Genomic DNA, 55,827 nt, shown 5'->3' on the forward strand with positions numbered 1-55,827 from the left:
CCGGATGCGGAACTCGCGCAGCGCCCGGTTCATGCGTGAGATCGCCTCGCCGGGCGTCGGCGCCCAGGCCGTCACCTTCTCGAGCAGCGGATCGTAGAAACGGGTGATGACCGCGCCCGAATAGGCGGTGCCGCCATCGAGGCGGATGCCGAAGCCGGCCGCCTCGCGATAGGCGGTGATGCGGCCGTAGTCCGGAATGAAATTGTGCTCCGGATCCTCGGTGGTGATGCGGCACTGCAGCGCGTGGCCGTTGAGCCTGATGTCCTTCTGCGCCGGCACGCCCGATTGCTTGGTGCCGATGGCGAAGCCGTCGAGGATGTGGATTTGCGCCTTGACGATGTCGATGCCGGTCACCTGCTCGGTGACGGTGTGCTCGACCTGGATGCGCGGATTGACCTCGATGAAATAGAACTTGCCGGTGTCGGCGTCCTGCAGGAACTCGACCGTGCCGGCGCCGATATAGCTGGTCTCGCGCGCGATCTTGAGCGCATAGGCGCACAGCTCCTGGCGCAGCTCTTCGCTGAGATAGGGCGCCGGCGCGCGCTCCACGACCTTCTGGTTGCGGCGCTGGATCGAGCAGTCGCGCTCGAACAGGTGCACGGCGTTGCCATGGGTGTCGCCCAGCACCTGCACCTCGACATGGCGGGCGCGCTCGATCAGCTTTTCGAGATAGACCTCGTCCTTGCCGAAGGCGGCCTTGGCCTCGCGCTTGCCTTCCATCACCTCGCGCGCCAGGTCGGCCTCGGCGCGGATGGCGCGCATGCCGCGGCCGCCCCCGCCCCACGAGGCCTTCAGCATCACCGGATAGCCGATTTGCGCGGCGAGCTTCTTGACCTCGTCCATGTCGTCCGGCAGCGGGTCGGTTGCCGGCACGACCGGCACGCCGACTTCGATCGCCAGGTTGCGCGCGGCGACCTTGTTGCCGAGCCGGCGCATCGTTTCCGGCTTCGGGCCGATGAAGGTGATGCCGGCCTCGGCGCAGGCCTCGGCAAATTCCGGGCTTTCCGAGAGCAGGCCGTAGCCGGGATGGATGGCGTCGGCGCCCGACAGCCTGGCGACTCGGATCACCTCCTCGATCGACAGGTAGCTCTCGATCGGGCCCATATCCTTGCCAAGATGCGGTCCGCGCCCAACCTGATAGCTCTCGTCGGCCTTGAAGCGGTGCAGTGAATATTTGTCCTCCTCCGCCCAGATCGCCACGGTTTTGAGGCCGAGCTCGTTGGCCGCGCGGAAGACGCGGATGGCAATTTCGGACCGGTTGGCGACGAGTATCTTCGTGATGGCCAAGGACTGGGCTCCAGCAGCGTAAGGAACGTTGAACCGGCGCAATGATTAGCGTGAAAATGCTGCAGTGCAAACAAATTTGAGCGACACCTAAAACGATTTAGGTCGCTTGTTTGCGCCAAATCGTCATTGCTATTGTTCGAACACCGGCGGTCGGCGGTGGGTGGCCGATCCGGGGCATGGCGCTGCGCTTTCCGGTCAGTCGCGCCCACAAACGAAAATGCCCGGCGCTGAGCGCCGGGCATCCGTGAAAAGTCGGCTAAAGCATGTCTCCCGAAAGTTTGCGGCGGTTTCGGCACAAAGACATGCTTGAAATGAAGAACCTGAAGCAGGTCTCACGGCCTGCTTTAGAGTTCGCCGGCTTATTTCTCGAAGTAGCTGTACTTGCCGTCGTCGCCCTTCTTCCATTCGTAGATCACATAGTCCGGACGGGTGATGTCGCCCTTGGCGTCGTAGCCGATCTCGCCGATGGCCGTCTTCCACGGACCGCCCGACTTGATCGTCGCGGCGACCTTCTGCGGATCGTCGGCCGAACCGGTCTTGACGATGGCCTGGGCGATGATCTGCACCGCGGCATAGGAGTAGAGCGTGTAGGCTTCCGGCTCGAAGCCGGCGGCGCGGAACTTCTCCACGACTTCCTTGGCGGCCGGGTTCTTGCGCGGATCCGGAGCGAAGGTGTTGAGCGTGCCGGCAACGGCATCGCCGGCGATCGAGGCCAGTTCGTTGGAGACGATACCGTCGCCCGAGAACAGCGGCGCCTTCAGGCCCTGGTCGGCCGACTGGCGGATGATCAGGCCGGCTTCGGTATGCAGACCGCCCCAATAGATGAGCGTGACGCCGTTTTCCTTCATCTTGGCGATGAGGGCGGAGAAGTCCTTGTCGCCGACATTCACGCCTTCATACATCACTTCCTTGATGCCGTCGGCGTTGAGGTTCTTCTTGGTCTCGTCGGCAAGGCCCTGGCCGTAAGGCGTCTTGTCGTGGATGATGGCGATCTTGGCGTCCTTGAAATTCTTGGCGATGTAGTCGCCGGCCACCTTGCCCTGCTGGTCGTCGCGTCCGCAGGTGCGGAAGGTGTTCCACAGGCCGCGCTCGGTGAACTGCGGGTTGGTCGCGGCAGGCGTCATCTCGAGGATGCCGTTCTCCGCATAGACTTCCGACGCCGGGATCGAGACGCCCGAGTTGAAGTGGCCGTCGACATACTTGACGCCGTCGGCGACGAACTTGTTGGCGACCGAGATGCCCTGCTTGGGATCGGAGACGTCGTCGCCGACCTCGAGCTTGAGCATCTGGCCATTGACGCCGCCCGCCGCGTTGATGTCGGCGACCGCCTGTTCCGCGCCCTTCTGCAGCTGCGCGCCGAACGCGGCGTTCGGGCCGGTGATCGGACCGGCGACGCCGATCAGGATGTCAGCGGCCCACGCGCTGCCGCTGAACGCGATAAACGCGGTCAGCGCAACGGCGGACAAAAGTGACTTTTTCATTGAAACGCTCCCATTTACGGAGTGGGCGTGGATGATACTTTCATGCGATGCCCACCCTTATCGCAGAAAGCATAGAATGCCGATTTTCAGGCACTTGTCACGCCGATTCATGCCCGAAACGGCGTAATGGTGAACGTCAACCTTTCGGTTTCCAGCTTAACAAGGAAGCTCTTTCATAGAGCCAGTTGTACTGCGTGACCATTTGGTTGGTGCGCGTGTATTGATAGCCGAGGAAGCCCAGTATCATCAGCACGATGGTGTCCACGATATAGTAATGCAGCGAGAACATCGTGCCCTCGAACAGCGCATGATGGATGAACCTGACGCCGACGCCGAGACCGAGCATGTAGAAGAACAGCTGTACATACGTGTTCCAGGTTTGCGCCGCCGCCTTGCCGGTCATCCATGCCGCCCAGCCGCCGAGCAGGCAGGTGACGAACAGGAACTGCCAGACCGAGGCCTCTTCGTAGATAATGCCCATGGTGAAGACCCCTCTTAGTGATGTCCGCCTTCGAGATAGGCGGCGCGCACTTCCGGATTGGCGAGCAGTTCCTTGCCGGTGCCGCTCATCGTCACATTGCCGTTGACCATGACATAGCCGCGCGTGGCGAGTTTGAGCGCTCCAAAAGCGTTCTGCTCGACCAGGAACACGGTCAGCCCTTGCGTCTTGTTGAGCTCGCGGATGGCGTCGAAGATCTGCTTGACGATCAGCGGCGCCAGGCCAAGCGAGGGCTCGTCGAGCAGCAACAGCTTCGGCCGCGCCATCAGCGCGCGCCCGATCGACAGCATCTGCTGCTCGCCGCCCGACAGCGTGCCGCCGCGCTGGGCGACGCGCTCCTTCAGCCGCGGGAACAGTGTGAACACCTTCTCGACGTCCTCGTCATAATGTTTGAGGTTGTCGAGGCTGGCGCCCATCTGAAGGTTTTCCATCACCGTCATGCGCGGGAAGATGCGTCGTCCTTCCGGCGACTGGGCGATGCGCAGGCGGGCGATCTCGTGCGTCGGCAGTTGCGTGATGTCGGTGCCGGCGAAGGTGATGGTGCCGGTTCGCGCGCGCGGCGCGCCGAAGATGGTCATCATCAATGTCGACTTGCCGGCGCCGTTGGCGCCGATAAGCGCCACGATCTCACCCTGGCTGACCTGCACATTGACGCCGTTCAGCGCGCGGATGTTGCCGTAGTAGGTCTCGACGCCCTTGATGTCGAGCAGCGTTGTGCCGGCCATTATTTGCGCCCTCCACGCGTCGCGGGCTTGGCCGCCAATTCCTTCGCCAGCGTCTTCGCCTGGCCGATCCAGTCTTCGCGGGCGATGCGCCCGTCAAAGGCGAGATAGGCTTCCGCCGCTTCGATGTCGGCCTTCGTCCAGGCGGCGATCTGGTCGAAATGGAAGATGCCGTGCTCGTTCAGCTTCCGCTCATTGACGGGGCCGATGCCCTTGATGCGGATCAGGCTGTCGGCCTTGCCGCCACGCGGCGCGTCGAGGCGGTTGGAGATGCCCCCGGGTTTTGCTGCGGGAGCCTTCGCGGCCGCCTTTGTCGCAGGTGCTTTTGCTGCCGGCTTCTTCGCCGGCTTTGCCGCGGCCGCCGGGCTCGCGGGGGGAGCAACCACCGGCTTGCTGGCGATTGACGCGGCGCGCGCGTCGATCTGGGCCGCTTTCGAGGCGCCCTTCGATACAGTGACCCGCTCGCCCTCGTCAGCGTGTTCGACGCTGTCGGAAACCGGCCCGGCCATCATCGAAGCGGAATTTCCCGGCCCGTGCGCGGCATCCGGCCCGGTATCGAGCTGCTCGATGACATCCTCGTCGCCGACTTCGGTGAGCACTTCCTGCACTTCCTCGTCGTCGACGCCGAGATAGGCGGCGATGACGCGCGGGTCGGTCCGGACGGATTCTGGATTGCCGTCGGAGATCTTGCGGCCATATTCGAGCACCACGACATGGTCGGAGATCTGCATCACCACCGACATGTCGTGCTCGATGAGCAGGATCGAGGTGCCGGTGCCCTTGATGCCCATCAACAGTTCGTTGAGCGCCGCCGATTCCTTCGGATTGAGGCCGGCGGCCGGTTCGTCCAGGCACAGAAGCTCCGGCCCCGTGCACATGGCGCGCGCAATCTCCAGCCGGCGCTGCGCGCCATAGGGCAGGTCGCCCGCCGGATCGTCGGCGCGGTCGACGAGATCGGCCTTCTCCAGCCAGTGCCTGGCGAGATCGATCGATTCGGCCGAAGCCTGGCGATAGCTCGGAAAGCCGAAGAGGCCGAGGAAGGTATAGCCCGAGGCCTTCATCAGCTTGTTGTGCTGCGCGACCAGAAGGTTCTCCAGCAGCGTCATGCCGGAGAACAGCCGGATGTTCTGGAAGGTGCGCGCCACCTTGGCGCGCGCCGGGATCTCATGGTTGGGCAGGCGCTCGAGCAGATAGGTCGAGCCGTCGTTCCGGTTGAGGGTGATCATGCCTTCCGACGGCTTGTAGAAGCCGGTGATGCAGTTGAACACCGTGGTCTTGCCGGCGCCGTTCGGGCCGATCAGCGCGGTGATCTCGCCGCGTCTGGCCTGGAACGACAGGTCGCCGATGGCGACCAGGCCGCCGAACTTCATCGACAGATGCTCGACTTGCAGGATGAAGTCTTTCGAGGAAGGGGTCGCGTTCATCAGCCGTGACCCTCCTTGGTGAAGGAGGCTGAGACCGCTCTTCGCTCTTTAAGGAATGCGGTCGGTTCTCGACTGCCGACGAAACCGCGCGGCTTCCACAGCATGACGATGACCATGGCCATGCCGAACAAAAGCATGCGGTAGAGTTCGGGGGTGAAGTCCGGCCCGAACACCGCCTTGAGGAAGTCGAGCTCGCGCAGGATCTCGGTACCGCCGATCATCACCAGCGCCGCCACCGCGATGCCGCCCAGCGAGCCCATGCCGCCGAGCACGACGATCGCGAGGATGATCGCCGATTCCAGGAAGACGAAGGATTCAGGGCTGACGAAGCCCTGGCGGGCGGCGAAGAACGAGCCGGCGAAGCCACCGAACATGGCGCCGGTGGCAAAGGCCGTCAGCTTGGTGGTGGTGGTGTTGATGCCGAGCGAGCGGCAGGCGATCTCGTCCTCGCGCAAGGCTTCCCAGGCGCGGCCCACCGGCAGGCGGCGAAGCCTGACGGTGACGAAAGCGGTGAGGAAGCACAGCGCCAGGGCGAGGTAATAGAGGAAGATCTTATAGTAGGCGCCCGACTGCGCGATGTGCAGCACCTTGGCGATGTAGTTCGGGTCGGAGACGTTGAAGGACACCAGGCCGAAGAAGGAGACCTTCGGGATGCCGGAAATGCCGGCCGAGCCGTTGGTCACTTCGCGCCAGTTGATCAGCACCAGGCGGATGATCTCGCCGAAGGCAAGGGTCACGATCGCCAGATAGTCGCCGCGCAACCTGAGCACCGGGAAGCCGAGCAGGATGCCCCAGAACGCCGCCATCGCGCCGGCCGCCGGCAGGAGGATCCAGAATGACAACCCGTAATGCGTGCCGAGCAGCGCATAGGCATAGGCGCCGACCGCATAGAACGCGACGTAGCCGAGATCGAGCAGGCCGGCCAGCCCGACGACGATGTTGAGCCCCCAGGCCAGCATGACATAGATCAGGATCTGGATGCCGAAATTGTCGACCCACTTCAGCGAGCCCTGGAAACCGAAGAGCAGCACCATCGCGATCGGATAGAGGATCAGCAAGGTGGCGCCGATCTTGTTGAAGTTCTGGCGCACGAAGCCCGGCTCGGACACCACCGCCGGCGCCTGGGCCTTTTCAGCCTTCGACCTTTCCATCGCCGGAACCGCATAGGCGACATAGAGGAACCGGCCGACGGCAACGGCGCCCACCACGATGGCCAGCAGACCCCAGCGCTGAACCAGGATCAGCTCGTTGCTGATGTTCTGGTCGGTCCTCAGACCGATGAACAGCACGAACAGGCCAAGCGAAATGACGCCGGCGTAAAGCGCCTCACGCAAAGCACGTTGCACGGGAGTAGCGACGGCGTCGCGCTCCGAAGACACGGTAGCGGCCATGAGGATCAGACCTTTTCGACTTCAGGCCGGCCGAGGATGCCGGAGGGCAGGAAGATCAGCACGATCGCCAGGATCGAGAAGGCGGCGACGTCCTTGTAGTCGATCGAGAAATAGGCCGACCACATGCTCTCGATGAAGCCGATGAGCAGTCCGCCGAGCACGGCGCCCGGCAGCGAGCCGATGCCGCCCAGAACCGCCGCCGTGAAGGCCTTCACGCCCGGCACGAAGCCGTCGGAGAAAACGACCACGCCGTAATACATCAGGAACAGCGTTCCCGCGACGGCGGCAAGGGCTGCGCCCATGATGAAGGTGATGGAGATGGTGCGGTCGACGTCAATGCCGAGCAGCGCCGCCATCTTGCGGTCCTGCTCGCAGGCGCGCTGCGCCCGGCCGAGCGCCGTCCTGTTGACGAGGTACCAGAAGACCGCCAGCAGCGCGATCGTCACCAGCACGATGATGATCTGCTTCAGCGAGATGCTGATGCCGTCGATCGTGTAGACCTGGCTGACCATCGGCGGGATCGGCTTGTTGCGCGGACCCTGCGTGACCTGCACGAAATTGGACAGCGCGATCGACATGCCGATGGCGGTGATCAGCGGCGCCAGCCGGAACGAGCCGCGCAGCGGCCGGTAGGCCACCTTCTCGATCGTCCAGTTGTAAAGGCTGGTCAGAAGCATCGCCACGATCATCATGATCAGAAGCGCCACCACAACCGGCACCGAGTAGAACAACGCGCCAAGGATCAGGAAGACGATGAGCGCAGTGAAGGCGCCGACCATGAAGATATCGCCATGGGCGAAATTGATCATGCCGATGATGCCGTAGACCATCGTATAGCCGATTGCGATCAGCCCATAGATCGATCCCAGCGTCAGCCCATTGATAAGCTGCTGGACGAAGTACTGCATATTTATGCGGCTCCCCTGGAATGTCGCCTTTGCGGACGCATTCCTTTTCGTATTTCCCCTAGTCGTAAAGTTTCGAGCCCGGATTGCAACGTGATTTTTCAACCGCTCCGCGTGTTTTGGAAGCACGCCGCCCGATTGCTCGTTTTTTCGCGCCCGACCCCTGGACTATCGCGGACCCTAGCATTGGCACAACGCAATGTCTTTGACGATTCAGCCCTATAATGCCCACCCTTTCGAAGAAATCGCCGTCAAAATTAGTTGATGAGAAGATTTCTTGCGCGAACGGAAGCAGTCCATTTTAGCCGGAGCGCCTTCCGTTACGTGAGGGCGTGACGCTTATGTGACGATGAATCCATGCGCGAACGGATCGCGGTCGTCGATGAAGATGGTGTTCAGTCCGGTCATGCGGGCCCAGCCGCCGATCGAGGGAATGATCCCCGGCTTGCCGGCCACGCTGACCTCTTTTTCGACCCTGCCCTTGAACAGCGAGCCGATGATCGATTCATGCACGAAGCTGTCGCCTTCCTTGAGCCTGCCCTTGGCATGGAGCTGCGCCATCCGCGCCGAGGTGCCGGTGCCGCAAGGGCTGCGGTCGATCGCCTTGTCGCCATAGAACACGGCGTTGCGGGCATCGGCCTCGGCATGCTTCGGCTTGCCGGTCCACAGCATGTGCGACAGCCGGTTGATGCCGGGATTCTCCGGATGGACAAACGAGTACTTTTCGTTGAGGCGCTGGCGTACCACCGGGCTCCAGGCGATGAGGTCGCCGGCCGTATGGTCGGCCATGTCCTTGTAGTTCTTCTGCGGCTCGACGATGGCATAGAAATTGCCGCCATAAGCGACGTCGACGCTGATCTCGCCGAGCACCGGGCATTCGACCGTCAGCCCTTCAGCATAGAGGAAGGACGGCACGTTGGTGATGCGCACCTCCTCGACATATTCGCCGACCTGTTTGTATTCGGCGATGACCAGGCCGGCCGGCGTGTCGAGCCGCAGCACGCCTGGCGTCTTCGGCTTGATCAATCCGTGCTCGATCGCCATCGTGACCGTGCCGATCGTGCCGTGGCCGCACATCGGCAGGCAGCCCGACGTCTCGATGAACAGGATGGCGATGTCGCAGTCCTCGCGCGTCGGCGGATAGAGGATCGAGCCCGACATCACGTCATGGCCGCGCGGCTCGAACATCAGCCCGGTGCGGATCCAGTCGTATTCGGCAAGGAAATGCGCCCGTCGCTCCATCATCGTCGAGCCTTCGAGCAGCGGCCCGCCGCCGGCGACGAGGCGCACCGGATTGCCGCAGGTGTGGCCGTCGATGCAGAAGAAGGATTTCTTGGCCATCATACTCTCTTTTCAGAAACGTTCTGGGCGGAAAGGGGTGAGATCGAGCGGCGGAGTCTGCCCGAGGATGAGATCGCGGATCAAGCGGCCGGTCGCCGCCGACTGGGTCAGGCCAAGATGGCCGTGGCCGAAAGCATAATAGATGTTTGGCGCGCGCGCCGCGCCGATCACCGGCAGCGAATCCGGCAGCGACGGCCGATAGCCCATCCACTCGCGGCCGCCTGACGGGTCGAGCCCGGGGAGGAAACGCTTCGCCTTCTCCAGCATCGCCTTGGAGCGCGCGAAGTTGGGCGGCCTCTCGATGCCGCCGAGCTCGACGGCGCCGCCGACGCGCAGGCCCGTTTGCAGCGGCGTGATGACGAAGCCATGCCCGGAAAAGATCAGCTGCCGCTTCACGTCGAAGGCGGACACAGGCAGCGTCGTGTTGTAGCCGCGCTCGGTTTCGAGCGGGATGCGGTCGCCGAGATTTTTTGCCAGGAGATGCGACCAGGCTCCCGCGGCGATCAGCAGCTTCTTCGCTATACGCCTGGTGCCGTCGGCCAGAACGATCGTCGCGCCGTTTGCGCCCGCTTCTATGCGCTCGACCCGTGCATGCTCGAAGCGGGCGCCGAGCTTTTCCGCATAGGCCCAGACCGCCTTGCCGAGCAGCTTGGGGTCGGCAACCGTTTTCCAACTGGGCACGAAAGTGCCCTTGACGAAGCGCGGCGCCAGACCCGGCTGGAGCACGGCCATCTCCTCGCCCTCGACATGGCGGAAGCCGATGCCGAAACGCTCTCGCTCGGCCCAGCCGGGCAGCGACGCCCGGAACTCCGCCTCGCTCTCATAGAATTCCAGCGAGCCGTCCTCGCGCAGCATCGGCCGCGTGCCGGAGCGGTCGAGCAGTCCCATCCACTCGGCTTCGGCGAGCCTCATCATGCCGACCTGCGCCGCCAGGCTCGCTTCATAGTGCCTCGGCGCGCCGGCCCGCCAGAAGCGGATCAGCCAGGGCAGGAGCTTGGGCAGATAGGCCGGCGGAATGGCCAAAGGCCCGAGCGGATCGGCAAGCCATTTCGGCAATTGCCGGATCATCCCCTTATGCGCGAGCGGCAGCACGTCGGAGAAGGCGAAGGCGGCGGCATTGCCGGAGCTCGTCTCCTCGCAGATACCGGTGCGGTCGAAAACGGTGACGCTGCGCCCCGCCTCGGAGAGCAGGGTCGCGGCGCAGATACCGATGATGCCCCCGCCGATGATGGCGATGTCTTCCCCTTCTCCCCGTTCACGGGGGTGAGGAGTGTTCCGCGTAGCGGACGGAAAGCCAATTGCTTGGCTTTCCGAATGACGAACGCCCGCAGCGATAGCGGAGGGCCGCGGTGCCCGAAGGGCGGATGAGGGGCGGCGCCCCTCCTCGGAATCTTCCTGCACGTGAAGGCTGTCCCTTATTCGGCCGCCACCAGCTTGTCCGTCGATCGAGCAGACGTCTGGAGCGACGGCAGCTTCGGCCGCACCGCCAGCGCATCCCGGACGATCTTCTCGACCGCCTTGCGGCGTTCTCCCGACAATGGCTGGCGCGGCATGCGCACGCGGTCATTGGTACCGATCGCCAGCACTTCGGCAAGCTTGATGTTTTGGACCAGATAGGTCGACACATCGAGGTCGAGCAAGGGCCGGAACCAGCGATAGATCGCCAGCGCCTCCTCGCGGCGGCCCTGCCGCATCAGCTGGTAGATGGCGACCGTCTCGCGCGGGAAGGCGGTGACCAGGCCGGCGACCCAGCCGATGGCGCCGACCGACAGCGCCTCGAAGGCGAGATTGTCGACACCGGTGAAGAGGTCGTAGCGGTCGCCGAAGCGGTTGATGATCTCGGTCGAGCGGCGGATGTCGTCGGAGGATTCCTTGATGGCGACGAAGCGACTGTCCGAGGCCAGCTCCTCCATCAGCTCGACTGTGACGTCGACGCGATAGGCGAGCCGGTTGGAGTAGATCATCACCGGCAGGTCGCCGGCTTCCGCCACGGCGCGAAGGGCGGCGACCGTCTCTTCGGGATTGGTGTGGTAGATCGGGCTCGGCACCACCATCAGCCCGTCGGCGCCTTCCTTGGCGGCGCGCTTTGCAATGCTTGCCGCCTCGCGGGTGCCGGGCTCGTTGACGGTCAAAAGCACCGGCTTCTTGCCGGCGACTTTCTGCGCCGCCTTCAGCACCTCGATCTTCTCGTCAGGCGACAGCATCGGCCCTTCGCCGAGCGAGCCGCAGACGATGATGCCGTCGCAACCGGCCTCCATCTGCAGCCCATAGCAGCGCTCCATCTCGGCATGGTCGAGGCGGTCGTCGGCGGTGAATTTGGTCGTGACGGCGGGGAAAACTCCGGTCCACATGGTTGTCGCTCCAGTTGATATATCAGTCGTATATCTATTAAGAGCTGGCTCGTCAATGCTGAATCCGTTATGATATATGAAAAATATATCAGGAGCCTGCCATTGATCTCCCCGCTGATATCCGCTGACGCGAACGTGACCTTCGAGCCGGCGGCGACCAAGGCCTATCGCGCGCTGGAGCACATGATCGTCACGCTCGAGCTGGCGCCGTCGAGCTTCGTCACCGAAGGCGCGCTGATCGAGCGGCTGGGCCTCGGACGCACCCCCGTGCGCGAGGCGATCCAGCGGCTGGCCTGGGAAGGGCTTCTCGACATCAGGCCGCGCGCGGGCATCGCGGTCGCGCCGCTTCACGCCGGCGACTGGTTGCGGGTGCTCGACGCACGGCGCGGCATCGAGGTGGTGCTCGCCCGCTCGGCCGCCCGCTTCGTCACCCGCGAGGCCGCCGACCTTTTCCACGAGGCGGCCTTGGCGATGCAGAAGGCGGTGATCTCCGGCAACGTGCTTGCCTTCATCCAGGCCGACAAGGCGCTCGACGAAGCGCTGGCCATCGCCGCCGACAACCCCTTCGCGGCACGCGTCGCCGCCCCCTTGCAGACCCACAGCCGCCGCTTCTGGTATCGCTACAAGGCCGACACCGGGCTTGCCGAGTCGGCCGAGCATCACGTCGCGCTGATCCGCTCCATCCTCGACGGCGACGAGGAAGGCGCCGCCAAGGACGCCAAGAAACTGATGGCGCTGTTGCGCGGCCATGCCGAGGTCGCCGCCACGCGCTGAGTGCCTGACCGGGGCGTCCTCAGCCGCCCGGTTGCCCGACCGCGGTGGCCCGCGTGTCTTCCCACCCGTCGCCCGCCGCCAGGATGCAGCTCTGGCCTTTGACGTCGGTCATCAGGATGGTCCAGGTTCCGCTCGGCGAAACGAACACCTCGAAGAGGGCGGCCTGTCCGGCCACACCGTAGCCCAGCCGCTTTTCCTCGAATGCCGCCGCCAGCCTTGCGACCAGATAGTCGTGGCCGCCGCAGATCACCTGCGCCCGCGCCGGCAAAGCCGACAGCGCCAACACGGCGCCGACGGCTGCAAGCTTGATCCATCGAAACGAAAAATCGCGTGCCATGGGGCACCTCCTTCGCCTTCGCATTCCGGCAAGGGAGGCACATTAGGCCGCCTCAGTGTGCCGGAAGGCTCCAGGCCGGATCAGACGTCTTCATCACGTCGCTCCTTCTGGTTTCCGGTCTGTCGTCGGGAGATCATCACTCCCTGAATTCGATATGGTGAAGCTTCGCGCCGTAAACAAGGCGCTCGACGACGCGCTGGACATCGGTTGCCGGCAATCCCTTCGCGGCACTCGTCGCCACCCCACAGCCAGGTTGCGGCAACGCGATGGATCAGCCTTCGGCAGGCTCCTTCCGCGCCGCCCACTTCAGCAGGGCGTCGAGAGCCGGGCATAGGGCCTGACCCCAGCCGGTCAGGCAGTATTCGACTTTTGGCGGCACCTGGTGATGCACGATCCGCCGCACGATGCCGTCGGTTTCCATCTGTCGGAGCTGCTGGATCAGCATCTTTTGCGAGATCGCGGGGATGGCCCGTTCGAGATCGGAGAAGCGCAGCACCTTGCCGCCGAAGAGGTGAAACAGGATCACCAGCTTCCATCGACCTTCGAGAATGCGCAGCACGTTCTCGACGCCGGTCGCCGCGGATGAAGGCGTCAAAGCCTCGGGCTTACTTTCGGGTAAGTACCTTACTTTTTGGTCGGTTCTTGTCATTTCCACAGCATACCTCATCTTAGCGGCCGAGCAAGCGCCACCCGCCTCGAACGGCGCCGGCACCCACACGGAGACAAGCCATGGCCATAGAACTTCCCAAGCCGCTGACGATCTATTTTGCGGCCAAGAACCATCACGACATCGACGGCATGCTCCTCCCCTTCTCGCCGGATGCCACGGTCCGGGACGAAGGCGAGGTCCATCGCGGACCGGCCGCCATCCGGGCCTGGATGGAAACGACCACGCGTAAATACCGGGTGACGGTCGAAGTCGCCGACGCAACAGCAAATGGCGGTGCATGGCGGGTCGCGGGCATAGTCTCAGGCAATTTTCCCGGCAGCCCGGCAACGCTCCACTACAATTTCACGCTGGCCGCCGACCGGATCGAGAAGCTGGAGATCGGCGCATGACCGTCCCGCAGAAGTTTGCGGTCGGTGAGCAAGAGTTCGCGGGCAAGCGCGTGCTGGTCACCGGCGGCACCAAGGGTGCCGGCGAAGCGGTCGTTCATCGGCTTGCGTCGGCGGGTGCGACGGTTGCTACGACGGCCCGCTCGCCTGCCGCGACGCCCGCCGGCCTGTTCGTGGAAGCCGACATCAGCACGCTGGAAGGCGCGGCGAAAGTCGCCGCCGCCGTCATCGATGGCCTTGGCGGCATCGACGTCGTGGTCCACAGCGTCGGCGGTTCGAAAAGCCCGGGCGGCGGATTTGCGGCGCTGTCCGACCCGGTCTGGCACGACGAGCTCAGCATCAATTTGCTTGCGGCGGTAAGGCTCGATCGCTTGCTCGTGCCCCGCATGGTCACGCAGGGATCCGGCGTGATCGTCCATGTCTCGTCGATCCAGCGTCGCCTGCCCTTGCACGAATCCACCATCGCCTACGCGGCTGCGAAGGCTGCGCTTTCGACCTACAGCAAGGCATTGTCCAAGGAGCTCGGCCCCAAAGGCATCCGCGTCAACACCGTGGCGCCGGGCTGGATCCACACCACGGCATCGGAGGCCATGGTCAAGCGGCTGGCCGTTCATGCCGGCTCGGACGAAGAAGCCGCGCGTCAGGGCATCATGGATGCGCTGGGCGGCATCCCGATCGGTCGGCCGGCTTGGCCGCACGAGGTTGCGGAACTGGTGGCCTTCCTTGCTTCAGATCGCGCATCGGCAATCCATGGCGCCGAATACGTCATCGACGGCGGTACGATCCCGACGGTCTGAATTGTCTTGCCGTCCGCGCTTCAGGCGCCCGGCATCGCCGCGGTGATCGACCGGCTGTCCCAGCCCTCGCCGACGGAGAGCACGCAGCTCTGGCCCTTGGTGTCGGAGGCAAGCACGGTCCAGCTGCCCTGGTCCGAGACGAAGATCTCGAGCACGACGTTCGGGTTGATCAGGCCGCGCCCGGCCTCGTTTTCGTGGAACTTGTCGCCGAGCGCCTTGATGACGTCGGCGCGCGGAGCGCATTGCGCCGCAGCGTTTGCCGACGCCGATCCACCGATCACCGCCGCCACCAGCATTGTCGCCATAAGAAATCGTGTCATCTGACACCTCCTCGCGCCAGACGAGAACCCCGGCTGCCACCGGCGCTGTTCGATTGCCTGCACGCATGGCAGGAATACAGGCTAAGACCGATGGTGGTCTGTTGGTTCCATCACACGGGGGTGGAATTATTAGAAGATGCGGATGCTCTCTAAGCGAGCTACGTTGCGGATCATATACCTGAAGTTGCACCGTGATGACGCGGCACCGAAAAAGCAGGAGGTGACGTGCCACAAAAAGAAAGCGCGGCTCGCGCCGCGCTTCCTCAATGTTGACTTGGATGCCGTCCGCTCAGTTCATCGTCGGGATGACGAACTCGGCGCCGTCCTTGATGCCCGACGGCCAGCGCGAGGTGACCGTCTTGGTCTTGGTGTAGAAGCGGAACGCGTCCGGGCCATGCTGGTTGAGATCGCCGAAGGACGACGCCTTCCAGCCGCCGAACGTGTAATAGGCGATCGGAACCGGGATCGGCACGTTGACGCCGACCATGCCGACCTGGACTCTGGATGCGAAGTCGCGCGCCGCGTCGCCGTCGCGGGTGAAGATCGCGACGCCATTGCCCATCTCGTGGTCGTTGGCGAGCTTGATGGCATCCTCGTAGCGCGGCGCGCGCACCACCGAGAGCACCGGCCCGAAGATTTCTTCCTTGTAGATGCGCATGTCGGCCGTGACGTTGTCGAACAGGCAGCCGCCCATATAGTAGCCGTTCTCATAGCCCTGCATCTTGAAGCCGCGGCCGTCGACGACGAGCTTGGCACCTTCCTTGACGCCGATGTCGACATAGCCCTTGACGCGCTCCAGCGCTTGGCGCGTCACCAGCGGGCCGAAATCGGCCGCCGAATCCGTCGACGGGCCGACCTTCAGGCTTTCGACGCGCGGCACCAGCTTTTCCATCAGGCGGTTGGCGGTGTCGTTGCCGACCGGAACCGCCACCGAGATCGCCATGCAGCGCTCGCCGGCCGAGCCGTAACCGGCGCCGATCAGCGCATCGACCGTCTGGTCCATGTCGGCGTCGGGCATGATGATCATGTGGTTCTTGGCGCCGCCGAAGCACTGCACGCGCTTGCCGGCCGCGGTGCCGCGCGAATAGATGTAGTGGGCGATCGGCGTCGAGCCGACGAAGCCGATGGCCTTGATGTCCGGATCGTCGAGGATGGCGTCGACCACTTCCTTGTCGCCGTTGACGACGTTGAGGATACCGGCCGGCAGGCCCGCCTCGAGGAACAGTTCGGCAATGCGGATCGGCACGCCCGGATCGCGCTCGGACGGCTTCAGGATGAAGGCGTTGCCGCAAGCGATGGCCGGCGCGATCTTCCACAGCGGGATCATCGCCGGGAAGTTGAACGGGGTGATGCCGGCGACGACGCCGAGCGGCTGGCGCATCGAATAGACGTCGATGCCGGGGCCGGCGCCGTCGGTGAACTCGCCCTTCATCATATGCGGGGCGCCGATGCAGACCTCGACCACTTCGAGGCCGCGCTGGATGTCGCCGCGCGCATCGGCGATGGTCTTGCCATGCTCGCGCGCCAAGATGTCGGCCAGTTCGTCATAGTCGCGGGCGACCAGCTCGAGGAATTTCATCAGCACGCGCACGCGGCGTTGCGGGTTGGTGGCGGCCCATTTCGGCTGCGCCGCCTTGGCGTTCTCGACCGCGGCGCGCAGTTCCGCCTGCGAGGCCAAAGCCACCGTGCCGCGCACGGAGCCGTCCATCGGCTGCATAACATCCTGCTTGCGGCCGCTGGTGCCGGCGACACGCTTGCCGCCGATGAAATGACCGTATTCGATCATGCTTCTCTCCCTTGTTTGGTGATGGCGTATTCTCCGCCTTTGCGGCGGCGATGGCAACGCGAGGAAGATCGCAACCGTTGTGCGAAAAATAGACAACAACGATGGAGTGTGCATTAATTGTCGCAAATGGCGACATGCCGAAAGGATCGAAGGTTGTGCTCCTTCACACCCCCCTCTGTCCTGCCGGACATCTCCCTCGCAAGGGGGGAGATCAGCCGTTCCTTCGATGGCGCTTCTCTTTCGTCGCTGAAGATTGGCGAAAGCGGGTGTGACGTCCAATCTCCCCCCTTGCGAGGGAGATGGCCGGCAGGCCAGAGGGGGGTGGGCGGGAACTCGGCGCCCGCGACTAATCAGGACCATCCCCATGAACTGGGATGACGTCCGCATCTTCCTCGCCGTGGCGCGCGCCGGGCAGATCCTCGGCGCGGCGAAACGCCTGGAGCTCAACCACGCGACCGTCTCGCGCCGCATCGTCGCGCTCGAGGAGGCGCTCAGGACAAAGCTATTCCGCCGGCTGACCACCGGCAGCGAACTGACCCCGGCCGGCGAGCGCTTCCTCGACATAGCCGAGCGCATGGAAGGCGACATGATCGCCGCGCGCTCGACCATCGCCGGCGAGGGCGACGACGTTTCGGGAACCGTGCGCATCGGCGCGCCCGACGGCTTTGGCGTTGCTTTCCTGGCCAAGCGGCTTGGCGAACTGACGGCGCTGCACCGTGAGCTCACCATCCAGCTCGTGCCGGTGCCGCGCTCCTTCTCGCTGTCCAGGCGCGAGGCCGATATCGCGATCACCGTCGAGCGGCCGACCGAGGGCCGGCTGGTGGCGGGCAAGCTGGTCGACTATACGCTGGGGCTCTTCGCCTCGCGCGCCTATGCCGAGGCCAACGGCCTGCCCGAAACGCCGGCCGAGCTCGGCCGGCACACGCTGATCGGCTACGTGCCGGACCTCATCGTCAGCCCCTCGCTGGACTATGCCGCCGAGTTCAGCCCCGAATGGCGCACCAGCTTTGCCATCTCCTCGGCGCTCGGCCAGGCCGAGGCGGTGCGCGCCGGCGCCGGCATCGGCATCCTGCACACATTCGTCGCCCGTTCGATGCCGGAGCTGGTGCCGGTCGACATCGTCGCGCCCATCCGCCGCGCCTACTGGCTGGTCTATCATGAATCGGTGAGGCCGCTGCGCCGCGTCCAGCTCGTCGCCAACTTCATTACTAGGGCGGTGGAACGCGAGCGCAGTCTTTTTGTCTAGGGCATGATCTAGCTAGGACCGCTTAGGCGAAACGTTCCCCGGCACAAAAATCTTGATCGGTCGGCTCTGTTTGCATTGGCAGGCGGCATGCCTTGGAGATTGGCCGAAACAGTCCGGCCTCGTCATCCACGGGCGGAGCAAGGAGCGTAGCGACGCGCGCAGACCCGAGGATCCATTCCGTGACGCATGAGCGCTGCCGCGGTGCAGAATTCTGCTCCGCTGCGTCCTACGATCAGGGTCACGGAATGGATTCCAGGGTCTCCGCGACGCCGCTTCGCGGCTGCTCCGCCCTGGAATGACGAGGTTGGGAGGCTTCTGCCGATCCCCAACGTCGGTGCTGACTTCACCGAAATGGACGGTGGAAATCTTGCCCGCCGACAGGCCTGCAACCTTTCGGGTCCCTGCTTTGAGGGACTAATCCGCGTCGAGCACGAACGAGCTCACGATCTTACTGGCCTCATCCGCCAGCGGCGCCCATTTGCGCGCCGCCTCGTCAGCGCTGTCGCCCGCGACCCCGCAATTGGCGAGGCCGTAGCGCGTGCCGCGCAGCGAGATCGCGACCTCGGCATGACCGTAGAAATCGACGTCGCTATCGCTGTAGTGAAAATCCATCTCGGCGATCCGCACCGGATAGCCGTCGGGGAGCCGCGCCAGCCTGTCCTTGCTGAACTGGGCGGTCCCAAACGCGGCCCCGACCATTTTCTGCCAGCTATCCATGGACCAGTCCTTCTCGATATAGGTCTTGGGGTCGCGCGGCATATTTGGATCGAGCGGATCGTTGAGGCCCGCCGACACCCGGCAGACAAGGCCCTTTTCGCCGGACTTGACCTTGAGCTTTATCGAGTTGCCCGGCGTCGCTTCATTCGTCCATTCTTCCGGATAGGTCAGTGAAAAGCCATCGTCCGTGTCGTGGACGGTCTTGTTGGCGGCAGAGGCCGCCGAAGCACCGATCAGGCCGACCGTCGCCGTCGTCAACAAAAACAGACGCATCCCGAACTCCCTCGCCGCTGCCGACCTTATCACGGGCAGTTGGTGGTTGCCGCCTTGCCTCCGCCACAAATTCAGCGAGTGTGGCACCAGCGCTTCGCCATACTGTGGCCGGGCGAGGGGATAATTCTTGCAACGCCGGCGGGGAAATGCGAGCCGTTCTTGCCATTCTGCCGCTGTTTTTACTGTCCGACTGCGCCAATCCCTGGACGAACGTTCCGGAAGCGGAGCTGCCGAAGCCGATCCGCTATGCCATGTCGCGCCCCTCGCCTTTCGTCATCGGCAATTATTGCGGCCCGGGCACGCGCACCGGCGATCTGTCGGCCAGACCGGTCGACCGTCTCGATGCCGCCTGCCGGGTCCACGACGCCTGCTACATTGCGAGGCACAATCATTGCGACTGCGACGGCGCGCTCGTCGCTTCCGCAAGGACGATACGTGACGACAGCACCGCCCCGCGCAAAATGCGAAACGAGGCCGAATTGCTGATCGCCACCTTCGCATTTCCCCTCTGCAGGATCCTCCCGCAAGGCTTCATGCCGCCGCGCGACCCGGCTCAACTCAAGGCCATGAACGGGAAGACCGGATGAGTGTCAGGTCGGCCATCACCAAGGCTTTGGCTGGACTGGCGCTAACGGCGCTGGCGAGCTGCGCCGGCATGCCCGGGCATTCGGCCTGCGCCTTCTTTCCGGGCGATGACGCCTGCGGCAGCCTGCCCGTCTCGGCGGATAGCAGCGGCACCGAGATCGCCGGGGCCCACTATTTCGCGAGCGACGGCAACAGCGCCTATGAGAAACAGTTCCAGGCGCTGCTTGCCCAAAGCCGCCTCGATGCGCTCGACCGCGCCAACGGCACCGGCCGCTTCGGCCGCGACTGGCGCGATGTCCAAAACAGCGGCTTCCACGCAACCTATCCGGCGCTGCAACGGCTGGCCAAACCGCTCGACAAGACGGAACTCACGCCGACGCCAGGCAAGCCGGGCGAAGGCCGGTTCACCGGGCGCTGGCGCATGTCGCGGCAGACGCTCTATCTCGATGCCGCCGCGCGGCCTTCGGCGCCCAAGACCTTCAGCTTCTCGGGCCTTGAGGCGCGCTCGGTCGAGATCGTGCTGCGCCAGGCAGGACAACAGCCCGTCGACATCGGCGGCACCTGCGACGGTCCGCTCGCGATCCGCGCGTCGGGACGATCCATCACGGTCGCCAAGGCCATGCCATTCCATTTGAGCCTGCCGGTCTTCGAGAGCTCCGTCAGCCTGTTTCCGGACCAGGCGCTGACCCGCTGCGATCTGCGCGTCGGCTCCACCCTGGCCCCAGCCGGCGCGCCGCTGACCTTGCTGCGCGAGGAGATCGCCGATCCCTGGATCGCGGGGCTCGACAGCCGCTACGACCGCTGCCCGGTTCCCAATCCGGCAGGAATGGAGGAGCTCGACCGCGTCTTTTATGCCAGCCGCTGGCTGTCGCAGACCTGCGCCCTGCCGCTCAGGAGCCCGACCCTGCTGCGCAAGTCGCGCGACGGTTTCAACGCCAAGGTCGAGGCCCTGCTCGGCAGGACGCTGCCGGACAGCGCCTTCGACAAGGCCGATCCCGAACTGCCGCTCGATTTCTCCAACGCGCCGAAGCTCAGGCTGATCTATCTGTCGTCGCTGGAGTTCAAGGCGGATTTCTCCGGCCGCATCATGGAGCGGCTGGTCCGCCATCACGCCGCACTTGGCACCAAGGTCCGCATCGTGGTGACCGACGTGCTGGAACGGGAGAAGGACGACGCCATGCTGCACCGGCTGGCGGCGGAGTTCCCCAATGTCCAATTGCAGGAATATCGCTGGCAGGCGGACCACGGCGCGCCGTTCGACGAGCAGATCTCGCAGTTGCACAAGGTTCACCATGTCAAGATGCTGGCGACGCTGGCCGAGCAGCCCGGACGCTCGCGCGTCATCATCGGCGGCCGCAACATCCATGACGGTTTTCTGTTCCACAAGCCGGTCGACCTGACCCGCTATCCGGACCTGGAGCAGTATGGCAAGACCGACGGCTTCTCGCTGAATTACTATTCCAACTGGAGCGATTTCGACATCGAGATCGCCGACCCGGCAACCGTCGAGACACTGGCCGCGCATCTGTCGACCGTCTGGCTGCGCGACGCCGACACCAATTTGTCGCGGCCGTTTTCCATTCCGGTCCGGTCCATAGCTGCCCCGCGCGGCGTGGCGCGGCATTTCATTTCCGTGCCCTACGAGGATGGGCACGCGCTGGAAGCCTATTTCGTCGAGCTGATCGACACCGCCGAGCATCGCATCGAGATCGTCAATCCCTATCTCAACCTGACGCCCGATATCGCCCGGGCCTTCGATCGGGCGCTGGCCAGGGGCGTGAAGATCGACGTCGTCGGCCGTATCGACCTCAAGGGCGACATCGGCGGCCGGTTCCTCACCGCGCTCAACAAGCTGTTCGTCGAGAAATATGGCGACCGCATCAACATCCGCGAGTTCAAGGCGCCCGATGTCGTCTTGCATTCCAAGATCATGATGATCGACGAAAGGCTGGTCGCCATCTCCTCGGTCAACCTCAACAACCGCAGCTTCTTCCACGACTCGGAGAACGGCATGGTCGTGCTCGATCCGGCTTTCTATCGCCGCATGAAGCCGGTCTATGACGATTACCTCGCCCATTCCCGCCCGGTCGCCACCAACGTCACGATCGGCTGGGCCTACCGGCTGCTGTTCAGCGACATCTGGGTCCGGGAGGCGTTTTGAACGCCACCGCTCGACAGGAATTAAGGTGTATCGAGATTCAGGTCAGGCCGAGTCGAAAATGACGTTCTCCGATAACCGGAGCGGAGCGTACTTGAAGTACGTGAGCACCGGAAGCGCAGGAGATCGGCATTTGCAGGCCGGCATCACCTGAATACCGACACACCTTAGATGGGCTTCAGATACCGCTCGGGGCTCAGATCGCGCGCGTTGATCTCCGGCACCCGGTTGGACATGATGTCGGCCAGCACCTTTGCCGAGCCGCAGGCCATGGTCCAGCCGAGCGTGCCGTGGCCGGTGTTGAGATAGAGGTTGGCAACCTCGCTTAGCCCGATCAAGGGCGGCCCGTCCGGCGTCATCGGCCGCAAGCCGCACCAGAAGCTCGCCGCCTTGAGGTCGCCGCCGCCGGGGAAGAGATCGCCGACCGAGTGCTCGAGCGTGCGGCGGCGCGATTCATGCAGGCGAAGATCGTAGCCTGAAATCTCCGCGGTGCCGCCGACGCGGATGCGGTCGCCGAGCCTGGTGATCGCCACCTTGTAGGTCTCGTCCATGACGGTCGACACGGGTGCTGCCTCGGCATCGCTGATCGGCACGGTGATCGAATAGCCCTTCACCGGATAGACCGGGATCGGCCGCCCCAGCGTGCGCATGAATTGCGCCGAATAGCTGCCCATCGCCATCACGAAGGCGTCCGCGGATTTCCATCCGGTATCGGTAAGGACATTGGTGAGGCGGTTGCGGTTCCTGACAATTTTCCGGATGGTCGAGCCGTATTCGAAGGTCACGCCGCGCGCCACGCACAATTCGGCGAGCTTGTCGGTGAACATCTTGCAGTCGCCGGTCTCGTCGCCCGGAAGCCTGAGGCCGCCGACGAATTTGTCGCGCACCGCGGCAAGCGCCGGCTCGGCCGCGATACAGCCGTCGCGGTCGAGGATCTCGTAAGGCACGCCATATTTCTTCAGCACCTCGACGTCGCCGCCGGTGCCGTCGAGCTGCTTCTGCTTGCGGAAGAGCTGCAGCGTGCCTTTGGTCCGTTCGTCGTAAGTGATGCCGGTCGCCTCGCGCAGCGCCTTCAGCGTGTCGCGACTGTATTCGGCAAGCGGCACCATGCGCGACTTGTTGAGCGCGTAGCGCTCGGCCGTGCAATTGCGCAGCATCTTGAGGAGCCACGTCCACATATTCGGGTCGAAGGCAGGCCGCACCACCAGCGGGCCGTACTTCATCAGCAGCCATTTGACGGCTTTGACCGGAATGCCGGGCCCGGCCCAGGGCGAGGCATAGCCCGGCGATACTTCGCCGGCATTGGCGAAGCTGGTTTCGAGCGCCGGCCCCGGCTGGCGATCGTAGACGGTCACTTCGTGGCCGGCCTCTGCGAGGAAGTAGGCGGTGGTGACCCCGATCACGCCGCCGCCCAGCACGATAACTTTCATTCTATGCTCCCTCAAAGGCCGATCATGCCGCCGAAGGGCCCGGATCGTCCCCTTCTGTCTGCCGGATTTTGCCGCGCCCGCCAAGAGGCCAGGCATCGGCGGGTGCGCTGTGGACGAGCCTGAGGACATGGCGAGGCCGTTCGGCGGCGCGATCCTGCGCCGCTCGCTGCGCGGCCTCCGGCTGATAGGCCACATCCTCGAGAAGGACCTCCTCGGCAGGGCCGTCGGGCCGCTCGGCCAGCGCCGATTGGCCCGCTTTCATGCCAAGCAGGCAGAGGCCGCGCCACGTGGCGACTGGCAGGCCGGAGCCGACGGGAGCGGATGCTTCGGCCTGCACCAGCGTCCGTGTCTGCGACGAACCGCCGCCGATGCGGAAAGTCACCCGGCTGTTGAGCGTGGCGAGGTCGGACTCGACCGCCCCCGTCGCAATGACGCGGCTTTCGGCGAGCTTGCGTTCGAGCATCGGCGCGATCGGATCGGCAAACGCGCGGCGGCGCATCAGCATCGCCTCGATCACCGCGAAGTCCCTGGCCGTCAGGCGGTAGACGGTCCTGGTCATGGCGCCCTCCGCGTTTGCTCGACGGCGTCGATCGTCGCCGAGAGAACCCGGCTGTCGCGGCTCCGCCAGGAGACCGTGCGGCCGGCGCGCGCGCCGATCAGCGCCGTTCCAAGCGGCGTCAGCACCGATATGCGTTTCTCGGCGATGTCGGCCTCCGCCGGATAGACCAGCGTCACCTTCTGAGTACTTCCCTCGGGGTCGTGAAGCGTCACCGTCGAGCCCATCCGCACCACGTCGGCGGGCATTGCCGCGTCAGTGGCGACCCTGGCGCGGTCCATCTCGGCAAGCAGGTCCTCGGCCATATCGGGCACACGCTCGAGAAAGGCCCTGGCGAGACTGCTCAGCCGGTCGTGATCCGCTGCGCTGACAAGGATGGTGTTTCGCGAACGCGATTGCGTTGCTGCATGCATGGCATACCTCATATGCTGGCGCATCGGGCAAGCGAATGCGCGCAAGCCGCCGGCTCCCGGTCGTTCCAGGAACAGAGGCGGCGAACAAAGCCCGGCCACAAGGGCCGCCGGCTCGATGAAAATGTCTGGAATTCAAACGCCCCGGTTCACGCGGCCGCCAGCATGGGCGGTCGCGCCGGGGCTACGCTCCCGCGATGGGGCAAACCCTGAAGCAGGTTTTGATATAAGCGAGGTTGCTCATGCCCCGAACCTTGCCGAGAAGCCCCGGCTTGTCAAGCGAAGCCCCCGGTTCAGCCACCGATGTAGCGGCGGTGAAAGCGCGCACCCAGGCTGGTCAATATCTCGTAGCCGATAGTTCCGGCGTGGCCGGCCGCGTCGTCCACGCTTTGTGACGGACCAATGAGCTCGACGAGGTCGCCTTCGCCGAGCCGGCCTGCCGGAAGCGCCGAAATGTCGAGGATGATCGAATCCATCGAGACGCGTCCGACGAAGGGCAGCTGCACGCCTTCGAACCAGGCGGCCGAAGCGGCGCGCCGGTGCCAGCCATCGCCATAGCCCAGCGAAATGGTCGCGAGACCGAGCGGCCCGTCCGCATGGTGGGTGTGGCCATAGCCGATGCCGGCGCCGGCGCCGACCTGCCGTGTCTGCGCCACCTTGGCTTGCAGCTTTATCACCGACAGCATCGGGTTGGGTTCGCCGGGCGTCGGGTTGACGCCGTAGAGCGCGGCCCCCGGACGGGCAAGGTCGTAATGATAGGCCGGCCCGAGAAAGATGCCGGAGGAATTGGCCAGGGAGGCGGGCGCCGCTGGCAGCATCTTGCGCAGCCGTTCGAATTCGCGCCGCTGCTTCTCGTTGGCCGCCTGTTGCGGCTCGTCGGCGCGGGCGAGATGGCTCATCACGAAACGCATGTCGATGCCATCGAAGGCGCCGGCCTCGCGCGCGACCGCCTCGACTTCCCTCGGCGCCATGCCGAGCCTCGCCATGCCGCTGTCGACCTGGACGGCGGCAGGCAGGCTCTGGCCCATGCCTCGCGCGGTCTCGCACCAGGCCTTCAACTGCGTGGCGCTGTTGATCACCGGGCAAAGCCCAGCCGCCGCGGCTTCCGGTTCCGAACCCGGCGGCAACCCGTTCAGCACGAAGATGTCGGGCCCTGGCCCGATCGCCTTGCGCAGCGCGATGCCCTCGCCGAGCAGCGCGACGAAGAAGATGTCGCAGCCCTCTTTCGCCAGCGCCGAGGCCACTTGCGCGGCGCCAAGCCCATAGCCGTCTGCCTTGAGCACGCCGGCGCAGCGAACGCCGTTCAGCCGTGCCTTCAGCCGGCGATAGTTTTCCCGGATAGCGCCGAGGTCGACGGTAAGGATCGCGCCAGCGGCCGCCTCGCTCACCGTCGAACCGCTGCTTGCCTCATGTGCCGGAAACTCGCGTCCGGTGTCGTCGTTCATGGCGACCCCCGCTCATTGCATCGGCCATCAATACGGCCATGGGGCCGCCGCGACAACCGGGAGGACTGGTTCGTCAGGGAGCCAAGTGCTGGAACGCCGCGACCACCTGCTCGTAGACCTTGCGCTTGAACGGCACGATCAGCTCGGGCAGGTCCCGCATCGGCCGCCAGGCCCATTCGTCGAACTCGGCCGTGTGGCCACCGGGCGGCGGATTGATCGCGATCTCGCTTTCGTCACCCTCGAAGCGATAGGCGAACCATTTCTGCGTCTGGCCGCGATAGCGGCCCTTGAAGGCGACGCCGACCAGATGCGACGGCAGGTCGTAGTTGATCCAGTGCGCCGCCTCGGCGAGCAACGACACGCTGCGCATGCCGGTTTCCTCGTATAGTTCGCGCCCGGCTGCCTCGATCGGCTCCTCGTCCTTGTCGATGCCGCCCTGCGGCATCTGCCAAAGCTGCGTCGTGCCGGCGAACTCGCTGTCCGGCTCGGCGATGCGGTGCCCGACCCAGACCAGGCCCGCTCTGTTGAGGATCATCAGCCCGACACAGGGACGGTAAGGCAGCGTTTCGGGGTCGATCTTCTTGGCCATAGGTCAACGTTCCAGCGGTCTTTGAGAATGGACTCGGGCGAGGCGGGAAGGGTTAGCCCTTTTGCGGATCGATGGCCACCGCCGAGATCGGCACGATCTCGATGCCGCGCTTCTTCGCTTCGGCAATCCAGGACGTCACCGTGTCGACGGTGATATCGAAGGCCGAACCGATGCCGACCGCGGAGCCCTTGGCCCGCGCCGTCGCTTCGAGGCTATCCAGCTTCTTGAGGATTTCGCCGCGATCCTGCACGGCATCGATCGCCATGTCGCCGGCGACGAACGGCACGCCGTCCTTCAGCGCCAGGTCTGGCGCAACGCTGCGCGAGGATGAGCCGTCGTCGATATAGGCAAGGCCGCGCTTGCCGAGCTCGGCCATGAACGGCCCCATCGCGTTGGCATCGGCGGAAAAGCGTGCGCCCATATAGTTCATGACCCCGGTATAGTTCGTGGTCCTGGACAGCGCCCAGTGCAGGCTCTTCAGGTTTTCGTCCGGGCTGGCCGACACGGTCAGCGTGTTGCGGCCGGGATTGACGTTCGGATAATCGAAGGGCTCGAGCGGCACCTGCATGACGATCTCGTGCCCGCCCTGCCTTGCCGCCTGCATCCAGCGGCCGATGCTGTTGCCTTGCGGCGCGAAGGCGAGCGTCACTTCGGCCGGCAGCTTGGCGATCGCGGCTTGCGTGCCGGTCTGCGAGACGGCGAGCCCGCCGATGATGATCGCAACCCGCGCCCCGCGCGCGCCGGACCACGGCCGCGCATAGACGTCGAAGGGCCGCCTGCCGTCGGCGGAACGCATCGGCAGCGGACCGGTGTCGCTGGTCTCGATCAGTGTCCGGTCCGGAATGTGGGCGACCTTGAGATTCTGGCCAAGCGTCGATGGGTCACGAATGACGATCGCCGCTTTCGGCGGGCCGTCGCCCTCCTCGGTCTGGACGTGGATGATCTGCGGCCCGCCGCTTTTCATCGGCGTGCTGGCCTGCGGCGCCGCTGCCGCCATCGGAGCCGGTGCGGGCGCCGGCGCGGGTGCGGCGGGAGCAGCGATGACCTTCGGTGTCGAAACCGCCACCTCTTCCGGCTTGCGGAACGGCTTTTCACGCAGCGCAATCGCGCCGGAGACGCCGATCACGCCAAGCACGGCCAGCACAGCGACAACCGGGCCGGAGCCGATGCCACGCGAGGCAGGCCGCTTTGGCTGGAGCGACTGTCCAAGCGGGCGTTCGATGTCCTTGCCGATCTCAGCCAAGTCGTGTTCCCCGGAAGCACGCCACTTAAGTGAACGTCACGGTTTTCGTGACATCTTGCGTAAACTCCGCAATCGCTGGCGCGATACCCCAGACGCGTGGCGCCCCATCCGCAGTCCCCGAATCAAACTGCCGGAACCTCGCGGTCCCGGCAGCATTGCATTGCTTCGCTCTGCCGGCCAGAGCCGGACTGCTTACTGGTTCAGCACGGCCTTGTCCGGGTTCGGCGGGAACGACGGATCGGTCTTCTCGCCGCGCAGTAGCTGCTCGGCATAGATCAGCTGCAAATCGTCCTTCGGATCCGGCGGCACATAGGCGGCCGAGCCCGAACCGGTGGAGCTCTCGTCGGCGCCCTTGATGTGGCCCTTGAGGTCGGATTCGCCGCGGGTCAGGTCGCGACCCTGCAGATCGGGCGGCAGCGGCTGGTCGACCTTGATGTCGGGCGTGATGCCCTTGCCCTGGATCGACTTGCCCGACGGCGTGTAATAGAGCGCCGTCGTCAGCCTCAGCGCGCCATTCTCGCCAAGCGGGATGATGGTCTGCACCGAGCCCTTGCCGAAGGACTGCGTGCCGACCACCGTGACGCGGCGCAGATCCTGCAGCGCGCCGGCGACGATTTCCGAGGCGCTCGCCGAACCGCCATTGACCAGCACGATCATTGGCTTGCCGTTGATGTCGTCGACCTGCTTCGGCTTGGCGTCGAAGCGGGTGATGTCCTTCGGATCGCGGCCGCGCGTCGAGACGATCTCGCCGCGCTTGAGGAAGGCGTCCGATACGCTCACCGCCTGGTCGAGCAGGCCGCCCGGATTGAGGCGCAGATCGAGCACATAGCCCTTCAGCTTGTCGTTCGGCACCTGCTTCTTGATGTTCTCGATGGCGTTCTCGAGATCGTCATAGGTCTTTTCGGTGAAGGAGGTGATCTTCATGTAGCCGATGTCGTTCTCGACCCGGTACTTCACCGCCTTGACCTTGATGATGTCGCGCACCACCGTGATTTCGATCGGCTTGTCGGCGCCCTGGCGCAGGATGGTGAGCTTGATCGGCGTGTTGACCGGCCCGCGCATCTTTTCCACGGCGTCGTTGAGGGTGAGGCCGCGGACCTCTTCGCCGTCGATCTTGGCGATATAGTCGCCCGACAGCACACCCGCCTTGGCGGCCGGCGTGTCGTCGATTGGGGTGATCACCTTGACCAGGTCGTTTTCCATGGTGACCTCGATGCCGAGGCCGCCGAACTCGCCCTTGGTCTGCACGCGCATGTCCTGCGCCTGCTCGGCATTCATGTAGGAGGAGTGCGGATCGAGCGAGGCCAGCATGCCGTTGATGGCGTTCTCGACCAGCGACTTGTCGTCGGGTGGCGTCACGTAATTCGCGCGCACGCGCTCGAAGATGTCGCCGAAGATCGCCAGCTGCTTATAGGTTTCCGAACCCGCAGCGTTCGCCGCCGAGCCCGGTGCGCCGTAGACCAGGCTCATTGCCGATGCGCCCATCAGCGCGCCGGCAAACAGAAGCGACAGTTTCCGCATCATTTCACGTCCTTCCAGAAAATCGATCCGCCCACCACGGGGCCGGATCGACGGGTTTTCCATCCTTACGGAACTCGACATAGAGTTCCGACGTCGAATTCTCATTCCGCGAGGCCGAGGTGCTTGCCACCCGGGCCTCTCCCATCGCGCCGATCGGCTCTCCTGCGAGCACCGACTGTCCGGTCGCGACGCTGATTCTGCTCATCCCCGCCAGGACGACATGATACCCGTCGCCGGCATTGAGGATCAAGAGTTGACCATAGGAGCGAAACGGCCCCGCATAAAGCACGTTTCCATCCGCCGGCGCGGTGACGATGGCCCCCGATTGTGTCGCAACCATGTCGCCCTGCATCGCCGCGCCGTTGCCGTCGTCGGCGCCGAAACGCAGTTTGATCTTGCCGATGACAGGCAGCGCGATCTGGCCTTGCAAGGCCGAAAACGGCGCCGATCCCGTGAGGCGGTTGGCCTCCGGCACCGGCAGCGCGGCGAGCTCGGTGGTCGAGGCCGTCGTGTCGCTGTCGGTCGATTTGCGCTCGCCCGCCTTGACCTGGTCCTGCGCCTTGCGCGCCTTGTCGGCCTCGAGCGAGGCGATCAGGTCCTTGAGGCTGCTCGCCTTCGCCGCCAGCTGCTGCGAGTGCTGCTGCTCGGCCGCGATCGCCGTTTGGGTGTCGGCCTGCAGCTTCTTCTTGGCCTCGAGCAGCATGGTGAGCCGCTTCTTCTCCGCCGTCTGGTCGGTGACGGCGGTGGTGAGTCTCGCCCGTTCTGCCTCGATCGAGGCCGTTACCCTTGTCTGTTCCTTGAGATCGGCCATCAGCCTGTCGGTCTGCTGGCGCAGTTCCGGCACCACGGCGCCGAGCAGGATGGCGCTGCGCACCGACGACAGCGCGTCCTCCGGCTTGACCAGGATCGCCGGCGGCGGATTGAGCCCCATGCGCTGCAGCGCCCCCAGCACCTCGGCCAGCACGTCGCGCCGCGCCATGAGCGAGGCGCGCAGCTTCGTTTCCTCGGCCTTCAGCCCTTCGAGCTTGGCGCCGATGTCCTCGATGTCCTGGCCGAGCTTCTGCTCCGTCATTGCCGACTGGATGAGCGCCGCGGTGATCGAGGCATAATCCTTCCGCACCGAGGCGATGTCGGCGGCGAGCTTGGCCAGCCGCTCCGACGAAAGCGTGATCTCCTTGGAAACCTGCTGGTATTCGGCCCGGCTCTGATCGGGATCGGGCGCCGTGTCGAGCGTGTTCTCGGCCGCCCGGACCGACCCGAGCGCGACCGCGGCGGCGACAAGGGTCAAACCGCAACGGCTGCGCCAGGCGCGCGCTCTCGAATTCCAGCCTTCAGACATCAGGCCTCGACTCTATGCGCCGCATCGTTAACGAACCATCAACCATGTTGGAAGCGCCATCATAACCCCCTTGTCGGCCGATTGAGGCGGAAATCCTGTCTCGTGACGGCATTCCCCAGTTTTCGGCTGACAACAATCATCATTCACGAGCGATGGTAGGGGTGCCCCGCCAGGATCGTGGCGATCCGGTAGAGCTGCTCGCCCAGCATCACGCGCACCAGCTGGTGCGGCCAGGTGAGCGCGCCGAATGACAGCACAAGGTCCGCCTGCTCGCGCAGGGGCTTGTCATGGCCGTCGGCGCCGCCGATGGCGACGACCAGCGCCTTGCGGCCGCCGTCGCGCAACTGGCCGATGCGAGCGGCCAGGTCTTCGGAGGTGAGCGACTTGCCGCGTTCGTCCAGCAGGATGAGAACGGTGCCGGACTGCAACTGCGCCTGCAGCTTCTGGGCTTCCTCGCGGCGGCGTTCCTCGGCGCTCTGTCCGCGGCTCTCGGGGATTTCGACGATGCCGGCGAACTCCAGCCCGACCGCGGGCCCGCTCTTGGCGAAGCGCTCGAAATAGCGGCCGGCCAGTTCTCTCTCGGGGCCGGTCTTCATCCGGCCCACGGCATGAACAGTGATCTTCATCCTCGCCCCGGCGAGCTTGTTCTAGCGCATACCGTGACGGGTCACGGCATGCGGATCAAGGCTCAGTGCAAGGTCTCTTCCTCGAGGTCCGGCGCCTGCCACATCTTTTCGAGATTGTAGAATTCGCGGACTTCGGGGCGGAAGACATGGACGATGATGTCGCCCGAATCGATCAGGACCCAGTCGGCGCCAGCCAACCCCTCGACGCGCGCCGTGCCGAGGCCGGCATCCTTCAGCGCCTTGAGGAGATGATCGGCGACAGCCGAGACATGACGGTGCGATCGGCCCGAGGCGATGACCATATAGTCGCCGAGGCTCGATTTTCCCTGGATGTCGATTGAGACGATGTTTTCGGCCTTGGAGTCTTCCAGACTGGCAAGGACTGTGTCGATGGCGAGGGTCGCGGCGGCGTTGCCGCTGATCCCGGCCGGCGAAGGCATGATATCAGCCTTCTTCCGCAGTGCTGTTCTCAGTGTGTTTCCTTTCCCAACAAGAACAACCAAATCACCATGCAAATCAGGTGACGCCACTTAGATAGGCAGAGTTCCATTGCAGTTTCAAGACGAGGGCCTCGAAGCGTGATCTCGACGCCATCGCCCAGGAGGCCTTCCGCCAGGCCGCAAAGGGCGGGAACCCATCTCCGGCGCATGGGTTATCGGCGCACCGACCAACGGGATTCCCCGCCATGCCCACCGACCCGCAAAGCGCTCTCATCACCATCCAGGCCGGGCTCGCGCAGCTCAGCACGCTGATCGTTTCCTATTCCTTCTCGGCCATCGGCGCCGTCATCCTCCTGATTGTCGGCTATTTCGTCGCCGGCGTTGCCGAGCGCTCGATTTCCGCCGGCCTCGGCCATATCCATGGCTTCGACGCCACCTTGCGGCATTTCTTCTCCAAGATCGTCCGCTACGCCATCCTGATCCTGGTCACCATCATGGTGCTCGGCCAGTTCGGGGTGCAGACCGCCTCCATCATCGCGGCAATAGGCGCCATTGGTCTCGCCATCGGGCTGGCGCTGCAGGGCACGCTGCAGAATATCGCCGCCGGCATCATGCTGTTGGCGCTGAGGCCCTTCCGCATCGGCGAATATGTCGAGGTCGGCTCGATTGCCGGCACCATCGAGGAGATCGGCCTCTTCGCCACCAAGCTGCGCTCCGTCGACGGCGTCTATGTGCTGGCGCCCAACTCGACGCTGTGGAACCAGCCGGTGCGCAATTTCTCCCGCAACGGTGTGCGCCGCACCGACGTCACCTTGAGCATCGGCTCCTGGAATGACATCGACCGCGCGCAAAAGACGCTGCTCGCCATCGCCGGCACCGAAAAGCGCATCCGCCGCGAACCGGCGCCGATCGCTTTCGTCGCCGGCCTTGGCGACAGCGTTTCGCTCACCTTGCGCTACTGGACCTCGGCGGGCGACTATTTCCCGACCCAGATCGACATGACCAAGCGCGCCAAGCAGGCTTTCGACAGCGAAGGCATCTCGATCCCGCTGCCGCCGCCGGAAGTGCCGGCGCCGGAGGCACGCAAGCAGTAGCGGGGGATCGTCGCGGCGGCGATTCAATCTTCCGGCATTCTGAACCGATTTCGAGGTATCTCGGCTATTGCCGTGATCTCGATCTGCAGGTCCGGATGATAAAGCCGCACGATCTGAACGGTTGTCGTCACCGGATAGGGTTCAAAAAAGAATTCCTTGCGGATATCTCCAGCCGCCATGAACTGCTCGATATCGGTTGCGAATTGGGTCAGCGAGACGATATCGGCCATCTCTCCACCGATGGCCGCGAGCACAGCCTTGATGTTTTGGAGCGTTTGCCGGACCTGAGCCCGCATATCGCCCTTGCCGACTAACCGTCCCTCCCTGTCGAGCGAAACTTGGCCCTTCAGATGCACGAGCTGCCCGCCTTCATGGATTTTCACCATGGAGAACGCGCCAAACGGCTTCCACACAGTTGGAGGATTATAGCTTCTCGCCATCTCGGTTCTCCTGTGTTGCCGCGAAATCTCGCGAGGCCATCAACCTCACAGGCGAACATCCAGCGGATTGTCAGTCTTTCGCGTGCCGTGTCGTCTCGTCCGGCGCGAAGGCAAGCTCTACCGGCAGCGGTGTCTGCGCCGACATCGGCGCGAAGCTGCCGCTCGGGGCCGCGGGCGTCGGCCGGCCGGCCATCACGCGCCACAGCACGAACAAGCAGAAGGCCGACGCGATGACGATGCCGACATAGATGAAGGTCGCGGTACCGAAGACGGCCGAAAGCGCCGTCACGATGCCAGGCACGATGAAGCCCGCCAGCGACCAGGCAAACAGCATCGAGCTCGACAGCGCCAGCATCTCGTCCTTGGCGGCGCGGTCGGCGGCATGCGCGCTGGACAGCGCATAGATCGATTCCGCCGCGCCGTCCCAGATCAGATAGATCACCACCAGCGCCATCAGCGCGCCGCCGTCAAAGGCAATGGCGAGCACGCTGGCAATGACGGCCAGGGCCGCCGCGCCGGCCAGCACATAGCGCCGGTCGGTGCGGTCGGAGATCCAGCCGAGCGGGATCTGTAGGATCAGCGTACCGACCGGCATCGACGACAAAAGCAGCGCCACCTCGGCCTGGCTGTAGCCCTTGGCGGTGGCGTGGATCGGTGCGAAGCCGGAGACGATCATCGACAGGCCGCCGACGGCCAGCATGCCGGCGACGCCGACCGGCGAGATCCGCCAGGCGCGGCGAAGCGCCACCGATGCGGCCTGCGGCGCCGGCGGCTGGGCAAGGCGCGTCATGCCGACCGGCAGGATCGACAATGCGGTGAAGGTGATGCCGATCAGGGACGCGGCCGCGGTATGGATATCGACCACGGCCAGCGTTGCATAGCCGACGCCAAGGCCGGCGATGTAAGCGACGTAGAACACCGCCATCACCCGGCCGCGTATGGCGTTGGGCAAGGCATCGTTCAGCCAGCTCTGGGCGACGATGAAGAGGCCGCAGATCGAAAATCCATAGAGCGCTCTGGCTGCGATCCACAGCAGTGGGATCGGTCCGGCGCCGATCGCCGCGTTGGAAAGCGCGATCAGCGCCGACAGCACCATGAAGGCGCGCGCATGCCCGACCCTTTTGACCATCGGCCCGGTCAGGATGCAGCCGGCCAGCCCGCCGGCCGAAAGCCCGGTGACAATCAGCCCGGCCCAGGTCGGGTCGAAACCGTCGGCGCCCAGGCGCACCGGGATATAGGCGAACATCAGCCCGTTGCCGATCGCGATCAGCGCCATCGACACGATGACGCTGGCAATGGCGATCAGCGGCGCCGATTGCGCGGTGTGGCCCGGATCGTTCGCGGTGGGATTCAGCATGCGTGTGCAGCTTGGCTTACCGGAGAGCAAAAGGCCGCCGTAAAAGCGACATGGCCGGACTTCCCTTCCCCCTTGTGGGAGAAGGGAAGAAGCTCACCCCTTCGCCGCCTTGCGGATCGCGGTGGAGGAGAGCGAGGAGCGCGGACCGTGGATGAAGGTCCAGGCCGGCGCCGGCATGCGGGCAAGCAGCGGTGCGTCGCCCTCGTCGACGCGGGCATAGTCGAAGGTCTTGGCGACCACCGACGACAGGAAGGAGAGCGTTGCGCCCGGGCGATCGATGACCGCGATCGGGAAGGTCAGCACGATCTCGCGCCAGCGCTGCCAGCGGTGGAAATCGCGCAAACTATCCGCGCCCATGATCCAGACGAAATCGACGCCCGGATTGCGCGCCTTGACCAGGGCAAGCGTGTCGGCGGTGTAGCGCACATGCTGCGCCGCCTCGAAGGCGGTGACCTTGATCTTCGGGTTCCTGGCGATCTTTTCGGACAGCTCGATGCGCTCGGCAAGCGGCGCCAGTTCCCGCGCGCTTTTCAGCGGATTGCCGGGCGTAACCATCCACCACAGCTGGTCGAGCGCCAGCCTTCGCAGCGCGATCTCGGCGACCAGCGCATGGCCGGCATGCGGCGGGTTGAACGAGCCGCCGAACAGCCCGACGGTCAGGCCCTTGGCGGCGTGCGGCATGCGGAGGTAGCGCGAGGGGACGGCGGGTTCGGAAAGGGAAAGCATGGTGCTAGGCCCCCCTCTCTGCCCTGCCGGCCATCTCCCCCTCAAGGGGGGAGATCGGCAGCTCAGGCGTCTCGCCTCTCCTTGCAACCTCGGCGATTGGCGAAAGCCGGCGCGACATCCGATCTCCCCCCTTGAGGGGGAGATGGCCGGCAGGCCAGAGAGGGGGGCCTGGGCGCAAGCTTCAATCCCTTAAGGCAAAAAGCATCAAGGCCTCACCTGTCCAGACCCGCGCACGCGGTATTTGAACGAGGTGAGCTGCTCGACGCCGACCGGCCCGCGCGCATGCATCTTGCCGGTGGCGATGCCGATCTCGGCGCCCATGCCGAACTCGCCGCCATCGGCGAACTGCGTCGAGGCGTTGTGCAGCAGGATCGCCGAGTCGATCTCGTTGAAGAATTTTTCGACCGCCTGCGCATCCTCGGCGACGATCGCCTCGGTGTGGTGAGACGAGAAGGTCTCGATATGCTCGATCGCCCCAGTGACATCGTCCACCAGCTTCACCGCGATGATGGCGTCGAGATACTCCGTCACCCAGTCCGCACCGGTCGCCGGGCTGGCGTCGGCGAACGCTTTCATCACCTCGGCGTCGGCGTGGATCTCGCAGCCGGCGGCGCGCAGCGCCTCGAGGATCGGCACCAGATGTGTGGAGGCCACCGCGCGATCGACCAGCAAGGTCTCGGCGGCGCCGCAGACGCCGGTGCGCCGCATCTTGGCGTTGACGGCGATCTTCACCGCCATGTCGAGCTTGGCCGAGCGGTCGACATAGAGATGGCAGATGCCTTCCAGATGCGCGAAGACCGGCACCCGCGCCTCGGTCTGCACGCGCCCGACTAGGCTCTTACCGCCGCGCGGGATAATGACGTCGAGATTGCCGCCGAGCCCTTTGAGCATCTCGCCGACAGCGGCGCGGTCGGTGGTCGGCACCAACTGGATGGCATCCTGCGGCAGGCCGGCCGCCTTCAGCCCTTCGACCATGCAGGCATGGATCGCCGACGACGAATTGAGCGAATCCGAACCGCCGCGCAGGATCACCGGATTGCCGGCCTTGAGGCAAAGCGCGCCGGCATCCGCCGTCACGTTGGGGCGGCTTTCATAGATGACGCCGATGACGCCGAGCGGCGTGCGAACGCGCTCGATATGGAGTCCGTTCGGCCGGTCCCAGTCGGCGATGACGTCGCCGACCGGATCCTTGAGCGCGGCGATCTCGCTTATGCCCTCGGCCATCGCCTTGATGCGCGACGGGTTGAGCTTCAGGCGATCCATGAAGGAGCCCGACAGCCCGGCTTCCTCGCTATTCGAGATGTCAATGGCGTTGGCCTCGAGGATCGCCTGCTCGTTGCGCAGGATGGCATCGGCCATGGCGACAAGCGCGGCATTCTTGGCCTTGGTGGAAGCGACGGCCAACGGTCGGGCGGCGGCACGGGCGCGGCGGCCGATATCGGCCATCAGCGCCACAATGTCTTCGCCGGATTTTTCATGCAGCTTCAGCATGGTTCATCCCTTTGTTCCCACGCAATTCCGGACGGAAACCGCTTCACACTTTTCCTGGAATTGCTCTAGTCGTCGGCCAATACTTGGTCGCCGGCAAGGCTTACCACAAGGTCGTCGCGATGGATCATCGCCGAACGCGCCTCGTAGCCGAGCACATTTTCGATCTCGGCCGTCTTCAAGCCCGCGATCCTTACGGCATCGGCGGCATCGTAGGCAACCAGCCCGCGCGCGATCTCGCGGCCTTCGGGCGACAGGATCGCCACCGTGTCGCCGCGCGAGAAATTGCCGCTCACCAGTTTTACCCCGGCCGGCAGCAGCGACTTGCCCGATTTGAGCGCGCCGATGGCGCCGGCATCGACAGTGAGCCGGCCGGCCGGCTCGAGCTGGCCGGCGATCCAGGTCTTGTAGCCCTTCACCGGATTGATGCTGGGCTTGAAGAAGGTCGCGCGCTCGCCGCGCTCGATCGCCAGCAGCGGCGAGAGCCTGGTGCCCGAGGTGATGATCATGGCGGTGCCGGCGGCATTGGCGATCTTGCCGGCGTCCAGCTTGGTGCGCATGCCGCCGCGCGAAAACTCCGACGCCGCCGCGCCCGCCATCGCCTCGATGTCGGAGGTGATGCGATCGACCACGGGGATAAACTTGGCCTTGGGATCCTTGGCCGGCGGCGCCGTGTAGAGCCCGTCTATGTCGGAGAGCAGCACGAGCAGATCGGCGCCCATCATCGTCGCCACCCGCGCGGCCAGCCGGTCATTGTCGCCGTAGCGGATTTCCGAGGTCGCCACCGTATCGTTCTCGTTGATGACCGGCACCGCCTTCATCTTGAGCAGCGTCGAGATCGTCGCGCGCGCGTTGAGGTAGCGCCGGCGTTCTTCGGTGTCGCCGAGCGTCAAGAGGATCTGGCCCGATTTCAGTCCGTCCTTGCCGAGCGCCTCCGACCAGGCGCCCGCAAGCGCGATCTGGCCGACGGCGGCGGCGGCCTGGCTCTCCTCGAGCTTCAGCGCGCGCTTGCCGAGACCGAGAACGGTACGGCCGAGCGCGATGGCGCCCGACGAGACGACGAGCACCTCCGCGCCGGCATCGGCAAGCACCGCGATGTCGTCGGCGAGAGAGGTCAGCCAGTCGCGCTTCAAGCCTGTCGCGCGGTCGACGAGCAGCGCCGAACCGATCTTCACGGTGATGCGCCGATATGATTTCAGCGATTTCATGGGTCTTACCGCCAGCGCGTATCGACAGGCGCCGGGACGGCATCGCGCGATTCCGCGACCACCGCCATCAGCGCGCGCAGCACCGCCTCGACGCCTTCGCCGGTGACGGCCGACAAAAGCATCGGCGCGCGGCCGGCGGCGCGCTTCAGCGAGGCCGCCTTCTTCTTGCGCTGATCCGCGTCGAGGATATCGATCTGGCTGAGCGCGACGATCTCGACCTTGTCGGTCAGCCCCTGGCCATAGGCATCGAGCTCGGCGCGCACGGTCTTGTAGGCCTTGCCGGGATTTTCCTCTTGCGCGGAGACGAGGTGGAGCAGCACGCGCGTGCGCTCGACATGGCCGAGGAACCGGTCGCCGATGCCCACCCCTTCATGCGCGCCTTCGATCAGGCCGGGGATGTCGGCGAGCACGAATTCGCGGCCGTCGATGCGGGCGACGCCGAGGCCCGGATAGAGCGTGGTGAAGGGATAGTCGGCGATCTTCGGCTTGGCCGCGGTAACGGCGGCAAGGAAGGTCGACTTGCCGGCATTGGGCAGGCCGACCAGGCCGGCATCGGCGATCAGCTTGAGCCGCAGCCAGATGCTCAGCTCCTCGCCGGGCAGGCCGGGATTGGCGCGCCGCGGCGCCTGGTTGGTGGAGGTCTTGAAATGCTGGTTGCCGAAGCCACCATTGCCGCCCTTGGCAAGCAGGAAGCGCTGGCCGACCACGGTCAGGTCGCAGATCAGCGTCTCATTGTCCTCGGCGAACACCTGGGTGCCGGCGGGCACTTTCAACGTGATGTCGGCGCCCTTGGCGCCGGTCATGTTGCGGCCCATGCCATGCGTGCCGGTCTTGGCCTTAAAATGCTGCTGGTAGCGATAGTCGATCAGCGTGTTCAGCCCGTCGACCGCTTCCGCCCAGACATCGCCGCCGCGGCCGCCATCGCCGCCGTCCGGCCCGCCGAACTCGATGAATTTCTCGCGCCGGAACGACACCGAACCGGCGCCGCCGTCGCCGGAACGGATATAAACCTTGGCCTGGTCGAGGAATTTCATCGTCGTTTCGAGTTTCTGCTATTGCGCTTGCGGGATTGGTCTAAACCAAGGCGGGGCCTAGAGCAATTCCAGGAAAAGTGTGAACGGTTTTCCGTTCGGAATTGCGTAAAAACAAGGAGATAGAGCGGTTCGCCGTTTCCTTGAAACGGTGAAACGCTCTATTGCGAGACCGATTTGCGACTAAAGCGCCGGATGCCCTTTTGCCGGGGACGCGGTAGCACTGATGCGGGGTGGACTGAAGGGGAGCGGGAATGAAGATCGTCACCTACAACATCCAGTACGGCATTGGCCTCGACGGCAAATACGATGTCGGCCGCATCGCCGACGCCGTGCGCGGCGCCGACGTGATTGCTCTGCAGGAAGTGACCCGCAACAACCCGCGCAACGGTGACCGCGACATGGTGGCCGAGATCAGCGAGGCGCTGCCCGATTATTTTGCCGCCTATGGCAGCAATTTCGAGGTCAATATCGGCTCGCGCCTGGAGAACGGCCGCGCCATCTCGACCTCCTTCCAGCTCGGCAACATGGTGCTGTCGAAGACGCCCATTCATCTGTCGCGCAATCTCCTTTTGCCGCGCAGCCGCAGCCTCGAGGCGATGAACTTCCAGCGCGGCGCGATCGAGGCGCTGATCGAGACGCCGCTCGGCTTCATCCGCTTCTATTCCACCCATCTCGACCATCGCAGCCCCGTCGAGCGCCAGAGCCAGATCCGCTTCCTGCGCCAGCGCCTCTTGAACTATGCGCTGGAAGGCGGCGGCCTATCGGGAATTCCCGAGATCGGCCTGCCGGACCTGCCCTACCCGGAAGCCTTCATCGTCATGGGCGACTTCAACATGCTGCCGGGCTCGCCCGAATATGTCGAGCTCGCCGGCCGCCCGGACCACGAGTTCGGCATGCCGCTGACCGCCGATCTCGCCGTCGATGTCGCCCAGCGTCTTGCCGTCGCCGACCTCGTCACCTGGGTCGACCCGGACCGCCCCGGCGACAAAAGCCGCCACAAATGCATCGACTACATCTTCACCAGCGCCTCGCTCGCCAGATCGCTGAAGCGCCTGTGGTCCGACCGGGACGCCGTCGGCTCCGACCACCTGCCGCTCTGGGCCGACCTGAGCTGAGCCGCGGAACTTCCCCTCATCCGGCCGCTACGCGGCCACCTTCTCCCCAAGGGGAGAAGAGGTTGGCGTCGGCGCTTACCTGCTCCTCTCCCCTCGGGGAGAGGTCGGATTGCCCCGAATTGCTATTCGCAATTCGGCTGGCAATCCGGGTGAGCGGCGCTTGCTCAGGCCTATAAAGCAACCATCAAAAATGCACCCAGTTGCGCAGGCTGGTCCAAGTCTTCCTGTCCAGCCGGTAGCGCTCGACCGGCACCTGGCCGGCAACGATCGAGTTCAGCATGCCCTGGCCGGCATACTGGAAGCCGCATTTGTGGATGACCCGGCGCGAAGCCGGATTGATCACCCTGGTCGAGGCATGCAGCACCTGGATCGAGGTCCGCTGGAAGGCGAGGTCGACGAGCGCGTGCGCTGCCTCGGTGGCATAGCCACGCTTCCAGTAGGGTTCGCCGATCCAGTAGCCGAGCTCCAGCCCGCGATCGGTGGTGTTCAAGCCGGCGCAGCCGACAAAGGTGCCGGTGCCGGCAAGGGTGAGCGCATAGACGATGCCGGCGCGGCGCGACGCCGCCATGGCGAGGAAGGTACGCGCTTCCGCTTCGCCGTAAGGATGCGGCATGCGGGCGAGCATTTCGGCGACATGCCGGTTGTCGGCAAGCGTGACGAGTTGCTCGAGGTCGCTCTCGCGCGGGGCGCGCATCGCCAGCCGCTCGGTGGCCAGCACCGGGCAATCGATCGCGTAACTTTCGTCTTCGGTATCTTCCGCTTCGGCAACCATTTTAGTCCTCCAGGGCAAGAAAAAATGAAAAAGGAGAGAGGGCAAGCCCATCTCTCCTGATCCTTTTCCTGGCCTGGCCAGACACCGGTTCCCGAGATGGGCGCCGGTGTTATGGTGCGGAACCGGCTACTCCGCTGCTTTGGTAATCGGGTTGACCGATACGTAGGTTCGGCCGTTGGCTTTTTTGTTGAAGGTGACCGCGCCGGCTTCGAGCGCAAAAAGGGTGTGGTCCGTGCCCATGCCAACATTGGTGCCCGGATGCCAGGTCGTGCCGCGTTGGCGGATGATGATGTTGCCGGCGATGACGGCTTCGCCGCCGAACTTCTTCACGCCGAGACGCTTGGAGTGCGAATCGCGACCGTTGCGCGACGAACCGCCAGCTTTCTTGTGTGCCATTTGACTAACTCCGATGCGCCCTGAGGCGCTTGAATGGTCTTATGAACGCGTTCGCGTTCCGTTTCAAGTCCGTGCCGGCGACGATCGTCGCCGGAAAAATTACTTCTTCGCCAGTTCCTTGGCCTGCTCGCGCCAGTCCTTGATCTGGTCGGCGCTGAACGGCATGTGCTCGTCGATCTTGGCGACATCCTTGTCGGTGAGCTTGGCGAGCTGCGCGAAGGTGACGATGCCCTGCTCGGCGAGGTCCTTCGCCGCGACCGGGCCGATGCCCTTGATCACGGTCAGGTCGTCCGGCTCGCCCTTCGGCGCCTTGAACAGCGGCGCGGCCTTTGCCTCTTCGCCCGAAGCAGCTTCCGCCTTCGGGGCAGCTTCCTTCTTGGCCTTCGGCTCCTTCGGAGCGGTCTCGGCCTTCGCCTCGGCGGCGACTTCCGCCTTGGCTTCGGGGGCCTTTGCCTCTGCCTTGGCTTCCGGCTTGGCAGCGGCCTTCTTCGACGGCTTGGCGCCACCCAGCAGGATCTCGGCGATCCTGACGGTGGTCAGAAGCTGACGGTGGCCGATCTTGCGGCGCGAATTCTGGCGGCGGCGCTTCTTGAAAGCGATGACGGTGCGGTTCTTGCCCTGCTCGACGACTTCCGCCGTGACCAGAGCGCCATCGACGAACGGCGCGCCGAAGGTGACATTCTCGCCCTCGCCATGCGCGAGCACATTGCCGATCTCGACGATATCGCCGACCTTGGCTTCGAGTTTCTCGATCTTCAGGAGATCGTTGGCGGCGACGCGATACTGCTTGCCGCCCGTTTTAATGACTGCGAACATTTTTTTGCCTTTCGCTGTTCGGTCGGCCTTGATGAACCGCTTCAGGCGGTTCGGCCGTCTTTTTGTCAGTCTGCGGGTTCAAAAAACAAGCGGCGCGGAAGAGCCTCCACGCCGAATGCGGGCTGTCCCTAACCGAAGGCTGCGCCGGAGTCAAGGCAAGCGTCAAGGCGAGCGGGCCCGCCCCTTGAGATGCACCGAGCGACGTTGCCGGCAAATATCGGTCCGCCACGCCGCCGCCGCTTTTCGCGGAAGCTGGAAATCGCTCGAATAGGGCCTTGTAACTCTAGCAGTCAGCCGTTATCTAGTGCGCCGCGCCGGCAACGGCCGACCATGACCTCGCGGAGAGGTGGCAGAGTGGTCGAATGCACCGCACTCGAAATGCGGCATACTCGCAAGGGTATCGGGGGTTCGAATCCCTCCCTCTCCGCCATCCTGCTTCGCGCTGCGCGCTTCGCAGGACCAGCGCCGTTTTCCGCGCGAGCAGGATGCCCTCCGAAGCCTTGGCGAAGGAGGGCCGGAATCCCCGACTTGATATGCCTCAGGTCCAGACCACGCGTCTCGATCGATCCATATTCCGGCCGTGAAGCAGCACACAGTCACGTGACAAAAATCCGGCCATGGTCGATAGTCATGCGATCTCAGGGGATCAACCTGCGGAGGGCCGTTCGACATGCGCTCTGGGTGGAATCCAACAAGGTTCGACCGGTTTTTGGATTGCCTGTCGGCCGGACCAACCATAGCGGCCGCCCTTGCAATTGCGTTTTCCGTTTCGCCTTCGCATGCGGCACAGCATCGTCTGCCGAGCGGCTATAAATGGGGCCGCTGCCTGCTTGTCGTTCAGGGTGAGACCCGCATCTCCGGGAAATGCTCCTATCAGATCGAGAATGGCGGCGATTTCAATATTCAGGGGCCTAAGCAGGTTTTTGCAGGCATCGACTATCCCGACACGCACAGCGGGGCCGGCGAGATGTCCAAGGATTACTGGGCGGTTGTCTACAAGGACGGTGATACCTGGGCAGGCTATGCGAATGGGGACATTCGCGGCACGCATGGCGAGGGAGCCGATTGGGGAGAACTTCACCGCGAAGGCGCCTGCTATCTCGGGAAGGACGTCAAGGTCTGCCTTTGGCGTTAGCCGGCTCCCTTGCAAGACCTATCCCAGCATCGCCAGACGCTCGAGGAAGCGCCCTTTCCCGGCATGGCGCTCACGGATCGACTGAAGTCGGACATGAAATTCCTCGATCGCGCCCCGCTTCTCGGCAAGCGCCAAGAGATCGGAAAGAAGCGCCGCCGCTTTGTCGTAGCCGGCCGGATTGCGCCGCCCGATCTCGATCTCGACCTCTTCCCAGACGTTTTCACCCCGCTGGCGAAGGGCCTCGACCCGGACATCGCGGGCCTTCTCTTCCGCTTCTGCTTGCAATCGCCGCTGCTTTTCCGCCAGCTCCGCCTCGGCGCGCTCGCGGGCAAGGCGAATTTCTTCGGCCCGAGCCTGCAGATCCGCTGCTGTGCGCAAAGCGCCGGGCGAAATTGTCGTTTCGGCTTCCAAACGTTCCCGAATCCTGGCCCGCAACTCGGCGGACATGTTGGGCTCGCCGCTGAAAACCCGCATGAGCAGACCGGTTTTCTCAGCGTCGCTCATCGCCGCGACCACCCGCCGGGCCATATCCGGCGACGGGCCGTCGGGAGCCGTTGCCGCGCTTCGCTCGGCCGCTGCCTGGACGAGATCGTGATCGATACCGAAGAAGGCGGCAAACGCTTCGAGTGCCTCGGTCAGCGGCCCAATTCCCGGCATCGGCTCCGGCGCATCGGGTTCGATCGCGTCAACTTCGACAGCCATCAGCCAAGTCAGATAGAAAAGCCGAAGATCACCTGCGAGCAAGTCGGCCCGCAGCGGCCCCAGGGCCGCGAGCCAACCCGAGTCCTCATCGTCCAGATATTCGAGCTCCAACTCGTCGCGTGAGATGCTTATGACGACGTTCTCGCCGGCGTCTTCTAGCATGACGTCGTCGGTCGCTGCAAGGAAGGTGCCTATGCGATCCCGATCGACCAGCTTAGCCGGCAGCTTGATCATCAGGCGCCGGGAGCCCCAGTTGGCGAAATAGAGATGAAGATCGAACCAGCGCGCCATAAGCTCGTCCGGATCGCCCCGGAAATCTCCCCACTCGTAGAAATTGGTGAAGCTGGTTGCGGTGATCCGCGCCCGCGAGGACAGACCGCGAAGCACCTGGCGATCCGCGTTGCTGAGAGGACGATCGACCGCCTGGAATTCGTAGCATTGGTATTCGCTCATCGTCGCTCTCAAGATTGACACAAGTATGTGGTTGAAGGATCGATAGCATGCCGCCGGGACGAGGCTCCATCGACGCGACTGGACGCGATGAAAAAAGAAGATTTGGAAAAGCTGCTTTCTAACGACAGCGGCGACTTCGAGTTGTATCCGATAGACCGCTATCTCCATGCCGTGGCCACCGAACGGCAGGTGCCGGATCTCGCAATCGCGGTCTGCACCATGCGGATCGAGGAATCCGCTCCGCACCTGCGCGCGGTCCTTGAACGCGCCGCCGATGGAGAGCCTTTGTCGGACGACGAAGAGATGCTGCTCTTCCGGGGCGTGTATATTCTCGGCGGCGCCCGCGACAGCCAGGCATGCCAACAGTTGCTGCGTCTGTTGCGCCGCCCTGGCAGAGAAGTCGACGGGCTGCTTGGCGACGCCATAACCGAAACCCTATCGCGCATCATCGTAGGCGTATTCGACGGCGACGCCGGCGCGCTGTTCGGCATCATTGCCGACCGCTCCGTCGACGAATTCGTCCGCGACGCGGCCTTTGGCGCGGTGACCTTTTTGACCTGGGAAGGTCGCATCGAACGCGACCGGACCAGGGATTTCGTGGAGCGGTTCTACAAGGAGAGGCTGGCCGACGACTGGGATTATGCCTGGATCGGCTGGCTGCAGGCCATCGCGATGCTCGCGCTACGAGACCTCGTTCCGCTTGTCTACAGTGCCTGGGACGAGGACCGTATACCGGAAGATGTGCTTGAACGCAGTGATTTCGAAAGCGACCTGCGGGAAGCCGAGCAGCAACCGGACGACATTGGCCGGTTCGACCGCGCCAGTCTGAGCTACATCGAGGATGTCCTTGTGGCGCTGGATTGGACCCGCGGCCTTGGCGACGACGACAGCTTCGAACTGGGCGACGACGATTTCGATCTTGACGAGGATGAGGATGGGCAAGCCTCATGGCTGGACCGGGCCAGCGAGACTCCAGCCACCAACCCCTGGCGCGATATCGGGCGCAACGATCCGTGCCCTTGTGGAAGCGGCAAGAAATTCAAGAAATGCTGCCTCGCCAGCTGATGACGCGGGATGCCCGGCCCGCCGACAGGCCCGGCAAAGCCTTCAATCCGACCCATCGGCCTGGTGCGCGGCGATCGCGCCGAGGAAGATCTCGCCGAACTCCTTGAGCTTGGCGGCGCCCACACCGTTCACCTCGGCGAAATCGTCGAGATCTTGCGGTCGGCGTTCGGCCATGTCGATCAGCGTGCGGTCGGAGAACACCACATAGGCCGGCACCTGGCGTTCCTTGGCGAGCCGCAACCTCAGCGTTTTAAGCGTCGCCAGAAGCGATGCATCCACGCCCTCACCATCCATGGCCGAGCCTTGCGCGGCACGCTTCCTGCCGCGCGCGAGACGGTCCCGGCCTTCGACACGGTACTCGAACGCAACCTCGCCACGCCCGAGCGCGCGGCCGCTTTCGGAGATGGCGAGGCCGCCATGGCCGTCGGGATCCGGCACCAGAAAGCCGCCGGCGACAAGCTGCCGGATGAGCGACAGCCAGACCGGCTTCCTGTGCACGATGCCGGTCTTGAAGCTGGCGAGCTTCTGATGGCCTCTCGCCAGCACCTTCTCGGTCTCGTGGCCGAGCAGGATGTCGATGACATGGGCGGCGCCGAAGCGCTCGCCGCTCTGCGCGACGGCCGCAAGGATGATGCGCGCCTCGGCGCTGCCATCGGCGCGCGGCGCCTGGTCGAGGCAGTTGTCGCAATTGCCGCAGCCTTGAGCCTCCTCGCCGAAATAGCCGAGCAGCACCTGGCGCCGGCACTGCGCCGTCTCGCAATAGCCGATCAGCGTGTCGAGCCGGCGATGCGCGCGCCTTTTGTGTTCGGGCGAGGTATCCTCGTCGTCGATGAACATCCGGCGCGTGCGGATGTCGCCGGCGCCGTAGAGCATATGCGCTTCCGCCGACCGGCCGTCGCGCCCGGCGCGGCCGATCTCCTGGTAATACGCCTCCAGGCTGCCGGGCAGGTCGGTGTGGAAGACATAGGCGACGTCGGGTTTGTCGATGCCCATGCCGAAAGCGATCGTCGCCACCATGACGACGCCCGACAGGCTCATGAAGGTGTTCTGGTTCGCCTCGCGCGCGTCCTTGCCCATGCCGGCATGGTAGGCGAGCGCGCGCACGCCGTTCTTCTCCAGGAAAGCCGCCATCTCCTCGGTCTTGCGGCGCGACAGGCAATAGATGATGCCGCTCTTGCCCTGGTGGCGCTCGATGAAGCGCAGCAGCTGGCGCTTGCTGCCCTGCTTGGGCTCTATCGCCAGCTTGATGTTGGGCCGGTCGAACCCCAGCACCAGGGTTTCGGCGCGCCCGGCAAACAGCCGCGCCTCGATATCGGCGCGCGTGGCCTCGTCCGCCGTCGCCGTCAGCGCGATGATCGGCACTTGCGGAAACACGCCGCGCAACTGCGACAGGTCTTCATATTCGCGCCGGAAGGCCGGACCCCATTGCGAGATGCAATGCGCCTCGTCGATGGCGATCAGGCCGACCTCGAGCCGGGACAGCGCATCGAGCATTCGTTCCGTCATCAGCCGCTCCGGCGCCATGTAGAGCAGCCGCGTCTGCCCGGACGCGACGCGGCGCCAGGCCGCGACATTGGCGTCGCGGTCGAGCGAGGAATTGATCGTGTCGGCGGCCACACCGGCGAGCCGCAAGGCGGCGACCTGATCCTGCATCAGCGCCACAAGCGGCGAGACCACGATGGTGAGCCCGCCCTTGACCAGCGCCGGGACCTGATAGCAGAGCGACTTGCCGGCGCCCGTCGGCATCACCGCCAGCACATGGCGCCCGGAGAGCAGCGCCTCGATCACCGCCGCCTGGCCGGGCCGGAAATCGTCGAAGCCGAAGACATCCTTCAGGACGCGCCGCTGGTCATCCTCGGCCCGCGGGCCGGCCGCCTGCGCCGGCATCACCGCGCTCCTGCGGTCAACTTGAGGTCCGGCGTTTCGTAGCCGAATTCGCGGCAGAAGCTTTCCACGCGGGCGAGGAACGCCGGCGGAAGGCCATGCAGATAAGTCCGGAATTCTTCATTGCGTTCCCATTTTCTCAGCGACGTCGCCCGTATCGGATTGTCCGTGTCCCGGCTGTACAGGGTGACCGGCGAAAGGTCGAACGATCGGGCGATCCTCGCCTGGACGATATCCGGTTCGGCGATCAGCTCCTCATAGCGCAAATAGAAAACGGCTCTTTCGGGATGAGCGTGTCTAAGGCGCATCAATCCGTCGTACTCCGCTTCCCAGCGTTCGGTCGTTACATGAAAACGCCGCTCGTTCACCGTCTCCGGATGAGAGCTGGTGAGCACGTCGAACGGATGCCGCACGCAATAGATCAACCCGACCGAGGCAGGCAGATGCTCGATGTCCTTATGGCTCACATAGGTGCGTTTGACGACCAGATTGAATTGGGGGCGATCCAGTTCGACCAGCGCCTGAAACGGCGCTTCGTCCGCATGGACATAGGTATCGTCGAAACACCCCATCAAACGACGGCTGAGCGTGGTTCCACTGCGAGCGCAGCCTGCAATGAAGATCCGTTTGCGAGATGTCATTGCCGAGGGCAGCCGGGGCGCAGCCTTGCGCAGGCGCCAGAACACTCGCCTTGCGCTACGGCGCAGAGCAGTCGCCGGCGGCCGGCCCGCTTTGATAGGGACGTCGCTCGACGTGATCTCGGCCAAAGCGATGCCGCTCTCTCCGGCGACGGCGTAGAGCAGCCAGGTGCGGCCGTTCTCCTCGAAAATGGCGGGATCGCGCAATGCGTTCTCCCTGCCCTCGGCCGCCCCCGTCCGGCTGCGACGGACCGGCAAGCCGGCCCCTTCGAAGTCCATCCGCGGCCGCAGCAATTCGGTCTCGCCCTGCACAGTCCAGTTTCGCCAATCCTCGGCGAGATCGATCGTGCCGTGAAGTATCCGTTCCGGCGCGTCGCCCATGCGCGTGTAGTAGACCCGCAACCAGCGACCGGATTTCTGCAGCGCAAGATGCCGTGGGGTCGGAAGACGCTTCATGGCAGGCAGAACGACCGGACCCCGTTCGAAATCGGAGATGCCGTTTCTGGATCGGAACACGGTGACGGCTCCTGTCCCGAGAAGACCGTACCACCACTGATCGTGGTGAAAGAACCGCGCATAGAACGGCCCGAGCGGCTCGGAAAGCGGATTGAAATGAAGGCCGTCACCGGATGTCGCGGCAAAGGTCACCTGGTCTTTCCCGCCTTTTGCCGGTCCATGAAAATACATCACGAAGCGACGATGCCGCTGATCGACATGAACGTCGGGAGACGCGATGTGGTCCTCGATGAACGGGCATTGATCGAGGGACAGCACCCCGCCGGGATGGATGCGCCACGGACCGTGGATCGAATCCGAATAGGCAAGGCGAATATAGGTGCCCCCATGGTCGGCGAAATAGAGATAATAGGCGCCAAGCCGTCCCTCGGCCCAGTCGGGCATGCCGATCAGCGACGGCCCGTTGATGTTGATCCCATCGCCGCCAGGCAACATGTCCGGCGACACGATAAGCCCATGCCGACTGGCGGTGAGAATGGGTTGCGCGATCATGCGGCGGGCTGCCTCCGGCCAACGGCTCCGCCCCGACGACGAGCCCGACTGTTGCGGAGCCTGCACGTCCCAGCCCGGTTCTGCCAGGTCTCAAGCGTCGCTTGCTCCGCCAAGCCAGCCCCCTTCAAGGATTGATCCTGCCGGCGCCTTCCGCGGTAGGCGCCTTGGCTCGATTGCCGGTCTGGCATCGTTCGGTCTTGTCGTTTCGATACAACGACGTGCGTTGAAACGGAAGGTCGAAGCCTATCTCGAACAGACACCGCGCAGCTGAGGTGGGACGCTTGTGACGAAATCGTCGAAGCCTGGCAGGCCCTCACGCCGTCCCGCTTCGGTTCGCGGCGACGCCGACATCGCCGCCGGAGAGAGTTCCTTCAGCCCGTTCCGCGGTGCTATAACGCCAAGCCACCCGATGAAGGCCAGCGGCCGACGCAAAAGGAACTTTCGCATGATCGATCCCGCCACGCTCATCACTTACGTCGCGGTCGTGTTCGGCTTCGTCTTCATCCCGGGGCCGGCGACGCTGCTCACGGTCGCACGGGCGACGAGCTCGGGCACGAAGGTCGGCATCGCCACCGGCGCCGGCGTCGCGGCGGGCGATGTTATCCACACCATCATGGCGATCGTCGGCATCTCGGCCATCATCGCCGCCTCGGCGATGCTGTTCAGCATCGTCAAATATATCGGCGCGGCCTATCTCGTTTATCTCGGTATCCGCGCCATCCTTGAAAAGTCGCCGGCCGACCTGGCGGCCAGGACGCTGCCCATTTCCGCGGGCAAGGCTTTCCGGCAGGCGATCCTGACCGAAATGCTCAATCCGAAGACCGCTTTGTTCTTCCTGGCCTTCCTGCCGCAATTCGTGCACCCGCAGGGCGGTTTCGTGATGCTGCAGCTGATGGTGCTCGGCATCATCTTTGTCCTGCTCGGGCTCTTCAGCACAATCGTCTTCGCCGTCAGCGCGGGTGGTCTTGGCTCCTTCCTGCGCCGCAATCCGGCGGTGCTGAAATGGCAGGGCAAGGTGGTCGGCGGCATCTATTGCGCGCTCGGCATACGCCTGGCGCTGCAGCAGCGCTGAAATGCTTCATTCGGCGGCGCCGGCCCAGGCAGGCATGTCGTAGCCGAATTCGCGGCAGAAGGCCTGCATGGGTCCAAGAACGGCCGGCGACAGCTGGCCTTCAAGATAGGCGCGGTAGTCTTCGTTGCGCTCCCATTTGCGCAGCGAGCGCGAGTGGATAGGGCGTTGCCCATCCCTGGAAACCGGCACTCTCGGTCGCAGTCCGAACCGATCCGCGATCCGTTGTTGCACGGCGTCCGGGTCGGCGATCGTGTCTTCGTTGCGCACGTAGAAAATGTCGCGCACGGGCTGCGCCTTTCTCAAGCTCAGCAGCGCATCGTATCCCAGCACCCAGCGGTCGGCCGTGGTATGAAATCGACGCTCCTTCATCGTCTGCGGATGCACGCTGGTAAGCACATCCAAAGGGTGTCGAACGCAATAGACGAGACCGATGTCGGCGGGCAGCTTCGCAAGATGAGCGAAGGACCGGGAAGCGCGCTTGATGACCAGATTGTTTTCCTGGCGGTCCAGCAGATAGAATTTCGTATGCCGCGCCTCGGGCGGCCAGACGAAAGTGTCCTCGAAGCTTTTCATGACGCGTTGCGTCAAGGTCGTTCCGCTGCGCGCGCAACCGGCTATGAATATCTTGTTGATCCGCGCGGCCCGCGCATTCGGCCTCGACCGCCAGCAAATTTTGACGGCCGTCACAAGGCGAACAAGCTCCCTGCTTGATCGGGTAATTAGAAAACCAACGGCCGCCTGAAGTTTCTGCACAATCCCCTTGTCCCCCGATCGCGCCGGGTCACATTGCCGTGACCGCCATTAGCTGATTGGCCGATATGCGGGCGGGTTCCAAGGGTTGGAGACTTAAGGGGGATGTTAAACCTATCTTTACCCTGCTGCGGCACCGTTGCCCTCCTGCGGCGATGTTTGAGTACCGCGGCGGCGCGATGAGCGCCCAGGCAACAAACCCGCGCTTAACGGCGCGGGTTTTCCTTTCTAGGGCAATCCCAGGAAAAGTGTGAGCGGTTAAGTTCGGCGCCTTCGCCGTAACCTTCCGCCCGGAATTGCGTAGAAACAAAGAGGTAGAGCAGTTCGCCGTTTCCGTGAAACGGTGAAATGCTCTAGCCCAGAAAATCGGCCCGGTAAGGCGCAAAGCTGTCGACCAGCCGCCCGGCCTCCAGCGCCTTGACGCCGTGCACGAGATTGGACGGCACGATGAAGCTGCTTCCTGTTTCGAGGGTCTCCGATCGGCCGTCTATGGTGACCTCGAAGCGACCCTCGGCGACATAGCTTGCCTGGACGTGGGGATGCGAATGCAGCGCCCCGATGCCGCCCTTGTCGAAAGCGACCTCGACCACCATCAATTCATCCGTGTGGACCAGTACGCGCCGCCTGTTGCCGTCCGCCGTCGGTTCCCAGGCCTTTGCGCCCGCATGGGAAAAAATGTCGGTCATCGCTTAACATCCGTTCGAAATTGGCAGGAAAGGATCATCGCGCCAGCCAGCCGCCATCGACCGGCATCACCGTGCCATGCATATAGTCCGATGCCCGCGCGAGTAGGAACACCGCCACGTCGCCTATATCCTCCGTCCGGCCCCAGCGCGCCGCCGGGATGCGCCCGAGGATGGCGGCGCTTCGATCGGGGTCGGCGCGCAGCGCTTCGGTGTTATTGGTCTCGATATAGCCCGGCGCGATGCCGTTGACGTTGATGCCTTTGGCCGCCCACTCGCAGGCGAGCAGCCTCGTGAGGCCGAGCACGCCGTGCTTCGAGGCGGTATAGGAAGCAACGCGGATGCCGCCCTGGAAGCTCAGCACCGAGGCGATGTTGACGATCTTGCCGCGCCGTCCCGGCTCCGCAAGCACGCGCCTTGCAAAACCCTGGCAGAGGCGAAAGACCGTCTTCAAATTGACGTCCATCACCTCGTCCCAATCGGCTTCGGTAAGATCGACCGCATCGGCGCGCCGGATGATGCCGGCATTGTTGACGAGGCCGTCGAGCGGGCCGCTCTCCTCCCAGACCCGGTCGAGCAAGACGGCGGCCTCGGCCGGATCGCCAAGATCGACTTTCACCGCTTCGAAACTGCCGCCCGCGGCGGCGACCTTCCCTACCGTATCGTCCATCGCCGAACGGCCGACGCCGACGACCAGGCCGCCGGCGCGCGCGATCGACACGGCGATGCCCTGGCCGATACCGGTGTTGGCGCCGGTGACCAGGATGCGCTTGCCCGTCAGGCTGAAGGCGGAAAGATCGCTCAAGCTTGTCCTGCCTTTCGCTTGCCGCCGATCGAAGGATCGGTCGTTCCGCGAATGTGACGGCGCGGCTTCACAGGCGATAGGCCTTCTTGGCAAGTGCGTAGGCCAACTCCCTGGCCAGTTCATGCGCCTCGTCCTCGCGCAGTCGGTGCTCGGCGATCAGCCGCGCCAGGAAGGCGCAGTCGACGCGGCGCGCGACGTCGTGGCGTGCCGGGATCGACGGAAAGGCGCGCGTGTCGTCATTGAAGCCGACGGTGTTGTAGAAGCCGGCCGTCTCGGTGGTCATCTCACGGAAGCGGCGCATGCCTTCCGGGCTGTCGTGGAACCACCAGGCCGGACCGAGCTTCAGCGCCGGATAGACGCCGGCGAGCGGCGCCAGCTCGCGCGCATAGCTCGTCTCGTCGAGCGTGAACAGGATGATCGTGAGGTCGCGCTCCAGGCCGACGCAGTCGAGCAGCGGCTTCAGCGCCGTCACATAATCGGTCTTGGTCGGGATATCGAAGCCCTTGTCGCGGCCGAATTTCTGGAAAACAGAAGGCGAATGATTGCGCCATGAGCCCGGGTGGATCTGCATCACCAAGGCATCGTCCCGGCTCATCTTGGCCATCTCGGTCAGCATCTGCGCCCGGAACAGCCGCCGCTCGCGCTCGTCGTCGGAGCCGCGGCGGATGCGGTCGAACAACTCCTGCGCCGCCGCGCCGGAAAGGTTGGCGGTCTCGGCCGTCGGGTGGCCATGGTCGGACGAGGTCGCGCCGAATTCCTTGAAATAAGCGCGGCGGCGGCGATGCGCATCGAGATAACCCGTCCAGGTGCCGGTATCGCATCCGGTGATTTCGCCGAGCCGATCGAGGTTGGCCGAGAACCCTTCGAAATCGGGATCGACCACCGCATCCGGCCGATAGGCGGTGACGACGCGGCCGTTCCAGCCGCTGTCGCGGATCATCCGGTGCCATCTGAGGTCGTCGAGCGCGCCCTCGGTCGTGGCGATCACCTCGATGTTGAAGCGTTCGAACAACGCGCGCGGGCGATAGTCGTCGCGTTGCAGCAGCGTGGCGATCGTATCGTAGCAGCGGTCGGCGCTGGCAACGGTGAGCGGCTCCTCGATGCCGAACAGATGCTCGAACACGTGGTCGAGCCAGAGCCGCGTCGGCGTGCCGCGGAAGAGATGGTAATGCTCGGCGAAGCGCCGCCAGATCACCCGGCCGTCCGTCTCGACCGGCGCGCCGTCCAGCGTCGGCACGCCGAGTTCTTCCAGCCGCACGCCCTGGCTGAACAGCATGCGGAAAATGTAATGATCCGGCACGATGAGCAGTTGCGCGGGGTCCGGAAACGGCTCGTTGAGCGCATACCAGCGCGGGTCGGTATGACCGTGCGGGCTGACGATGGGCAGGTCCTTCACGCCGGCGTAAAGGGCGCGGGCCAATGCGCGCGAACTCGCCTCGGGCGGAAACAGCAGATCGGGATCGGTCGGCGCGATCATCGAATAAAGCGGCTCCTCCAATGCATGTCGCCCGGAAGTGCGCAGCCGTCCCGGGGCAACGACATGCATCGGTAAAAACACCTGAAGCGCCCCGCCGAAATCCATTTCAGCGCAACGCGTTTCAGGGTCGGTATCGGTACGGCCCGGCAGGAATGATGTCAACGCGACGGGCTTATACCGGTCAGCTTGCCGCGGCCGGCAACAGGTGCTACGCCGGCCATGCCTGAGCGCAGGGGACATCGCCATGCAGAATTGTTCGCCCGATTTGGTGCCATGACCCGCGACCGCCTTTCCGACAAGACGCTGAAGTCTCTTCCGAGCAACGTTTCGGTTCCGGCCTATGATCGCGCCGGTATCACCCCTGGCATCGTCCATCTCGGCGTCGGCGCCTTTCATCGCGCCCACCAGGCGGCCTATGTCGACGCCTGCCTGGCAAACGGCGAGAGCGATTGGGGCATCATCGGCGTCTCGCTGCGCAGCCCCGACACGCGCGACGCGCTCAAGCCGCAGGACGGGCTCTACACGCTGGCAATCAGGGACAGCGCCGGCGAGCAGCTGCAGGTCATCGGCTCGATCCAGTCCCTGCTCGTCGCCCCGGAGGACCCTGGCGCGGTGCTCGCCGCGCTCACCGACCCGCGCGCCCGCATCGTCACGCTGACCATCACCGAAAAGGCTTATCTCAGGGCAGCCGATGGCGCGCTCGACAGCGCCCATCCCGACATTGTCCACGATCTCGCCAACCCCGGATCGCCGAAGACGGCGCATGGCTTTCTCGCCGAGTCGCTGGCGCGCCGTCGCGTCGCCGGCACGCCGCCCTTCACCGTGCTCTGCTGCGACAACCTGCCGGCCAACGGCGCCACGCTGCACCGGCTGCTGATCGAGTTCGCGAAGCTCCGAGATGCCGACCTCGCGCGCCATGTCGCCGACGAAGTCGCCTTCCCGTCGAGCATGGTCGACCGCATCGTGCCGGCTACCACCGATGCCGACCGGCTGCGCATCGCTGACGAGCTCGGCCTCGAGGACTCCTGGCCGGTGATGACCGAGCCGTTCCGGCAATGGGTGATCGAGGACCACTTTCCCGCCGGGCGGCCGGCCTGGGAGAAATTCGGCGTCACCATGGTCGAGGATGTGCGGCCGTTCGAGGACATGAAGCTGAGGCTGCTCAACGGCGCGCATTCCGGCATCGCCTATCTCGGCCTGCTCAGCGGCCACGCCACCGTCGACCGCGCCTTTGCCGATCCGTCGATCCGGCAGTTCGTGGACTGGCTTTGGGCCGAGGCCATTCCAACGCTGCCGCGGGATGCCGGGCTCGACCCGATCCCCTATACGGCCGAGCTCGCCGTGCGCTTTTCCAATACCGCGCTCGCCCACCGCACCGCGCAGATCGCCAATGACGGCAGCCAGAAACTGCCGCAACGCATCGTCGCTTCCGCGCTTGCAAGGCTCGAGGCGGGTCTGCTGCCGGAACACCTGTCGCTGGTCGTTGCCGCCTGGATCGCCGCATGCGCCGCACGCGGCGGGACTTTGCCCGAGGGCCATTTCACCGATCCGCTCGATGCCGCCCTTAACGACCTGTTCGGCCGCAATCTGGCGACGGCAACCATGGCCGAGGCCGTGTTCGACCTCGCCGGCTTTGCCAAAGGCCACGCGGAACGCGAGCGGTTGATCGAGTTTGTCGCCACGCATCTGGTCCATTTCAAGCAGGGCGGTCCGAAGCTGGCCTTTGCCGCGCTCGGCATCGGCAACGAACCTCCCAGGCTCACCGAGTAGCTAGTTATCCGCCGGCCCGTTCACGACCTGCCGCGCGGCATAGTCGTTCCCGTTAGCGTTCCAGAACAGGCGCACCGCCTTGCCGACGAGATTTTCGTAAGGCACCGTGCCCATGGTGAAACGGCTGTCGGCGGAATTGTCGCGGTTGTCGCCGAGCATGAAATATTCTCCCGCCGGCACGGTGATTTCCGGCGTGTTGTCGCCGACCGAGGTCACATCGTAGTCTATCACCAGATAGGTGACGCCTTCCGGCAGCGTTTCGCGCTGCAGCCGTGCCGAGCGTATCTCTTGTGTCGAATAGTCGCCGAGATCCTCGAGCTTGACGGCGACGCGGTTGATGTAGAGCCGCCCGTCGATCATCTGGACCCGGTCTCCAGGCATGCCGACGATGCGCTTGACATAATCCGTGTCAGGATCGCTGCGCGGCCTGAACACCACCACATCCCCCCGTCTCGGCGGGCTGCCGAGAACCCGGCCTTCGACTGGCAACAGCCCGAAGGGAGCGCTGTAGTGGCCATAGCCATAGGCGTATTTGGAAGCGAAGAAATAGTCGCCCAGCTGAAGCGTCGGCTCCATGCTGGCGGACGGCATCGAGAAGGGCTGGAACAGGAATGTGCGGATCGCGAGCGCCGCGCCATAGGACGTGAGAACGACCAGGACCAGCACCCAGAGCCCATGCGCGTACCATTTGTCGGGCCTGAAACGTCGGGCGAATGGAACGACGATCAGCGCCGACAAAACCGCAAGACCGGGTCCTGCGAAGCCGGTAAGCCAGGCAAGGTTGGCGCTGGGCAGGACCGGCAGCCCGACATAGCAGACGGCGATCGATGCCAAGCTTACGACGATCAGCCAGATGATCGCGGCACGGCCCGCGCCGATCCACAGGAAGC

At 64.5% G+C, this 55,827-nt stretch carries 54 protein-coding genes and 1 tRNA gene (2 of these 55 cut by a window edge); 13 read left to right on the top strand and 42 right to left on the bottom strand.

Features of this window, described 5'->3' with window-relative positions; all coding sequences use genetic code 11:
* From pyc to FJ471_RS03680, 10 genes are all read right to left on the bottom strand, one after another.
* A protein-coding gene (gene pyc, locus FJ471_RS03630) for a pyruvate carboxylase (RefSeq protein WP_140801797.1) crosses the window boundary here: on the bottom strand, window positions 1–1,287 show its start. 2,172 nt of this gene lie to the left of the window's left edge; 1,287 of the gene's 3,459 nt are visible here — the first part of the coding sequence; it begins with the start codon at window positions 1,285–1,287; its stop codon lies beyond the left edge, outside the window.
* Between the two features lie 359 nt (window positions 1,288–1,646).
* Window positions 1,647–2,768: a branched-chain amino acid ABC transporter substrate-binding protein gene (locus FJ471_RS03635; protein WP_140801798.1), complete on the bottom strand. Its 1,122-nt coding sequence runs from the start codon at window positions 2,766–2,768 to the stop codon at window positions 1,647–1,649.
* Window positions 2,769–2,904: 136 nt separating this feature from the next.
* Window positions 2,905–3,249: a DUF6867 family protein gene (locus tag FJ471_RS03640; RefSeq protein WP_140801799.1), complete on the bottom strand. Its 345-nt coding sequence runs from the start codon at window positions 3,247–3,249 to the stop codon at window positions 2,905–2,907.
* A gap of 14 nt (window positions 3,250–3,263) precedes the next feature.
* Complete coding sequence (locus tag FJ471_RS03645; RefSeq protein ID WP_140801800.1) at window positions 3,264–3,992, bottom strand: ABC transporter ATP-binding protein; 729 nt, start codon at window positions 3,990–3,992, stop codon at window positions 3,264–3,266.
* Window positions 3,992–5,413, bottom strand: a complete 1,422-nt coding sequence (locus FJ471_RS03650) for an ATP-binding cassette domain-containing protein (RefSeq protein ID WP_140801801.1) — start codon at window positions 5,411–5,413, stop codon at window positions 3,992–3,994. Before FJ471_RS03650 ends, FJ471_RS03645 begins: the two co-directional genes overlap by 1 nt.
* A complete protein-coding gene (gene livM / locus FJ471_RS03655) occupies window positions 5,413–6,804 on the bottom strand; it encodes a high-affinity branched-chain amino acid ABC transporter permease LivM (protein WP_140801802.1) in 1,392 nt (463 codons plus the stop codon). The genes FJ471_RS03650 and livM overlap by 1 nt, the downstream gene beginning before the upstream one ends.
* A 5-nt stretch (window positions 6,805–6,809) precedes the next feature.
* Window positions 6,810–7,712, bottom strand: coding sequence for a branched-chain amino acid ABC transporter permease LivH (locus FJ471_RS03660; RefSeq protein ID WP_140801803.1), 903 nt, complete (start codon window positions 7,710–7,712; stop codon window positions 6,810–6,812).
* Window positions 7,713–8,048: 336 nt separating this feature from the next.
* Window positions 8,049–9,050 (bottom strand): 4-hydroxyproline epimerase, encoded by a 1,002-nt coding sequence (locus FJ471_RS03665; protein WP_140801804.1) that lies wholly within the window; start codon window positions 9,048–9,050, stop codon window positions 8,049–8,051.
* A 12-nt stretch (window positions 9,051–9,062) separates the two neighbouring features.
* Window positions 9,063–10,349: an FAD-binding oxidoreductase gene (locus tag FJ471_RS03670; protein ID WP_140801865.1), complete on the bottom strand. Its 1,287-nt coding sequence runs from the start codon at window positions 10,347–10,349 to the stop codon at window positions 9,063–9,065.
* A 116-nt stretch (window positions 10,350–10,465) separates the two neighbouring features.
* Complete coding sequence (locus FJ471_RS03680; protein WP_140801806.1) at window positions 10,466–11,401, bottom strand: dihydrodipicolinate synthase family protein; 936 nt, start codon at window positions 11,399–11,401, stop codon at window positions 10,466–10,468.
* Between the two features lie 69 nt (window positions 11,402–11,470).
* Here FJ471_RS03680 and FJ471_RS03685 point away from each other — a divergent pair, with 69 nt between their 5' ends.
* A complete protein-coding gene (locus FJ471_RS03685; RefSeq protein ID WP_246684587.1) occupies window positions 11,471–12,175 on the top strand; it encodes a GntR family transcriptional regulator in 705 nt (234 codons plus the stop codon).
* A gap of 19 nt (window positions 12,176–12,194) precedes the next feature.
* Here FJ471_RS03685 and FJ471_RS03690 read toward each other — a convergent pair whose 3' ends face one another.
* On the bottom strand, window positions 12,195–12,512 hold the full coding sequence (locus FJ471_RS03690) for a hypothetical protein (RefSeq protein ID WP_140801807.1): 318 nt from the start codon (window positions 12,510–12,512) through the stop codon (window positions 12,195–12,197).
* A 271-nt stretch (window positions 12,513–12,783) separates the two neighbouring features.
* The gene (locus FJ471_RS03695; RefSeq protein ID WP_181179130.1) at window positions 12,784–13,107 is read right to left on the bottom strand and encodes a helix-turn-helix domain-containing protein; all 324 of its coding nucleotides are present in this window, start codon (window positions 13,105–13,107) and stop codon (window positions 12,784–12,786) included.
* 134 nt (window positions 13,108–13,241) lie between these two features.
* Here FJ471_RS03695 and FJ471_RS03700 point away from each other — a divergent pair, with 134 nt between their 5' ends.
* Window positions 13,242–13,571 (top strand): nuclear transport factor 2 family protein, encoded by a 330-nt coding sequence (locus FJ471_RS03700; protein ID WP_140801808.1) that lies wholly within the window; start codon window positions 13,242–13,244, stop codon window positions 13,569–13,571.
* Window positions 13,568–14,365 carry an SDR family oxidoreductase gene (locus FJ471_RS03705; RefSeq protein WP_140801809.1) on the top strand — a complete coding sequence of 266 codons (798 nt, stop codon included), beginning with the start codon at window positions 13,568–13,570 and terminating at the stop codon, window positions 14,363–14,365. The genes FJ471_RS03700 and FJ471_RS03705 overlap by 4 nt, the downstream gene beginning before the upstream one ends.
* 20 nt (window positions 14,366–14,385) lie before the next feature.
* Here FJ471_RS03705 and FJ471_RS03710 read toward each other — a convergent pair whose 3' ends face one another.
* Both FJ471_RS03710 and FJ471_RS03715 read right to left on the bottom strand, forming a co-directional pair.
* Complete coding sequence (locus FJ471_RS03710) at window positions 14,386–14,685, bottom strand: hypothetical protein (RefSeq protein ID WP_140801810.1); 300 nt, start codon at window positions 14,683–14,685, stop codon at window positions 14,386–14,388.
* A gap of 289 nt (window positions 14,686–14,974) precedes the next feature.
* Window positions 14,975–16,471, bottom strand: a complete 1,497-nt coding sequence (locus FJ471_RS03715; RefSeq protein WP_140801811.1) for a CoA-acylating methylmalonate-semialdehyde dehydrogenase — start codon at window positions 16,469–16,471, stop codon at window positions 14,975–14,977.
* Between the two features lie 364 nt (window positions 16,472–16,835).
* Here FJ471_RS03715 and FJ471_RS03725 point away from each other — a divergent pair, with 364 nt between their 5' ends.
* The gene (locus FJ471_RS03725; RefSeq protein ID WP_140801812.1) at window positions 16,836–17,717 is read left to right on the top strand and encodes a LysR family transcriptional regulator; all 882 of its coding nucleotides are present in this window, start codon (window positions 16,836–16,838) and stop codon (window positions 17,715–17,717) included.
* Window positions 17,718–18,131: 414 nt separating this feature from the next.
* Here FJ471_RS03725 and FJ471_RS03730 read toward each other — a convergent pair whose 3' ends face one another.
* A complete protein-coding gene (locus FJ471_RS03730; protein ID WP_140801813.1) occupies window positions 18,132–18,707 on the bottom strand; it encodes a hypothetical protein in 576 nt (191 codons plus the stop codon).
* Window positions 18,708–18,853: 146 nt separating this feature from the next.
* On the opposite strand from FJ471_RS03730, the gene FJ471_RS03735 reads away from it, so the two are divergent.
* Entirely contained in the window at window positions 18,854–19,294 is a 441-nt protein-coding gene (locus FJ471_RS03735; RefSeq protein ID WP_140801814.1) for a hypothetical protein, read from the top strand.
* Window positions 19,291–21,453 (top strand): phosphatidylserine/phosphatidylglycerophosphate/cardiolipin synthase family protein, encoded by a 2,163-nt coding sequence (locus FJ471_RS03740; protein ID WP_140801815.1) that lies wholly within the window; start codon window positions 19,291–19,293, stop codon window positions 21,451–21,453. Before FJ471_RS03735 ends, FJ471_RS03740 begins: the two co-directional genes overlap by 4 nt.
* A gap of 164 nt (window positions 21,454–21,617) precedes the next feature.
* Here FJ471_RS03740 and FJ471_RS03745 read toward each other — a convergent pair whose 3' ends face one another.
* The 10 genes from FJ471_RS03745 to rsfS all read right to left on the bottom strand — a co-directional run bounded on the left by FJ471_RS03745 (window position 21,618) and on the right by rsfS (window position 31,049).
* Window positions 21,618–23,009, bottom strand: a complete 1,392-nt coding sequence (locus tag FJ471_RS03745; RefSeq protein WP_224668502.1) for a D-amino acid dehydrogenase — start codon at window positions 23,007–23,009, stop codon at window positions 21,618–21,620.
* Window positions 22,903–23,439 (bottom strand): nucleoside-diphosphate kinase, encoded by a 537-nt coding sequence (locus FJ471_RS03750; RefSeq protein ID WP_140801816.1) that lies wholly within the window; start codon window positions 23,437–23,439, stop codon window positions 22,903–22,905. The genes FJ471_RS03745 and FJ471_RS03750 overlap by 107 nt, the downstream gene beginning before the upstream one ends.
* The gene (rnk, locus tag FJ471_RS03755; protein ID WP_140801817.1) at window positions 23,436–23,849 is read right to left on the bottom strand and encodes a nucleoside diphosphate kinase regulator; all 414 of its coding nucleotides are present in this window, start codon (window positions 23,847–23,849) and stop codon (window positions 23,436–23,438) included. Before rnk ends, FJ471_RS03750 begins: the two co-directional genes overlap by 4 nt.
* Before the next feature lie 290 nt (window positions 23,850–24,139).
* Window positions 24,140–25,291, bottom strand: a complete 1,152-nt coding sequence (alr, locus tag FJ471_RS03760) for an alanine racemase (protein WP_140801818.1) — start codon at window positions 25,289–25,291, stop codon at window positions 24,140–24,142.
* A gap of 73 nt (window positions 25,292–25,364) precedes the next feature.
* Window positions 25,365–25,880, bottom strand: a complete 516-nt coding sequence (locus FJ471_RS03765) for an RNA pyrophosphohydrolase (protein ID WP_140801819.1) — start codon at window positions 25,878–25,880, stop codon at window positions 25,365–25,367.
* A gap of 52 nt (window positions 25,881–25,932) precedes the next feature.
* Window positions 25,933–27,123 (bottom strand): divergent polysaccharide deacetylase family protein, encoded by a 1,191-nt coding sequence (locus tag FJ471_RS03770; RefSeq protein WP_140801820.1) that lies wholly within the window; start codon window positions 27,121–27,123, stop codon window positions 25,933–25,935.
* A gap of 192 nt (window positions 27,124–27,315) precedes the next feature.
* Window positions 27,316–28,647: a S41 family peptidase gene (locus FJ471_RS03775; protein ID WP_181179133.1), complete on the bottom strand. Its 1,332-nt coding sequence runs from the start codon at window positions 28,645–28,647 to the stop codon at window positions 27,316–27,318.
* A 1-nt stretch (window position 28,648) separates the two neighbouring features.
* Entirely contained in the window at window positions 28,649–29,983 is a 1,335-nt protein-coding gene (locus FJ471_RS03780) for a murein hydrolase activator EnvC (RefSeq protein ID WP_140801821.1), read from the bottom strand.
* 143 nt (window positions 29,984–30,126) lie between these two features.
* Entirely contained in the window at window positions 30,127–30,609 is a 483-nt protein-coding gene (rlmH, locus tag FJ471_RS03785) for a 23S rRNA (pseudouridine(1915)-N(3))-methyltransferase RlmH (protein ID WP_140801822.1), read from the bottom strand.
* Between the two features lie 62 nt (window positions 30,610–30,671).
* Window positions 30,672–31,049 (bottom strand): ribosome silencing factor, encoded by a 378-nt coding sequence (gene rsfS / locus FJ471_RS03790; protein ID WP_140801823.1) that lies wholly within the window; start codon window positions 31,047–31,049, stop codon window positions 30,672–30,674.
* Between the two features lie 245 nt (window positions 31,050–31,294).
* Here rsfS and FJ471_RS03795 point away from each other — a divergent pair, with 245 nt between their 5' ends.
* On the top strand, window positions 31,295–32,143 hold the full coding sequence (locus FJ471_RS03795) for a mechanosensitive ion channel domain-containing protein (RefSeq protein ID WP_140801824.1): 849 nt from the start codon (window positions 31,295–31,297) through the stop codon (window positions 32,141–32,143).
* A gap of 23 nt (window positions 32,144–32,166) precedes the next feature.
* Here the strand turns inward: FJ471_RS03795 and FJ471_RS03800 are convergent, their stop codons facing one another.
* The 6 genes from FJ471_RS03800 to obgE all read right to left on the bottom strand — a co-directional run bounded on the left by FJ471_RS03800 (window position 32,167) and on the right by obgE (window position 38,396).
* The gene (locus tag FJ471_RS03800; protein ID WP_140801825.1) at window positions 32,167–32,583 is read right to left on the bottom strand and encodes a RidA family protein; all 417 of its coding nucleotides are present in this window, start codon (window positions 32,581–32,583) and stop codon (window positions 32,167–32,169) included.
* A gap of 70 nt (window positions 32,584–32,653) precedes the next feature.
* Window positions 32,654–33,940, bottom strand: a complete 1,287-nt coding sequence (locus FJ471_RS03805; RefSeq protein WP_140801826.1) for an MFS transporter — start codon at window positions 33,938–33,940, stop codon at window positions 32,654–32,656.
* A 93-nt stretch (window positions 33,941–34,033) separates the two neighbouring features.
* The gene (locus FJ471_RS03810; protein WP_140801870.1) at window positions 34,034–34,621 is read right to left on the bottom strand and encodes a nicotinate-nucleotide adenylyltransferase; all 588 of its coding nucleotides are present in this window, start codon (window positions 34,619–34,621) and stop codon (window positions 34,034–34,036) included.
* Between the two features lie 249 nt (window positions 34,622–34,870).
* A complete protein-coding gene (locus FJ471_RS03820) occupies window positions 34,871–36,157 on the bottom strand; it encodes a glutamate-5-semialdehyde dehydrogenase (protein WP_140801828.1) in 1,287 nt (428 codons plus the stop codon).
* 65 nt (window positions 36,158–36,222) lie between these two features.
* The gene (proB, locus tag FJ471_RS03825) at window positions 36,223–37,362 is read right to left on the bottom strand and encodes a glutamate 5-kinase (protein WP_140801829.1); all 1,140 of its coding nucleotides are present in this window, start codon (window positions 37,360–37,362) and stop codon (window positions 36,223–36,225) included.
* 5 nt (window positions 37,363–37,367) lie between these two features.
* Window positions 37,368–38,396 carry a GTPase ObgE gene (gene obgE, locus FJ471_RS03830; protein ID WP_140801830.1) on the bottom strand — a complete coding sequence of 343 codons (1,029 nt, stop codon included), beginning with the start codon at window positions 38,394–38,396 and terminating at the stop codon, window positions 37,368–37,370.
* A gap of 251 nt (window positions 38,397–38,647) precedes the next feature.
* On the opposite strand from obgE, the gene FJ471_RS03835 reads away from it, so the two are divergent.
* A complete protein-coding gene (locus FJ471_RS03835; RefSeq protein WP_140801831.1) occupies window positions 38,648–39,511 on the top strand; it encodes an endonuclease/exonuclease/phosphatase family protein in 864 nt (287 codons plus the stop codon).
* Window positions 39,512–39,695: 184 nt separating this feature from the next.
* On the opposite strand, the gene FJ471_RS03840 is transcribed toward FJ471_RS03835, so the two are convergent.
* From FJ471_RS03840 to FJ471_RS03850, 3 genes are all read right to left on the bottom strand, one after another.
* Window positions 39,696–40,283 (bottom strand): GNAT family protein, encoded by a 588-nt coding sequence (locus tag FJ471_RS03840; protein ID WP_140801832.1) that lies wholly within the window; start codon window positions 40,281–40,283, stop codon window positions 39,696–39,698.
* A gap of 126 nt (window positions 40,284–40,409) precedes the next feature.
* Window positions 40,410–40,679 carry a 50S ribosomal protein L27 gene (rpmA, locus tag FJ471_RS03845; protein ID WP_140801833.1) on the bottom strand — a complete coding sequence of 90 codons (270 nt, stop codon included), beginning with the start codon at window positions 40,677–40,679 and terminating at the stop codon, window positions 40,410–40,412.
* A gap of 99 nt (window positions 40,680–40,778) precedes the next feature.
* Complete coding sequence (locus FJ471_RS03850) at window positions 40,779–41,495, bottom strand: 50S ribosomal protein L21 (protein ID WP_140801834.1); 717 nt, start codon at window positions 41,493–41,495, stop codon at window positions 40,779–40,781.
* Window positions 41,496–41,835: 340 nt separating this feature from the next.
* Between FJ471_RS03850 and FJ471_RS03855 the strand changes: the two genes are divergently transcribed.
* Window positions 41,836–41,925: transfer RNA gene (locus FJ471_RS03855), tRNA-Ser, on the top strand.
* A gap of 240 nt (window positions 41,926–42,165) precedes the next feature.
* A complete protein-coding gene (locus FJ471_RS03860; protein ID WP_140801835.1) occupies window positions 42,166–42,630 on the top strand; it encodes a hypothetical protein in 465 nt (154 codons plus the stop codon).
* A gap of 18 nt (window positions 42,631–42,648) precedes the next feature.
* Here FJ471_RS03860 and FJ471_RS03865 read toward each other — a convergent pair whose 3' ends face one another.
* A complete protein-coding gene (locus FJ471_RS03865) occupies window positions 42,649–43,785 on the bottom strand; it encodes a hypothetical protein (protein WP_140801836.1) in 1,137 nt (378 codons plus the stop codon).
* Between the two features lie 87 nt (window positions 43,786–43,872).
* Here FJ471_RS03865 and FJ471_RS03870 point away from each other — a divergent pair, with 87 nt between their 5' ends.
* Window positions 43,873–44,850 carry a DUF1186 domain-containing protein gene (locus FJ471_RS03870; protein ID WP_140801837.1) on the top strand — a complete coding sequence of 326 codons (978 nt, stop codon included), beginning with the start codon at window positions 43,873–43,875 and terminating at the stop codon, window positions 44,848–44,850.
* A 42-nt stretch (window positions 44,851–44,892) separates the two neighbouring features.
* On the opposite strand, the gene recQ is transcribed toward FJ471_RS03870, so the two are convergent.
* On the bottom strand, window positions 44,893–46,737 hold the full coding sequence (gene recQ / locus FJ471_RS03875) for a DNA helicase RecQ (protein WP_140801838.1): 1,845 nt from the start codon (window positions 46,735–46,737) through the stop codon (window positions 44,893–44,895).
* On the bottom strand, window positions 46,737–48,380 hold the full coding sequence (locus FJ471_RS35180; protein ID WP_246684589.1) for a sulfotransferase: 1,644 nt from the start codon (window positions 48,378–48,380) through the stop codon (window positions 46,737–46,739). The genes recQ and FJ471_RS35180 overlap by 1 nt, the downstream gene beginning before the upstream one ends.
* A 445-nt stretch (window positions 48,381–48,825) precedes the next feature.
* On the opposite strand from FJ471_RS35180, the gene FJ471_RS03885 reads away from it, so the two are divergent.
* Window positions 48,826–49,452, top strand: a complete 627-nt coding sequence (locus FJ471_RS03885; protein ID WP_140801839.1) for a LysE family translocator — start codon at window positions 48,826–48,828, stop codon at window positions 49,450–49,452.
* Between the two features lie 6 nt (window positions 49,453–49,458).
* Here FJ471_RS03885 and FJ471_RS03890 read toward each other — a convergent pair whose 3' ends face one another.
* The 4 genes from FJ471_RS03890 to uxaC all read right to left on the bottom strand — a co-directional run bounded on the left by FJ471_RS03890 (window position 49,459) and on the right by uxaC (window position 53,167).
* Window positions 49,459–50,205 carry a sulfotransferase gene (locus FJ471_RS03890; protein ID WP_246684590.1) on the bottom strand — a complete coding sequence of 249 codons (747 nt, stop codon included), beginning with the start codon at window positions 50,203–50,205 and terminating at the stop codon, window positions 49,459–49,461.
* Window positions 50,206–50,555: 350 nt separating this feature from the next.
* Window positions 50,556–50,888, bottom strand: a complete 333-nt coding sequence (locus FJ471_RS03895) for a cupin domain-containing protein (RefSeq protein WP_140801841.1) — start codon at window positions 50,886–50,888, stop codon at window positions 50,556–50,558.
* Window positions 50,889–50,922: 34 nt separating this feature from the next.
* Window positions 50,923–51,690, bottom strand: coding sequence for a 2-dehydro-3-deoxy-D-gluconate 5-dehydrogenase KduD (kduD, locus tag FJ471_RS03900; protein ID WP_140801842.1), 768 nt, complete (start codon window positions 51,688–51,690; stop codon window positions 50,923–50,925).
* Between the two features lie 67 nt (window positions 51,691–51,757).
* Window positions 51,758–53,167: a glucuronate isomerase gene (gene uxaC / locus FJ471_RS03905; protein WP_140801843.1), complete on the bottom strand. Its 1,410-nt coding sequence runs from the start codon at window positions 53,165–53,167 to the stop codon at window positions 51,758–51,760.
* A 273-nt stretch (window positions 53,168–53,440) separates the two neighbouring features.
* Here uxaC and FJ471_RS03910 point away from each other — a divergent pair, with 273 nt between their 5' ends.
* A complete protein-coding gene (locus FJ471_RS03910; RefSeq protein WP_140801844.1) occupies window positions 53,441–54,937 on the top strand; it encodes a mannitol dehydrogenase family protein in 1,497 nt (498 codons plus the stop codon).
* Here the strand turns inward: FJ471_RS03910 and lepB are convergent, their stop codons facing one another.
* Window positions 54,938–55,827, bottom strand: partial view of a signal peptidase I gene (gene lepB, locus FJ471_RS03915; protein ID WP_140801845.1) — the 3' portion only. It continues 73 nt past the right edge of the window; the window shows 890 of its 963 coding nt (coding positions 74–963); its start codon lies off the right edge, out of view; its stop codon occupies window positions 54,938–54,940. It abuts the gene before it with no gap.

Source organism: Mesorhizobium sp. B2-7-1, assembly GCF_006440735.1.
Lineage (GTDB): Bacteria > Pseudomonadota > Alphaproteobacteria > Rhizobiales > Rhizobiaceae > Mesorhizobium.

Coding starts and splice junctions, on each gene's coding strand:
- FJ471_RS03765 (WP_140801819.1), bottom strand. CDS start 25,880: ATGGCCAAGAAGATCGACCCCGAAACGCTGCCTTACCGTCCCTGTGTC.
- FJ471_RS03780 (WP_140801821.1), bottom strand. CDS start 29,983: ATGTCTGAAGGCTGGAATTCGAGAGCGCGCGCCTGGCGCAGCCGTTGC.
- FJ471_RS03715 (WP_140801811.1), bottom strand. CDS start 16,471: ATGATCGAATACGGTCATTTCATCGGCGGCAAGCGTGTCGCCGGCACC.
- FJ471_RS03700 (WP_140801808.1), top strand. CDS start 13,242: ATGGCCATAGAACTTCCCAAGCCGCTGACGATCTATTTTGCGGCCAAG.
- alr (WP_140801818.1), bottom strand. CDS start 25,291: ATGAACGACGACACCGGACGCGAGTTTCCGGCACATGAGGCAAGCAGC.
- FJ471_RS03895 (WP_140801841.1), bottom strand. CDS start 50,888: ATGACCGACATTTTTTCCCATGCGGGCGCAAAGGCCTGGGAACCGACG.
- obgE (WP_140801830.1), bottom strand. CDS start 38,396: ATGAAATTCCTCGACCAGGCCAAGGTTTATATCCGTTCCGGCGACGGC.
- FJ471_RS03810 (WP_140801870.1), bottom strand. CDS start 34,621: ATGCCGCACGCCGCCAAGGGCCTGACCGTCGGGCTGTTCGGCGGCTCG.
- livM (WP_140801802.1), bottom strand. CDS start 6,804: ATGGCCGCTACCGTGTCTTCGGAGCGCGACGCCGTCGCTACTCCCGTG.
- rpmA (WP_140801833.1), bottom strand. CDS start 40,679: ATGGCACACAAGAAAGCTGGCGGTTCGTCGCGCAACGGTCGCGATTCG.
- FJ471_RS03730 (WP_140801813.1), bottom strand. CDS start 18,707: ATGCGTCTGTTTTTGTTGACGACGGCGACGGTCGGCCTGATCGGTGCT.
- FJ471_RS03850 (WP_140801834.1), bottom strand. CDS start 41,495: ATGTTCGCAGTCATTAAAACGGGCGGCAAGCAGTATCGCGTCGCCGCC.
- FJ471_RS03635 (WP_140801798.1), bottom strand. CDS start 2,768: ATGAAAAAGTCACTTTTGTCCGCCGTTGCGCTGACCGCGTTTATCGCG.
- FJ471_RS03870 (WP_140801837.1), top strand. CDS start 43,873: ATGAAAAAAGAAGATTTGGAAAAGCTGCTTTCTAACGACAGCGGCGAC.
- FJ471_RS03835 (WP_140801831.1), top strand. CDS start 38,648: ATGAAGATCGTCACCTACAACATCCAGTACGGCATTGGCCTCGACGGC.
- FJ471_RS03660 (WP_140801803.1), bottom strand. CDS start 7,712: ATGCAGTACTTCGTCCAGCAGCTTATCAATGGGCTGACGCTGGGATCG.
- FJ471_RS03805 (WP_140801826.1), bottom strand. CDS start 33,940: ATGCTGAATCCCACCGCGAACGATCCGGGCCACACCGCGCAATCGGCG.
- FJ471_RS03665 (WP_140801804.1), bottom strand. CDS start 9,050: ATGGCCAAGAAATCCTTCTTCTGCATCGACGGCCACACCTGCGGCAAT.
- FJ471_RS03750 (WP_140801816.1), bottom strand. CDS start 23,439: ATGACCAGGACCGTCTACCGCCTGACGGCCAGGGACTTCGCGGTGATC.
- FJ471_RS03820 (WP_140801828.1), bottom strand. CDS start 36,157: ATGCTGAAGCTGCATGAAAAATCCGGCGAAGACATTGTGGCGCTGATG.
- FJ471_RS03885 (WP_140801839.1), top strand. CDS start 48,826: ATGATCGATCCCGCCACGCTCATCACTTACGTCGCGGTCGTGTTCGGC.
- FJ471_RS03690 (WP_140801807.1), bottom strand. CDS start 12,512: ATGGCACGCGATTTTTCGTTTCGATGGATCAAGCTTGCAGCCGTCGGC.
- recQ (WP_140801838.1), bottom strand. CDS start 46,737: ATGCCGGCGCAGGCGGCCGGCCCGCGGGCCGAGGATGACCAGCGGCGC.
- FJ471_RS03775 (WP_181179133.1), bottom strand. CDS start 28,647: ATGATGCGGAAACTGTCGCTTCTGTTTGCCGGCGCGCTGATGGGCGCA.
- FJ471_RS03680 (WP_140801806.1), bottom strand. CDS start 11,401: ATGTGGACCGGAGTTTTCCCCGCCGTCACGACCAAATTCACCGCCGAC.
- FJ471_RS03745 (WP_224668502.1), bottom strand. CDS start 23,009: ATGTCCTCAGGCTCGTCCACAGCGCACCCGCCGATGCCTGGCCTCTTG.
- FJ471_RS03685 (WP_246684587.1), top strand. CDS start 11,471: ATGATATATGAAAAATATATCAGGAGCCTGCCATTGATCTCCCCGCTG.
- rlmH (WP_140801822.1), bottom strand. CDS start 30,609: ATGAAGATCACTGTTCATGCCGTGGGCCGGATGAAGACCGGCCCCGAG.
- FJ471_RS03705 (WP_140801809.1), top strand. CDS start 13,568: ATGACCGTCCCGCAGAAGTTTGCGGTCGGTGAGCAAGAGTTCGCGGGC.
- FJ471_RS03910 (WP_140801844.1), top strand. CDS start 53,441: ATGACCCGCGACCGCCTTTCCGACAAGACGCTGAAGTCTCTTCCGAGC.
- FJ471_RS03800 (WP_140801825.1), bottom strand. CDS start 32,583: ATGGCGAGAAGCTATAATCCTCCAACTGTGTGGAAGCCGTTTGGCGCG.
- rsfS (WP_140801823.1), bottom strand. CDS start 31,049: ATGCCTTCGCCGGCCGGGATCAGCGGCAACGCCGCCGCGACCCTCGCC.
- FJ471_RS03865 (WP_140801836.1), bottom strand. CDS start 43,785: ATGAGCGAATACCAATGCTACGAATTCCAGGCGGTCGATCGTCCTCTC.
- FJ471_RS03740 (WP_140801815.1), top strand. CDS start 19,291: ATGAGTGTCAGGTCGGCCATCACCAAGGCTTTGGCTGGACTGGCGCTA.
- FJ471_RS03795 (WP_140801824.1), top strand. CDS start 31,295: ATGCCCACCGACCCGCAAAGCGCTCTCATCACCATCCAGGCCGGGCTC.
- proB (WP_140801829.1), bottom strand. CDS start 37,362: ATGAAATCGCTGAAATCATATCGGCGCATCACCGTGAAGATCGGTTCG.
- FJ471_RS03735 (WP_140801814.1), top strand. CDS start 18,854: ATGCGAGCCGTTCTTGCCATTCTGCCGCTGTTTTTACTGTCCGACTGC.
- FJ471_RS03640 (WP_140801799.1), bottom strand. CDS start 3,249: ATGGGCATTATCTACGAAGAGGCCTCGGTCTGGCAGTTCCTGTTCGTC.
- rnk (WP_140801817.1), bottom strand. CDS start 23,849: ATGCATGCAGCAACGCAATCGCGTTCGCGAAACACCATCCTTGTCAGC.
- FJ471_RS03650 (WP_140801801.1), bottom strand. CDS start 5,413: ATGAACGCGACCCCTTCCTCGAAAGACTTCATCCTGCAAGTCGAGCAT.
- FJ471_RS03840 (WP_140801832.1), bottom strand. CDS start 40,283: ATGGTTGCCGAAGCGGAAGATACCGAAGACGAAAGTTACGCGATCGAT.
- FJ471_RS03645 (WP_140801800.1), bottom strand. CDS start 3,992: ATGGCCGGCACAACGCTGCTCGACATCAAGGGCGTCGAGACCTACTAC.
- FJ471_RS03725 (WP_140801812.1), top strand. CDS start 16,836: ATGAACTGGGATGACGTCCGCATCTTCCTCGCCGTGGCGCGCGCCGGG.
- uxaC (WP_140801843.1), bottom strand. CDS start 53,167: ATGATCGCGCCGACCGATCCCGATCTGCTGTTTCCGCCCGAGGCGAGT.
- FJ471_RS03860 (WP_140801835.1), top strand. CDS start 42,166: ATGCGCTCTGGGTGGAATCCAACAAGGTTCGACCGGTTTTTGGATTGC.
- FJ471_RS35180 (WP_246684589.1), bottom strand. CDS start 48,380: ATGATCGCGCAACCCATTCTCACCGCCAGTCGGCATGGGCTTATCGTG.
- FJ471_RS03710 (WP_140801810.1), bottom strand. CDS start 14,685: ATGACACGATTTCTTATGGCGACAATGCTGGTGGCGGCGGTGATCGGT.